Below are 57,671 nucleotides of genomic sequence, written 5' to 3' on the forward strand. Positions count from 1 at the left end.
TGAAACGGGCGAAGGCCAATACGACGCTGTGATCGCTGCGGCGACATTCTTCCCTGCGGAATCAAAGTTCGAGCTAGGTGGCGTACGTATCGGTGCCGGTACTGGCAACATGGGGTCTGCTAGCTGGGGTGGCGGTAACGGAGAAGGTGGTGTCGCACCACTGATGAATACGCCAAGCTTCAACTCTCGTGCGACGGCACAAGCAGCCATGAAAGCGCTGCTTAAAGTGCTTCCAGATCTACAAGTCAGCGCAATGCACGATCGCGTTGTTGCGGGCGACTTCGACACAGGTAAGAACCTAGCTGAGTTCCCAACCACGAAACTTGAAGGTAAGAAACTTGCTGTTGTTGGCTACGGCAACATCGGTCGTGAAGTCGCGAAACTAGGGGCAGCATTCGGCATGAACGTTTCAGTTTACGCTCGTCCAGCTCACCAGAAGTGGATCGAATCTGAAGGCTTTACTTTCGCTTCTAGCATCGTTGAAGCGGTGCAAGATGCTGACGTCCTTAGCCCACACACTGGTCTAGGTGCATTCAACACTGAAACGGGTAAGTTTGCTAACTCTGACATCATCAACGCAGAAGTGTTCTCTGCCATGAACCATGGTGCGGTACTGGTAAACTACGACCGTGGTGAAGTGGTTGACATCGAAGCGCTTGACGCGGCTCTAGCAAGCGGTCAGATCCGCTATGCTGCAATTGACGCTGACCTATTCAAAGACCCAGAAACGGGTGCTTTGTCTGGTCCAATGGTGCCATACCGTAACATCTACGAGAAACACGTAGATAAGATGGAGCTTCTTCCACATGCTGCAGCGGACACTGAACACGTTTCTCGTGTAGAAGGTGCGAAGCAAGCCGTTGATCAGATTTTATCAGTGATCAAGTACCGCAAAGTCGTGAACCTAAAAGGTGATCTACCAGAAGGGTACACCGATGGCGGTGCGAAGACTGTAAACGGTGTAGGTAAAGTGAACTCTAGCTCGGTTGCTAACCTATCTGATGAACAAATCAAACAACTTGCTGACAGCGCAACTCAATTAGCGGCATACTGGGGAGCAATCAACGCAACTAAAGACGCAGATAAACGTGCGGCACTCGTGGCTAAATACACTGAAATGATGGTGTTGAACTCAAATATCTACGGTACGTTACTTGCTCAGAACGGTCTTCAAGGTCCATTCGGCAACTAATTAGTACTCGCTACACTTAGATATCTCAAGAAGCCGTATCAGCGCCGTGACGTAAGTCCTGTTGATGCGGCTTTTTTATATCGTGTCGTTTAGACGCATAAGGGGGATAGATTGAATTCAATGGATAAAGAATCAGCCATAAAGATTTTTGACGCGGCGATCGATGCAGTTGCAGGCTTTAATGCAACGCAGCGTGCGGTATCGGCATTTGATGGCTTTGTGCCAGATCAAATCGTTGCGGTGGGTAAAGCTGCCAGTGGTATGTGTGCAGGCGCCTTAGCAGCACTTGGTAATGATTGTCCAGCCCTTCTTGTCACCAAGTATGACCACACGGATAAAACCATGTGGGAAGCTCAAAATGTGACGGTGATTGAATCTGCGCACCCAGTGCCAGATCAGCACTCGTTAGACGCTGGCGTGCGGATGCTTGATACCGTTGAGTCTATGGCAGCAGGTAGCAAACTTCTGTTGTTGGTTTCTGGAGGTACATCGGCTCTTTCTGAAGCCTTGCCTGAAGATGTGACGCTAGAAGATTGGCAACAGCTAACGGATCAAATGTTGGCGGCAGGGTACAACATTGGCCAGATCAATACGCGACGTAAAGAAACCTCCCTGATTAAAGATGGCAAGTTACTGGAAAACTTTAAAGGCGCAGAAGTTCGAGTCTTAGCCATTTCTGACGTAGAAGGCGATAGCATTAGTACTATCGGTTCAGGTACGGGGGATACAAAACGTTGCCCGGCTACATCAAGTGTTGATTTAATTGCGACCAACGAAGTGGCCCGAATGGCAGCCGCGGCGAAAGCTAAAACACTTGGTTTTACCGTTAAAGAAAACCAAGAATGTTTGTACGATGATGTAGGTGTTTTATCTGAACGCCTTGGTCAATACATCGCGCAAGCCGAGAAGGGCATTTACATCTACGGTGGTGAGCCAACGGTGAAACTACCTGAAAACCCAGGTAGCGGTGGTCGTAACCAAGCGCTTGCATTGGGTTTGGCACAGTACATTGTCGGTCGTGAGGACATACTGGTACTGGTCGCTGGTACCGATGGCAGCGATGGTCCAACGGATGCAGCGGGAGGCATTGTTGATGGCTCGACAGCCGCTGATATCGAAGGTGTGCATGATGCCCTACAACGTGCTGATGCAGGAACATATTTACGTGAGCATGGTGGTATCTTTATCACAGGCCCGACCAATACAAATGTAATGGATATTGTGATCGCTATTGTTTGCTAAGTTGTAAAAGACGACTGTCATAAAAAAAAGCTCCAGTCCTATTAGGGCTGGAGCTTTTTTGTCTCTATTAAAGCATTGCCAATTAGAAGGTAAAGGTTACATGTGGTGCAGCGTTATTGTCGTCTTCAATAGCAGGGGAACACAAGAAAACACGAGAAGATTGAATGCCATTATCAACCAGATAGCGTTTTAAAGACTCGGCACGCTGGTTGGCAAGTTCTAGTAATTCTGCCTTTTCGTCTTCGGTCAAAGATTTGTAAGTCTTGTCTTCGCTAATGTCTTTTACGACTGATACACCGCACGCTTTAAGCTCTGCACCCTTACGGTCTTTCATCAGTTTAATCATCTGATCCAAAAAGGCTTCTTGCTCTGGCGCTGTGATGTCTTGTTCCCCTAAAGCGTATTGCAACGGCTCTACGCGAAGACGCAGTGCTTGCTCACCAGCAAATTGAACCAATGAAATTACGTTGGCATAAGGGACAAAGGTTTGCATTAAGTAAGTGCTTGATGCTTTAAATAGTCCTTGTCTTATCGGTAACAAGAAGAAGTTTTGCCACTGGAAGTTAGGGTTATCGATGTCACCTTTCATCGGTAGATCTAAGACAATGTTGTTATCACTGTTTTTTAGAGCGTCGACAGCTAAATCCAGAGGAACGGCACCCACTTTTAGCAAAGCACTGCTGTCTTTTTGTCCGCCTAGATCGAATTGGCGTAAGACGATATGAGTATTACCACTAAGTTGACCGGCATTGGCGCCGAGATCAAGATCCATATTAAGTTGACCCGATTGAATCTGATAGCCAAGTGCATTGGAAACATAAGGAGAAATTGGAGGCAGTTCAACCTCTCTCACCGTTGCTTTTGCTTGCATTGTTAAACGTTCAGCCATGGGTTTGATCGAAATGTCGCTGTCGATCGTGGCATAGTCGCCATTTTTAGCCTTTAGCTGGAGAGTGGCTGAGGCGTCTGGATCACGAGTATTGAGCTGGTTAATGGTTAACTGCTCAATGTCTAAGACTCGACTAAGGGCAGGTGAAATACCTTTATCAGAGAAGCTGAATTGAGAGCCTGGAGACAACTCGATGCGGTCTACCACAACGTAGAAAGGAGTGCTTTCATTATTTGGTGTGCCCGTTTTTGCTGGGCTTTCTGGCGTTTCTGCTTCGTTCTCCCCAGCTTGCGTTTGCCAATTATTCGGCAGGACTAAGTTGGCTACTTCTCTAGACTCAGATAGCGCTACTCCAGAAATCAGCTTATCAAACAGCACACTGTCCACATTGATGCCATCTTTTTGGACTTGAACTCGTTTAATGGTCAATGCGTCAAACTTACTCAGAGCTGGTAAGTTTTGTTCTGAGCTTGGTTGAGAGGCGACGAGTCCATCAAGCTTGATCTGATCAATAGAGGCTTTAGTGCCTTGACTGTCGACGCTGATCGATGGGGCATTACCAGAGATACCTTTTAGGTTAAGTAGTGTGCCTTTGTCCGTCACGCTACTAGTCAAGTTCGTCATTTCAAGAGTATTTTTCTTCGCTTCTAGTTGCTCGAGGCCTTGGTCATTTATGCTTAGCAGAATCGACTCATTTACCAAGTTCAATTGATCCAGCAATCCTGTCAGTACTTCATTTTGAGTGATGCCTAGCTGATTAAGAATAAGTTGATTCTGCTGCGCGTTGAACTGTTGTTGGTCGTTTATTTGTTGCCATGCTAATTGGCTGTTTAACGAGATTGAATCGTAGCTGACTGACACATCTGGTTGCTCATTCGGTAAGTTACGAAGGTCTAGATCTAAACCTTTGGAAGCTAGTTGCGTTCCAGTTTTAGCCGAGAGCCCTTTGTTAGACTGAGTGAATTCCGTTTTACTCAGCTGTAAGTCAAGGTCTGCCAAAGCTGCATTGATATCAGGGTTATCAAAAGCGGCCCCACTCATCTGTAGTGCCGTGTTATTACTTTGAATGTTTAATTGTTGATCTGATTGGGTGATTTTGGCTTTGTTAAGTGCTAAACCAATGGATTGCAATTGGCCTGATACATTCGTGCCGGCAACTTTGGTGTTGTCTAAATCAAAGCTTAATTTATCAAGTGAAACGGTCTGGCTTTGTTCTGCTAAGTCCACATTAACTGGAAACTCCAGTGCTAAAGAGGAAGCTTCCAGCTGTTCGCCTGACGGTAGCTTCCCTGTAAGTCCTTCCGCTGTGAATGCCAGCACCGTAGCAATGTTTCCTTGAGCGCTTTCTAAATCTAATTGCGTCGCAACGTCTGTCAACTGCAACTCAGACTTGGTGATTGCTGCGTTATTTTCACCAGCATGCCATTTTGCCGAGCCTAATGAGAGAGTTGTATCGCCATTGTGAACCGTCAGCTCGTCACCCGTTTTAGAAAGGTTTAACTCGTTTTTGAGGGCAAGGTTGTCTGTTTCGAATTGTTGATCGCCAAGAGTTACTTTTAAACCTTCAATATCGATCGAACTGTCTGCTTGTACATTGAGGCTTTGCATCGTATTCATCGACACGGTTACGTCGTTTAATTGAGTATCGAAAGTATTCCAAGCAATATTCTGGTCGTTCTGCTGTAGGCTTAGATTAGAGCTGCCAACGTTAATACTAGGCGATTCAAATGTCAGTAATGGCGTATTTTTAAAGCGGTAAGTGGTCTTAGTAGTACCTTCTAACCGTAAGTCGTTGGCCTTAATAGAACCGATTTGATTTGGCATAAAGTGCTTAAAGTCAGAGCTAGAGACAAGGATGTTCTCTAGATCTATCGATGCATCTAGCTTTTCTTTATCTGCTTGAATGTCGCCAGTTAAGTTAGCAATGGCATCATTCAAGGAGGCGCTTAGCTCAAAAATACCTCGCCATTGGGACAGCTCATGGGACACTTCAGCGATGCTCAGGTGATTGATGGCAAACGTGTCAGTCCCTTTCTCTGTGCTAAACGAAACGGAAATGTCCTTTATGTCAGCATTTCGAACGAAGAAGGTAGGGACGATGGTTGCTTCTTTGCCTGATTCAGCTTCCTCATCGTTTGCAGTGTCAGCTTCGGATGGGGGAATCGTAATGCCTGCAAAGGTTAAGCTGTCTTCAAGCTGAGTAACCTGAGTTTTGAATCCATTAATCGCCACATGGTTAACATGGAAGGCGCCGAGGAAAAGTGGCCAAAAGTCTAGGCCAACACTTAAGTGTTCAAGGTGTAATGTTTCTTGCTCTTTTTGCTCAATACTGACATTACTCAGGTTGATTCCGATAGGAAACAGATCAGGGTTAATTTCTTCTGCAGTCAATACCGCATCATATTGTGCAAGGTAATGATTAGCGGCCCACTTGGTGAATGCTGGGATCAGTGACCAAATTAAGACCAATGTAATTATTATGGCACTAATGATTAAAGTAGCTTTTTTATGCCACGTTTGCATTGCAATGGCTTTATTTGCCATGTGATTCTCCTTGCAGACATTTTCATGCGCGAAACGACAATCATTCTACTGAGATAAAAAGAATAGTGTAAGACTAAGACTTCGTAAGTATTGTTCAGAAAAGAAGACGCTTACTCAGAATGAGAGTTGGAAGGTTCAGTATTTGGCTCTTTGCGCAAAGGCATCCTTAACAGATGAATACTGACAGCAATACCGATCACACATAAACCGATAGTGGCCCAGAAACGTGCGACGATAAACATCGATAGAGTCATACCTGCCCACATAAAAATGAGGGCACGGTTACGAGCTTTTTTAGGAATTCCCTGATCTGATTGCCAGTCAGAAACAATAGGACCGAAATATTTATGTTGTATTAGCCAAGCATGAAAGCGCTCAGAGGATTTAGAAAAACACCAGGCTGCCAGAAGAACTAAGGGCGTTGTTGGCAATAACGGTAGGAAAATACCAATAATGCCCGTGATGAGCGATAGCCACCCAAGGATGATCAATGCAAGTCGTTTACCAGTCATGTAGGGTCATCGCTATTTGTTCATGTAAATCCGTTATGAACTCTTACCTTAATAGAGTAAGAGCTAGTGTGTTTGATATGCCTAAGTCGCAGCACCAAACAACGATTCCATCGTGTCGCCTTCAGTTTCCGTAACCAGACTCCAGCCACCAAGCCGTTTCCAGCGGTTAACGATTTCGCAAAAGAGTTCCGCAGTTTTTTCTGTGTCATAAGCGGCTGAATGGGCTTGCGAATTACTAAAGGTAATACCGGCTACTTGGCAAGCTTTAGCGAGCACAGTTTGACCGAAAGCTAGTCCAGACAGAGAGGCTGTGTCAAAACTAGAGAAAGGATGGAAAGGGTTTCGTTTAATGTCGTTTCGTTCTATCGCTGCATTTAAGAAGCCATGATCAAAAGCTGAGTTGTGACCAACAAGGATGGCGCGTTTACATCCGGTTGATTTTAGCTCTTTGCGTACTTTACTAAACATTTGTGTAAGCGCTTCTCTTTCGTCTAGGTCTTCGCGTCCTGGAGCAAAAGGGTCGATCCCAGTAAAATCTAAGGCTTCTTTTTCTAGGTTTGCACCTTCAAAAGGCTTAATTAGAAAGGACATGGTTTCATGTATGTAAAGTTCCCCATTTTCATCCATTCGCAGGATGCTGGCGGCAAGTTCCAGCAACGCATCGGTTTTTGCATTAAAGCCAGCCGTTTCTACGTCGATAACAATAGGTAGGAAACCGCGGAATCGATCTTTGATTTCGTGATTAGACAAAAGAGAATCCTTAATTCTGCCGAATGCTCAGAAAATAAATGAGTAGTTGGTTTAAGATGATAACATACATGGCAAGTCGAGAACGAGAACTCATATCGTGATAGTTAAACCTTTACTGAAAACTGCTTTGCTCCTTTCTAGCTGTATTTTTGCTATGCAGAGCAGTGCGTTGACACGTTACGAGTCAACGATAGAAGAGTCTAAGTGGTCTCTGTCTGGCGACATTTTTGCTTGTACTCTTGAACACCCAATCCCTCATTTTGGTGTAGGGGAATTTATAAAAGAAGCGGGTGAGCCAATGAAATTTGTCTTGCAGCCACATAATGAAAAGATAGGTCCAGGACAAGTATATATTATTTCACAAGCACCAAGCTGGGTTCCGGGAATCTCTCCTGAAACTCTAGAAATTATGCCCTATCCAGGGTACGGCTTGACGGTAGAGGTTGGCGGGCAAGTAGCTGAACAAATGCTCACGTCACTTGATCGCGGGCGACACCCTGTGGTGACTGGTTCAGCTTGGGAGAATGGCCGAGAAAGTGTTGAGGTTGCCCTCAGTAACATCAATTTCAACCCAGCTTACGATGAGTTTCGTCGTTGTATGGCTAGTTTGTTACCGGTTAACTTTGATCAAATTGCTAGGACTGCCGCGTTGTTTCCAACCAATGGGACTGAACTTACTGAACGTATTAAGCGTCGCTTAGACCTTGTGGCTATTTACGTTGAAGCTGATCCCACCATTGAATATATCTACATTGATGGTCACACGGATATTGTTGGCTCACGACGTGACAACCGAGAGTTGTCGAAAACGCGAGCAGAAAAAGTAACCGCTTATCTGCTACAGAAAGGTATTCCACCTGAAAAAATCGTTTCCCGATACCATGGGGAGCGTTATCCAGCAGCGGATAATAGAACGAATGATGGCCGCGAACGTAACCGTCGTGTGACCATCCGACTTGAGAGAGCAGGTAATAACGCTCAATCATTATCTGAACCGAGTCAATAAGCGGTATTTGTACAGTAACAATCCTTTCTATTTTCCCTAACGCCCCTTGCTAAGCAAGGGGCGAAAATTTACACTTACCGCCTATTTTATTTAGTTGTGCAGCCTAATTTTGGGGCTGTTCGAGTTCGTTGAGGAGAAAGAACATAATGTCTGACGTGAAGAAGGTAGTGCTAGCCTACTCTGGCGGCCTAGACACTTCCGTAATCGTGAAGTGGCTTCAAGAAGAGTATCAGTGTGAAGTGGTAACTTTTACCGCTGACTTGGGTCAGGGCGAAGAAGTGGAGCCAGCTCGCGCGAAAGCTCAAGCGTTAGGTGTAAAAGAAATCTTCATCGAAGACCTACGTGAAGAATTCGTTCGTGATTTCGTATTCCCAATGTTCCGTGCGAATACTATTTACGAAGGTGAATACCTATTAGGTACTTCTATTGCTCGCCCTCTGATCGCTAAGCGTTTGATCGAAATCGCTAACGAAACAGGTGCTGATGCCATTGCACATGGTGCGACAGGTAAAGGTAACGACCAAGTTCGTTTCGAACTTGGTGCTTACGCATTGAAACCAGGTGTTTCTGTGATCGCACCATGGCGCGAATGGGACTTAACATCTCGTGAGACATTGATGAACTACTGTGAAGAGCACAAGATCCCAGTAGACTTCTCAACGAAGAAGAAAAAATCGCCGTACTCAATGGATGCTAACCTACTGCACATCTCTTATGAAGGTGATCAGCTAGAGGATCCTTGGATCGAATCTGAAGAAGACATGTGGCGTTGGTCTGTTGCGCCAGAGCAAGCACCTGACACACCGACTTACATTGAAATTGAATACAAGCACGGTGACCCAGTTGCAATCAATGGTGAGGAAATGTCACCAGCAACAATCCTAGAGACACTAAACAAAATCGGTGGCGAAAATGGTATCGGTCGTATCGATATCGTTGAGAACCGTTTTGTGGGTATGAAAGCTCGTGGTTGTTACGAAACGCCAGGGGGCACGATCATGCTTCGTGCACACCGTGCGATGGAGTCAATCACTTTAGACCGTGAAGCAATGCACCTGAAAGATGAAATCATGCCTCGCTACGCGAAAGTGATCTACAACGGTTTCTGGTGGTCAGAAGAGCGTCGTATGCTGCAAGCATTGATCGATGCATCTCAAGAATTTGTATCGGGTACAGTTCGTCTTAAGCTATACAAAGGCAACATCGAAGTTGTGGGTCGTAAGTCTCCTTACAGCCTATTTGATAGTTCTGTTGCAACATTTGAAGATGATGCTGGCGCTTACGATCAGAAAGATGCGGCAGGTTTCATCAAGCTTAACGCTCTACGTATGCGTATCGCGGCTCAGAAAGGTCGTACTTTCCTAGACCGCGACTAAACCATTTCGCTGCGGCGAAGGTTTGAAATTCGAAACGCCCGCTCTGTAAAGAGCGGGCGTTTTTTTATGTGTCTTGATCTTTCTGTACAGACAGCTATTTTAATCTAAGCAGAAAAGTGTTTTTATTGACTGTTTGGTTAATAATTTTAAAACAAGGTAGCCTATGACCGTTTTTAACATCGGTTCAATAAATATCGACCATTTATATCAAGTGGACCATTTTGTTCGACCGGGTGAGACTATGAGCTCATCCAACTATCAACAAGTGTTAGGTGGCAAAGGCGCCAATCAATCCGTGGCACTGGCGAAAGCGCAAGCTGACGTTCAGCACATTGGTGCGCTAAACCGCGCTGATCAAAATATTCTTGCTCAGCTACAAGAGTTTGGCGTGAACACGGATCGAATTGCGCAATTGGACGAAGCGTCGGGTCATGCCATTATTCAGCTGACACCGAGTGCGGAAAACAGCATTATTTTATATCCTGGGAGCAATCATTGCCTAACAAAGCAGCAAATAAAGTCTGCCCTAAATACCGCCAAAGAAGGCGATTGGGTATTGCTGCAAAATGAAACCAATTTGGTCGCGGACACTCTTGAGTGGGCACAGCAGGCTGGTTTGAAGGTAGCTTTTAATCCTGCACCAATGGATGCTGAACTGACTCGAAGTGTGTTGCCATTCATCGATTTACTGATCGTCAATGAAGTGGAAGCAATGGATCTTGCCGGTGTTGACACCATTGAAGAGGCCGCGCAAATTCTTCCCGAGCAATATCCCGATCTGGCGGTGATGATGACCTTAGGCAAAGAAGGCGTGCGCTATTTCTCCAAGGCAGAGGATCTTCAAGTCAAAGCGTTTGTCGTTGAAGCAAAAGATACAACCGCTGCTGGAGATACTTTTATTGGTTTTTGTTTGGCGGAAATAGCAAGAGGTGCTTCTTACGAAGCGGCGATGCGCACAGCTTGCGCGGCATCAGCCATTGCCGTGACCCGAGTAGGTGCTGCACCTTCTATTCCAACGCTTGACGAAGTTACCGAATTTTTGGCAAATCAGTCTAAATAGATTTAACGAGAGAACCATGACACGAAAAATTATTATTGATACGGATCCAGGCATCGATGATGCAATGGCGATCTTTTTTGCTTTTCAAGCAAAAGAACTAGAGGTTTTAGGTCTCACCACGACGTATGGCAACGTACCAGTTGAGATTGCAACGCAGAATGCTCTGACTCTGACAGAAATCGCTGGCGTCGAGGTGCCTGTGGCAGGTGGTGTTGCCGTGCCTTCGAAAATTGCGCCACGTCCTTTTCCTGATTTTGTTCATGGTGCAGATGGCTTTGGCAATATTGACTACCCTGCGCCAAAGACTAAGGCCCTAGAGCAAAGCGCTGCAGAATTTATTATCGAGCAAGTACGTAAATACCCTGGTGAGGTAACAATTGTCGCGCTTGGGCCTTTAGGTAATCTTGGCAAAGTGCTAGAGCTTGATCCTGAAATCGCAAACTTAGTGGATGAAGTGGTTCTGATGGGCGGCGCAGCCATTGAGTACGGTAACGTATCGCCAGTTGCAGAAGCCAATATTATAAACGAACCTCACGCCGCTGACGCCGTGTTCACTGCCCCTTGGCAAGTCACCATGGTCGGCCTTGATGTGACCCACCAAGTATTGCTGGACAACTCAGTACTTGAGCGTATTAAAGCGAAAAGCCCAGAGCAGGGCAGTTTCTTGTACGACTGTGCTCAGTTCTATATTAATTTCTACAGCGATCGTTTCGGTATCAACGGATGTTACTTCCATGATGCGTCGACCATTGCTTACTTGCTAGACCCAAGCATTTTTGAAGTGGAGTTAGGGGCTGTGCGCGTTGCTTGTGAAGGCATTGCGATTGGACAAACCATCTTTGCACCACAGGGTGTTTCCTACCCTGAACCGCATTGGAATGACGTGCCCATGACCCAAGTCTGTATGGAAGTGGACGGTGAGCGGATGCTTAAACTCTATGAAGATGTGATGGTTGGTGCGCTGTAGCTTGCTGATTAAATTTATTTAAAAAGGCGCCTCGGCGCCTTTTTTGGTTTTAGCTATGTGTGGGCTTTGACAAATTTATCGATGAAAGCTCGTTCTTGCTCTGAAATCGTATGAAAGCTCATCTTCACGTAATGCTTGTCATGTTCGTTCAGAATGTCAGCAGAAGGAATGCAGATAGCTTTAATATGGAGTCGTTTGCCTTCATGCATGGCATCTAACTCTAATTTTACTTTTTTCGAGCCTTGTAGCCCAATTGGTGACTCCACTTCTACTTGATCATGAGAAATATGAGTGCAATGAATATTTGTGACCTGACCATTTGTTAAGAACATTTGCCCAGTCCAAAAACAACGTACATAAGGTGAAGAGTGTTGTTTAACCACGTTTTTTATTATCCGTTAAATCGTCTAAAACTAAACTCATATCATTATAGAGCTTTATTTTGCTGTTGTAACAGTTTGTTATGTCGCGAAAAACTTCTAAGTGGAGGTCTTTTCTTTGAATTCACACAAGTCCTCTATAATGCAGGCGTCGCATTTTGGTTTGCGCGCAGTGCAAATATATCGACCGTGAAGAATGAGCCAATGGTGAGCGTCCAGTAGAAACTCTTTTGGCACAAAGCGAAGCAGTTTGTCTTCTACTTCCAGTACGTTCTTGCCAGGAGCAATTTTCGTACGGTTGGAAACACGAAAAATATGGGTGTCGACCGCCATGGCGACCTGACGAAAAGCGGTATTCAGCACTACGTTGGCAGTCTTGCGACCAACGCCTGGAAGAGCCTCTAATTCCTCGCGCGTTTGAGGAACTTCACTGTTGTGCTTTTCGATGAGGATTTTGCAAGTCTTGATGGCATTCTCAGCCTTGGCGTTAAATAAGCCGATAGTCTTGATGTATTCCTTTAGGCCATCTACTCCTAGAGCGTACATTTTCTCAGGCGTGTCTGCGATAGGAAAAAGATGGCGTGTCGCTTTGTTCACGCTCACATCGGTGGCTTGTGCAGAGAATAAGACAGCAATCAATAATTCGAAAGGGGAGCTGTATTCAAGCTCAGTGACAGGGTTAGGGTTCTCTGCACGTAAACGTGTAAAGATTTCTTGTCGCTTGGCTTTGTTCACAGTTTCCCCTTTTATAAATGATTTAGTCGGTTACACGAACACGACGAGACACTTTTTCTTGGCCAGCCTGTTCAGCAGCAATGCGTTTCTTCTCTTTCTCATCGTAGTAGTTCTTGATAGCAATCAACAAACCCAGTCCGATAAAAGCGCCTGGGGGTAAGATGGCAAACAATACATTAGGATAATCACTGAAGATCGTCAGTTTCCAACCGGTTGCTATATCACCAAATAACAAATGCATATCAGAGAATAGGGTTCCCTGGCCAATCAGCTCACGCATGCCGCCAAGTAACATTAAGACGATAGTAAAGCCCGCTCCCATGTATAAACCATCTGCAATTGAGGGCAGCAAAGGGTTACGGCTGGCAAATGCGTCGGCCCGCCCTAGAATCGCACAGTTGGTTACGATCAATGGGATAAAGATACCTAGAATCTGGTATAGCTCATAGGTATAGGCTTGCATGATTAATTCAATACAAGTAGTGAACGAGGCGATAATCATAACGAAAGCAGGTAAGCGTACCGCTTCCGAAACATAATTACGAATTAGAGAAACCACTAGGTTAGAGCCAAGCAATACAACGGTGGTTGCCAGACCTAAGCCAATGGCATTGACCACAGTACTGGTAACCGCTAGCAATGGGCAAAGTCCGAGAAGCTGAACCAAGGCTGGGTTATTTTTCCAAATGCCGTTGTAAAGGATTTCACGGTAATCTGGGCCCGTTGGTGCTGGGTTCTCAACAGGAGTATCTGGGGCTAAAGAGTCTTGAGCGCTCATAATCGATCCTAACGCGACAACAACGCGTCTTTGTTCTCATTAAAATAAAGTAACGTATTTTTCACCGCACGAACAACCGCTCGTGGTGTGATAGTGGCACCTGTAAACTGGTCGAATTCACCACCATCTTTTTTCACGTTCCATTGCTTTAAGCTTGTATTCTCAAGGGACTTGCCGCTGAACGATAATATCCATTTGGATTTTTGTAAGTCCACTTTATCGCCAAGTCCAGGGGTTTCTTTATGGCTAATAACGCGAGAGCCAGTAACGACACCGTTACGATCCACTGCCACGAGGAGATCTAGGTTGCCGTTGTAGCCACCTGGCGCAACGGTCTCGAAAATGATTGCGCTTACTTGCCCATCTTTGCGTGCAATAAAGGCTTGTACCGGTTCCGTGGAACCTAGCAATGGGTCTGCATCGAGCATGACACTCGCTTCAGCAAGGTTATTATCATAACGATCAACCGGTAGGATCTCGTTAAACGCTGATAGCTGTGCTTGCACAATATTGTCTTCGATGGTGTGTTCGGTCAGCTGGTGTGTCACCGCAATGAGGCCCGCAGTCATGACTGCGAAGATGCCTAAGCCGATACTGTTTTTACGAATAGAGTGGATGATATTCATTATTTCTCACCCCCAATCGTTAGGCCTTTCTTGGCTTTCTTATGACCGTAGGCACGAGGCTGTGTGTAGTAATCAATCAATGGCGCAGCAAAGTTCATCAGCAGCACACCGAATGCGACGCCATCAGGGTAGCCGCCCCAAGTACGAATCACGTATACCAAAATACCAATACCAGCACCGTATACCAATTTCCCACGGTTACTGGTACAAGAGCTTACAGGATCGGTTGCGATGAAGAACGCACCTAACATCGCTGCGCCAGAGGTTAGGTGGAAAACTGGTGATGCTGCATTGCTAGGGTCAATGATATAGAAAAGACCAGAGATCAGCGCCAGAGACGCCAACATCGCGACAGGCGTATGCCAAGTGATGATGCGCAGTGCAATCAGGGCTAGACCACCGACAAGGTAAGCTAGGTTGACAAACATCCAGCTAGATAGATTGGCATCTTGAAGACCTGCAATGCTGGCAAAGGCTTCACTCGACATCATTCCTTCTTTGTGTTTGAAGGCATCCAGTGGCGTTGCCATGGTGTAGGAGTCAACGCTTGGCAAAGTGCCAAAAATGGCTGCTAAGCTATCAGCAAAGCTTGGTGTCGCGCCTGCTTGGATTAAGTCTGATGCTCCAATCCACTGGGTCATCAGCACCGGAAAAGAAACAAGACAGATCGCATAACCGACCATCGCTGGGTTGAATGGGTTGTTACCCAAGCCACCATAGACTTGTTTCGCGAAAATGACTGAAAAGGCAACGGCAGTCACGGTTAGCCACCAAGGTACGGTTGGTGGTAAGGCGAGTGCCAGAAGTACCGCAGTCAGTAATGCGCTGTAGTCCTTTAAGAAGAAACCAATCGGGCGATTACGCAGCTTTAAAATAAGTGCTTCACTGAGTAGCGCTGTGATCCCTGCAATCACAAGATTGATTAGGGTGCCGTAACCAAAAAGCCATGTTTGTACCAAAAGGCCTGGTACAGTGGCCAATATCACCATTTGCATGACCCAGGATGTACGTTGGCCTGCACGATGTGTATGTGGTGAGGTGATACGCAATAATGCCATTTAACGATTCTCTTGCGTGTTAGTTAACTGTTCTAGTTTCGCTTCTTCTTCCTGCTGCTTTTGTTCGGCAGCGGAAAGTTCCTGTTGCAAAGATTCTGCAGAAGGGTCCGCGTCTAGTTGACGTTTAAGTTTATTGACCTGTGCTTTTGCCAGCGCAGCCGCTACTTTTTGTTTCTTGAGACGCTCTTTAAATTCCGCATCGTCACTGCCATTACTGTTCGCTTCAGCTGGCTTGTTTATGACTTGACCGCCGTTTTGTAGTGCTTGTTCAAGTTCTTCCGCGCGCGCTTTTGCTTTGCTGACTTGCTGCTCAAGACTGTCTTGGTCTTCAGAACCTAGTTCAACTGCTTTGGCTAACGCTTTTTCGGCTTTTTTAACCGCTGCTTTTGCGATGGCTGCATCGATTTTTAGTTTGCGAAGGGCATCTTCATCCACTGCGGGCGCTGCATTGTCAGCAGGTGCTGCTGTCGGTGCTTCAAGGGCTGCTAAGCGTGCTTCGGCGTCTTTTAGGTTCTTTTCAAACTCAACCACTTTGCCTTGCAGTTCGCTGTTTTGCTCGTCTTCGGCTAACTGCTTTTGCAGTTTCTTCAGCTTGGTGCTGGCAAGGGCAACGTCTACTTTGGCCTTTTTGTACGCATCAGACATAGCAGGCTTCGCGGCCGGTGTGGCTTGATCGGCTGGCGCAGTATCTAGACTAGCCAGTCGAGCTTCTGCTTCTTTAAGGGACTTCTCGAAGTCAGCTGCTTTGGCTTTTAACTCTGCGTTGTCAGGATCTTCTGTCAGCTGTTTCTGAACCTTTTTCAGCTTAGTACTGGCGAGGGCAACATCGACCTTAGCTTTTTTGTACTCATCAGACATGGCAGGTTTCGCTGCTGGAGCGGCCGCTGCTGCTGAATCAAGCTTGGCAAAGCGTGTTTCCGCCTCTTTCAGGTCTTTTTCAAAGCCTTCTACTTTGGCTTTGATCTCAGCATTATCAGGGTCTTCGGCCAACTGCTTCTGGGCTTTCTTAAGCTTGGTGCTGGCTAACGCCACATCGACTTTGGCTTTCTTGGCTTCATCGCTGAGTACAGGTTTCGCGGTTGCCGCAGGCGCTGCTTTGGTATTGCCGCCAAGCTTGTCGAACTTTTCTTCTGCTGCTTTCAAATCAGCTGCAATGCCTGCAACTTTATCTTTCAGCTCTTGGTTATCTGGGTCTTCCGCTAACTGTTTCTGAGCTTTTTTAAGCTTGGTGCTGGCCAATGCTACATCGACTTTGGCTTTCTTCGCTTCGTCACTTAACGCAGGTGCCGCAGGCTTGCTAGCAGCGGGTGCTGGTGCTGCGGCAACTTTGGCTTCGAGATCCGCGATATCTTTCTTCACAGCATCGACTTGCAGTTGCAAGGCCGAGATTTCTTCCGTGTGCTCTTTTTCTTGAGCTTCTAGCAGTGCTTTTTCCAGCTTCTTCAATTTAGCTTTGGTAATGGCTAAGTCGACTTTTGCTTTTTTCGCTGCATCGTCAGCAACTGGCGCCGCGGCAGCTGCTGCTTTCTCTGGAGCCGGCTTCGCTGGTTTTTTAGCTGCAGGTTTTGCTGCGCCTTGACGTGCTAAACGCTTCGCTTCTTTTTCAGCCGCTTCTGCTTCATGACGTGCTTTACGCGCCTCAAAGCGTTGTTTAGCAATGTCTGACTTCACTGCAGCTTCGCGGGCATCACGAATTTCGGCTTTGGTATGACGGTAGTATTGCACTAGAGGAATGCTACTAGGGCAAACGTATGAGCAGGCGCCACACTCGATACAATCAAATAAATTATAGTGCTCAGCTTTCTCGTGTTCTTGGCTCTTTGAGAACCAAAGTAATTGCTGAGGCAACAGACTTGCAGGGCAGGCTTGTTCACACATGCCGCATCGAATACACGCTTGCTCAGGGTTTGGTGGCGGTAATTCTTTCTTGGTCGCCGCGAGTACACAGTTCGTGGTTTTCACCACAGGAACGTTCGCAGAATCGAGCGTAAAGCCCATCATGGGGCCGCCCATGACTAAACGACTGAGTTTCTTGTCCTCAATGTCCGCATAATCAAGTAAATGATCAATTGGAGTGCCCAGTAGTACTTCAACGTTTTGCGGTGCTTTTAGCGCATCACCTGTTAAGGTTGTAAAGCGAGAAATCAGTGGGCGTCCGAACTGAATGGCTTCGTATACGCTGACACAGGTGCCGACGTTTTGACACAAAATGCCAATATCCGCTGGGTATTGACCGCTTGGCACTTCTTTGTCGGTCAGCAGTTTAATTAACTGCTTTTCGCCGCCAGAAGGGTACTTGGTAGGCACGACTGCAACTTGAATACTGCTCTGGCGTTCACGAATGACCTGTTGCAGAGCAGCGATCGCTGTTGGCTTGTTATCTTCAATACCGATGACGACATTGTCTGCTTCCACAAGGTGTTGCAGGATCTCAATACCTAGGATCAACTCAAGCGTCTTTTCACGGATCAACATATCGTCAGCGGTGATGTAAGGCTCACATTCCGCTGCGTTGATGATGAAGTGTGTCAATGGGTGCTTATGTGCACCTTGAAGCTTAACGTGGGTTGGGAAGCCTGCGCCACCCATGCCAATGATGCCTTTCTCAGCTAAGAAGGCTAACACGTCCGTTTTACTGACGGATTGCCAATCATTTAACGGTTCAAGCTCTGTCCACTCATCTGCGTTATCAGGCGTTAGAATGATACAGATATCGCTTAAGCCCGATGGGTGTGCGACAGGACGTGACTCAATGGCTTGGATCGTTCCAGAAGTCGGCGCGTGTAAAAAGCTCGACAGGAAGCCGTTATTAATCGCAATTGCTTGGCCTTTTTTAACATGAGCACCTACTTCAACTAGTGGGCGAGAGGCTTGACCAATGTGTTGACCTAACGGCAGAACAAGCTCTCTAGGTAAGCTTGGCTTACCCAAAGGTAGTTGTAGTGATTGCACTTTGTTTTCAGGTGGGTGAATGCCGCCATGAAAAGAAAAGATCTGTGGAGATTGCATTAGTGCAGTACCTCCGTTTGTCGATCAGTGGCAATAATTTGTGCGGATTGAACGCCTACACCTTGAGGCTTATCCCATGACCAAGTGCGTGATGTCACTCCAACTTCTACCATATCAATACAATCTACTGGACAAGGCTCGACACAAAGGTCACAGCCGGTACATTCGTCAGAAATGACGGTATGCATCTGTTTTGCGGCCCCTAGAATCGCATCAATAGGGCAGGCCTGAATACACTTAGTACAACCGATACATTCATCTTCACGTATGACGGCCACTTTTTTGACTGGTTCTTCGGCTTCGCCGCCTTCAAGCGGGATCGCTTCAACATCTAAAAGGTCTGCAAGAGCCTGAACTGTGGCTTGGCCGCCAGGAGGACAGCGGTTGATGGCTTCACCATTGGAAATAGCTTCCGCATAGGGGCGACAGCCTGGGTGCCCACACTGGCCACATTGAGTTTGTGGCAAAATCGCATCGATTTGATCCACAATAGGGTCGCCTTCGACGTGAAAACGAACATTGGCATAACCCAAGATCGCGCCAAAAACGAGGGCGAGAGCGACTAGGATTCCGATAGCAAGTAATACTGTAAACATATTAGGCTCCTAGATTTGCACCAGACCAGTGAAGCCCATGAACGCCAAGGCCATTAGACCCGCTGTGATCATACCGATGGCAGAGCCTTTAAACACCACTGGCACATCGGCCACGTTGATGCGTTCACGCATGGCTGAGAACAGAACCAAAACGAATGAGAAACCGACCGCTGCACCAAATCCATAGAGGATAGATTCTACAAAGCCATTTTGCTTAGACGTGTTTTGCAGTGCGACACCCAGCACGGCACAGTTTGTTGTGATCAAAGGTAAGAAAATACCCAAGACACGGTATAAAAGAGGGCTGGTTTTATGGACCACCATCTCAGTGAATTGCACCACAACAGCGATCACCAAAATGAAGGAAATCGTTTTTAAGTACTCTAAGCCAAACGGCTTAAGAATGAATTCGAACGTTAGGTAACTACATAAGCTCGAAAGTGTCAGTACGAATGTGGTTGCCATGGCCATACCAATGGATGTTTCCAGCTTGCTAGAAACGCCCATGAACGGGCAGAGGCCAAGGAATTGTACCAATACGAAATTGTTTACCAGTATGGTACTGACGAGTATTAAGAGATATTCAGTCATCTCGTGTCCAATCACTACAGTGGTGTCTAAAAGTAAAAAAGAACTGCTGAAGAAACAGCATCAGCCAAGCGTAACTATACCAAGCTGCTTATAACTAACAAGACTAAAGCGTCGTGCATTTTAGTTTATTTTAGAATATGGATAGCACGCCACAACCATAAACTTTACTAATGCTTAGTCAAAACAACGCCGCCTACATGGCGTAGGCGGCGTTGCATGTACTGCGATGAGTTAGTCTTACATAACGCGTTGGCCAGGCTTCGCTCCAGCGTGTGGTTCAAGCAGATAAATTTCTTCTCCGCCAGGGCCTGCTGCCAACACCATGCCTTCTGATAGGCCAAACTTCATTTTACGTGGTGCCAAGTTAGCGACCATGACCGTTAGCTTGCCTTCTAAATCTTCTGGTTTGTAAGCAGATTTAATACCAGAGAAGACAGTACGGGTCTCGCCGCCTAAATCTAATGTCAGTTTTAAAAGCTTGTTGGCTTTTTCAACGTGTTCAGCTTTGGCGATTTTCGCGATACGTAAGTCAACTTTCGCAAATTCGTCAAAGTTGATTTCTGCCGCGATTGGCTCTTTGCTTAACTCTGTTTCCTCAGCAGCAGTGGCTTGTTCTTTCGCCTGTGCTTCGGCTTCCGCCTCGGCTTTACCTTCTTCGATCATAGCTTCGATCTGCGGCGCTTCAATGCGAGCCATCAATGCTTTGAACTTGTTGACTGATTTACCAAACAACAATTCGCCACGGTTGTCCCAAGTCAGTTCTTTGTTTAAGAAGGCCTCGGCATCAGCCACCATATTTGGCATCACTGGCTTCAAGTACGTTGCTAAGATGGCAAATAGATTCAGTGACACAGAACAGATTTCCTGTACTTGTGGCAAAGTCTCTTCGCTTTTCGCTTTCACCCATGGCTCTTCATCCGCGATATAGGTGTTGGCAATGTCTGCAAGGCGCATGATTTCACGCATTGCTTTACCGTATTCACGGGTTTCGTATAGTTCAGCGATCAGATCACCTGCATCTATGAACTCTTGAATCATGCTTTCTTGTGCAGGAGCTGCTTGCAATTGACCATCAAACTTCTTGTTGATGAAGCTTGCAGTACGGCTGGCAATGTTTACCACTTTGCCGACCACGTCAGAGTTTACGCGCTGTACAAAGTCACCTAGGTTCAAGTCAATGTCATCAACACGTGAGTTCAGTTTCGCTGCGAAGTAGTAGCGTAGATATTGAGGATCCAGGTGGTTTAGGTAAGTACGTGCCTTAATAAAGGTGCCACGAGACTTAGACATTTTCTCACCGTCCACTGTCACGTAGCCGTGAGCGTTGACTGCAGTTGGTGTACGGTAGCCCGCACAATCCAGCATGGCTGGCCAGAATAGGGCGTGGAAGTTGATGATGTCTTTACCGATGAAATGGTAAAGCTCTGCTTTAGAGTCTTTATTCCAGTACTCATCGAATTCTAGACCTTCAGTACGGTCACATAGATTTTTGAAGCTAGCCATGTAGCCGATTGGTGCATCCAGCCAAACATAGAAGTACTTGCCTGGTGCATCAGGGATTTCGAAACCGAAGTAAGGCGCATCACGGCTGATGTCCCACTCTTGTAGGCCAGAGTCTAGCCACTCTGCTAATTTGTTAGCCACTTGGTCTTGTAGTGTACCACTGCGTGTCCACTCTTGTAGGAACTGTTGGAATTCTGGCAGTTTAAAGAAGTAGTGATCAGAAGACTTCTCAATCGGAGTTGCGCCAGAGTAAACCGAGCGTGGGTTGATCATTTCCATCGGTGTGTAGGTTGCAGAACACACTTCACAGTTGTCGCCGTACTGGTCTTCAGCTTTACACTTAGGGCAAGTACCCTTAATGAAACGATCCGCTAGGAACATTTCTTTTTCTGGGTCATATGCCTGAGTAATCGAGCGAACCGAAATTTTTCCGTTATCGCGCAATGCTTTGTAGATCGACTCAGACAGCTCACGGTTCTCTGGGGAATGTGTTGAGTAGTAGTTATCGTAGCCAATGCCGAAGTCGTTAAAGTCAGCCATGTGTTCTTGGCGAACGCCATCGATCAATTGTTCTGATGTGATACCGTTTTGCTCAGCTTTTATCATGATGGCAGTGCCGTGCGCATCGTCAGCACAAACCGCTGTACATAGGTTACCGCGTAGTTTTTGGAAACGAACCCAAATATCTGTCTGTATGTGCTCCAGCATGTGACCTAAATGAATAGAGCCGTTGGCATAGGGAAGGGCACTGGTAACTAGAATTTTACGTTGCGGTTGAGCCATTATGATTAAGCCTGCTGGATTGAAATTTTAACGAAAAAACGACGCCTCAAACTGAATGAAGATAGGTGAGGCGAATAGTCTCTAATAATCTGAACGCGACATTATAAGTGGACGTAGATAACGTGCAAGCTTAAGGCTTGCTTTTCCGCATTTTGACCCTATTAATGAGCGCAATTACATTGAATTTTTGATCTGATGCGATGAGCATTGGATGTGAGGAGAAGTTATGTCTGCCAACTCATCTCAACCTGTCGGCCTTGAGGGCGTCAAAAATATTATTGCTGTCGCTTCTGGTAAGGGCGGTGTGGGTAAGTCTACCACTACGGTTAACTTAGCGTTAGCCATGGCTAAACTGGGTCATAAAGTAGGTATTCTAGATGCGGATATCTACGGTCCAAGCCAAGGCCTGTTGCTTGGGTTTGATGCGCAAACACGCCCGCAAGTACGTGATGAAAAGTATTTTGTTCCCCCGGTTGCGCATGGCATTAAGGTCATGTCTATGGCGTTTTTAACGACTAGCGAAACACCTATGGCGTGGCGTGGGCCGATGGCAACGGGTGCCTTGATGCAGATTCTGACGCAAACAGACTGGCAAGAATTGGATTACTTGTTCGTGGATATGCCGCCAGGCACAGGTGACATCCAGTTGACCATGTCCCAGAAAGTGCCTGTGACGGGTGCCGTGATTGTGACGACACCACAGGACATTGCTCTGTTAGATGCTCGTCGTGGTATCGAGATGTTCCGCAAGGTGAATATTCCTGTGCTGGGTGTTGTGGAGAATATGTCGACGCATATTTGTTCAAATTGCGGTCATGCAGAAGCGATCTTTGGCGAGGAAGGCGGGAAACAACTCGCAGAAGAATATAGCGTATCTGAACTGGGTAAGCTGCCATTGAGTTTGTCTATCCGAAAATTAGCCGATTCTGGGGCGCCAACAGTGTTAAGTGAGCCTGATTCGGACGAAGCGGCCATTTATCTGTCGATTGCTGAAAAGGTTGGTGCTACTCTTGCGTCCCGTTCTGAACAGTTCACTATGCCTGAGATAGGCATGAGCGATGATTGAGGTACCCCATGCGACTGTGTGACCGTGACATTATCCAAGCATTAGATGATGGTGTCATTTCTATTGAGCCTCGCCCTGATAACTCTGTTATTAGTGGTGTTTCTTGTGACTTGCGCCTAGGCAACTCTTTTCGAGTATTTCAGGGGCACCCTGCGCCGTATTTAGACCTAAGTGGTCCGAAAGAAGACTTGAATGCCGCGATTGAATCTGTCATGAGTGAAGAGATTGTCGTCGAAGAAGACAAGCCGTTTTTCATTCATCCAGGTGAGTTGGTGCTAGGTGTTACGCTTGAGTCGGTGACCTTGCCTGACAACTTGGTCGGCTGGTTAGATGGTCGCTCTTCGCTAGCGCGTCTTGGTCTGATGGTTCATGTCACAGCCCATCGTATTGATCCGGGTTGGAGTGGTGCGATTGTGTTGGAGTTTTTGAATGGCGGTAAGCTACCAATCGCGCTGCGCCCAGGTATGACCATCGGTGCAATCAACTTCGAAACCATGTCTGGATCAGCGGATCGTCCTTACAACAAGCGCGATAATGCTAAGTATCGTGGCCAGCATTCTGCGGTAGGCAGCCGTATTAGTGGAGACCAATAAGCACAGGTTTTTCACTTTCATAACATAAAGTGCAAGAAAAGAAGAAGGTGTCGTTATCGTGCTGTTTTTAGGCGTTTATCGACATCATCTTTCGTGGTTTGAGCGCTACCTTCTCGGGTGCGATAAAAACAATAAAACCACACTTGTTACAGGAGTACTTTATGTCTCAATCTTCTAACCGCGGCGTCGTCTACAAAGGCCCAGGAAAAGTCGCAGTCGAGTCCATCCCATTCCCAGAACTTGCTCTGGGCGACCGTAAATGCAATCACGGCGTCATTCTAAAAGTTCTTACCACCAATATTTGTGGCAGTGATCAGCATATGGTGCGTGGTCGTACCACAGCGCCTGAAGGTCTGGTATTAGGTCATGAAATCACGGGGATCATCCTTGAGAAAGGCGATGATGTTGAATTTCTAGAAGTTGGTGACATCGTATCTGTGCCGTTCAACATTGCTTGTGGTCGCTGTCGTAACTGTAAAGCAGGGATGACGGGGATTTGTCTAAATGTGAACCCTGCACGTCCTGGGGCGGCTTACGGCTACGTTGATATGGGCGGTTGGGTTGGAGGTCAGTCTGACTATGTGATGGTGCCATACGCAGACTTTAACTTGCTTAAATTCCCTGATAAAGACCAAGCTAAAGAGAAAATTGCCGATCTAACGTTGCTATCAGACATTTTTCCAACGGGTTTCCACGGTTGTGTCACAGCAGGGGTTGGCCCAGGCTCTACCGTTTACATCGCAGGTGCAGGTCCAGTTGGTCTTGCAGCGGCGGTTTCCGCTCAGCTTCTAGGGGCTGCATGCGTCATCGTTGGTGACATGATTGAAGATCGTCTGGCGCAAGCTCGTAGTTTTGGCTGTGAAACCATTGATTTGCGCCAAGAAGGCGATATGGAAGACAAACTAGAAGTCATTCTAGGTGAGCGTGAAGTCGATTGTTTCGTCGACTGTGTCGGCTTTGAAGCACACGGTTGTGGTTGTAACTCGCACAAAGAAGCGCCAGCTACGGTGTTAAATTCTGCGATGCAAATTACACGAGCGGGTGGCCAGATTGGTATCCCAGGTTTGTATGTGACAGATGACCCAGGTGCTGAAGATGAAGCGGCGAAAGTGGGCGCTTTAAGCATGCGCTTTGGTCTAGGTTGGGCTAAATCGCATTCCTTCCATACGGGGCAATGCCCAGTAATGAAATACCATCGCTCTTTAATGCAGGCGATTTTGTTTGATAAAGTAAAAATTGCCGACGCAGTTAATGTACAGATGATCACGTTAGATCAAGCGCCACAAGGTTACGCTGATTTTGATGGTGGTGCGGCGAAGAAATTTGTTATGGACCCCCATGGTGAGTTTGTCGCCTAGTTAGCAGCGATTGCAATGAAGTGAAATGCCACGTCAGTTCGATGAGCTGACGTGGCATTTTTGTCTTAGGCGATAAAAATCTTTTGCTACTATTGAAACATCGATCAGGCACCGCTATGTAGCCGTAATGTTGTTTTGAAAAAGGAACAGTGCATGAATGTAGTGAATGGTTTTAATGCAGAATACCAAGATGAAGAGATAACCCTAGAGGATGTTGAGCGACTGGAAGGCGATGTCTTGCTGGAGTTTGGTACCCCATGGTGTGGCTATTGTAAGAAAGCTCAGCCCCTATTGACTGAGGTAATGGATGATTTCTTGGATGTGCAGCATGTTAAGGTTGTGGATGGTAAGGGTAAGCGTCTTGGACGACATTATCAGGTCAAGCTTTGGCCAACCCTAATCGCCTTGCAAGATGGCAAAGAGGTTGGGCGAGTTGTACGCCCCGACTCCGAAGAAGAAATACGAAAATTATTAGACGTTTAGTGCGTCAAACATGAGTAAAACATGCGATTTCAAGGCATTAAAGTAAATGTTATAACCGGCTTTTTAGGTGCTGGTAAGACGACTGTTATAAAAAATTTGTTAGCCGGTGTGCCTCAGCATGAAAAGTGGGCGGTATTGGTAAATGAATTCGGAGAAGTGGGCATTGACGGAGACTTGCTGAAACAAGATGGGGTTGCCATTAAGCAAGTACCAGGGGGCTGTTTATGCTGTGTGGCCTCGGCTGCGTTTTCAGTCGGTTTAAACGAATTGATCAAACAAGCCCAACCAGATCGTATTGTCATTGAGCCCACAGGTATTGGGCACCCTCATCAAATTGTCGAACAGTTAAGTGCGGATCATTATCGTGATGTATTAGACATTCGTGGCACGGTCTGTTTGATGGATGCACGTAATCTCTCCGATCCGCGTTACTTAGGCCATCCGGCATTTTTTGATCAAATAGACGATGCAGACGTTCTGATCGGCAGCAAAGCAGATTTGTACGATGATTCTCAAGAACAGCGCTTTTTGGATTTTGCTAAGCAGTTCGCCGCGTCTAAATCCGTCATTGCATTAAGTTCAAATGGCGAATTTGATCCAGCTTGGCTTGATCTCCCACGAGTAGATCACAACTCTCATCACGATCACGATCACGATCACGATCACGATCACGATCACGATCACGATCACGATCACGATCACGATCACGATCACGATCACGATCACGATCACGATCACGATCACAACCACAACCATGCTAAGGTTTTTAAGAGTCAGCCTGCCGCTGGCGTGACTTGCTACCTAAAACGAGACCAGGGGATGGTGAGTGTCGGTTGGATCGCAGAATCAAATTGGTCAATAGATGATGAGCGATTTGAACAGTTTCTTGCCTTGATAAATTCGTTTCCAAGTTTCTGGCGATTGAAAGGAGTTCTACGTCTGGAAAACCACTTTGAGTCAATTAATATCACTCAAGGAGAGTGTCGAAGATCCTTGCAAGATGAGTGTTCAGGATCTAGATTTGAATGCATTTTCGCGGACGATGAGAGTTTTGATGAAAAACTTAAAGAGATTCAGAAACTCTTGTTTTAGTTCATTCTTCGGTGCGCTTATTTAGCGTTTTGGCCGCTGTCCGGAATCACCTATGGCGCGTTTTGTTATTCAACTTGCTTTGAAATGTTATTGAGGGAAAAACGCTTTTCGACAACGCTTATGGCATGTTGTTGAACAAACTTTCCGCATGAAAATAATATCGAGGTGAGTGTCATGCCTGACTACAAAGCGCCCATACGCGACCTAAAATTTATTACTGATGAAGTACTTGGTATCCACCGGCACTATGCTTCTCTAGCTGGAGCCGAAGAGGCTACTCCAGACATGGTGGACGCCATCGTTGAGGAAGGCGCAAAATTCGCAGAACGTGTCTTAGCCCCTTTAAATCAAATCGGTGATCAACAAGGGTGTCATTTTGACAACGGTGTTGTCACAACTCCTGAAGGCTTTAAAGAAGCGTACCAACAGTACGTTGAAAGCGGCTGGCCATCTTTATCTCATCACACAGAGGTTGGCGGTCAAGGTTTGCCTGAGTCTCTAGGGATGATGGTGACAGAATTTGTTGCAACTGCTAACTGGGCTTGGAGTATGTACCCAGGTTTAAGTCATGGTGCGATGAATACTCTTGAAATGCACGGTACAGATGAGCAAAAACAATCCTACCTTACCAAACTGGTTACCGGTGAATGGACGGGCACCATGTGTCTGACTGAGCCGCATTGTGGTACTGATCTTGGGATGTTGAAAACCAAAGCAACGCCTAACGAGGACGGTAGCTACAGCCTTACAGGTACCAAAATCTTTATTTCGGCTGGTGAGCACGATATGGCAGAAAATATTGTTCATATCGTATTAGCTCGACTTCCTGATGCGCCTGCTGGCACAAAAGGTATCTCGCTATTCATTGTGCCAAAATTCAATGTCACAGAGTCGGGTGAGGTGGGTGAGCGCAATGCTGTGCATTGTGGTTCGATTGAACACAAGATGGGTATCCATGGTAATGCTACCTGTGTTATGAACTTTGATGGCGCCAAAGGTTTCTTAATTGGGCCACCAAATAAAGGTCTAAACTGTATGTTTACCTTTATGAATACCGCTCGTTTAGGAACAGCGTTACAAGGTTTGGCGCATACAGAGTGGGCTTATCAAAATTCATTGGCTTATGCCAAAGATCGTCTTCAAATGCGCTCGCTGTCTGGTCCAAAAGCGCCAGATAAAGCGGCTGATCCAATCATTGTTCACCCAGATGTGCGTCGTATGCTACTCACTCAAAAAGCCTTTGCCGAGGGCGGTCGAGCGATGATTCATTATTGTTCGATGCTAGTGGATAAGGTGAAAGCGGGTAGCGATGCTGAGAAAGAAGAAGCGGAAACACTACTGTCTTTGTTGACACCGATTGCGAAAGCATTCTTGACGGAAACAGGCTTCGAATCCGCAAACCAAGGTCTGCAAGTGTTTGGTGGACATGGCTACATCGCTGATTGGGGGATGGAGCAAAACGTTCGTGACTGTCGAATTTCCATGCTGTATGAGGGCACGACGGGTATTCAAGCGCTCGATCTTTTAGGTCGTAAAGTACTGATGACCCAAGGTGCGACGCTCAAGGCTTTCACAAAAGTCATCCATAAATTCTGTAAAGCGAATGATGATAAAGCACTTAAGCACCTCATTAAGCCATTAGCGGCTTTGAATAAAGAATGGGGCGACCTCACTCTCAAAGTAGGTATGAAAGCCATGAAAAATCGCGAAGAGGTAGGGGCAGCATCAGTCGATTACTGCATGTACTCAGGTTATGTAACGTTGGCTTACTTCTGGGCACGTATGGCACAAGTAGCGCAACAGAAGCTTGCCGAAGGCACAACCGAAGAGGCTTTCTACAAAGCGAAATTACAGACAGCGAACTTCTACTTTGATCGTATTCTGCCTCGTACTAAAGCCCATGCAGAGATGATCCTATCTGGTTCAGAAAGCTTAATGTCGATGGACGAAGAGCAATTCTTTTTACGCTAATTAAGCGGAGGTAATGTTTATGAGTAATGCAAAAGATATTTTCGATACTATGCTAACCCGTTTCGACCGTGACGCAGCTTCAGAAATGGATGCTATATTTCAATTTGAATTAGACGATGCTGATTCCTACTTTGTTACTATCTCTGAAGGTACAGCGACCTTAGAGCAAGGTGAGCATGATGATGCGACAGTTACTTTAGGTATGGATACGGATACTTTGTCAGAGGTTATGTCCGGAGAACTTGATGGGATGCAGGCTTTCATGCAAGGTAAAATACGAGCGGACGGTGATATTATGTTAGCAACCAAGCTGACTGAAATATTTCCAACCCCGTGATGAACTTTGCCCCCTGTATGGCATCACATTGATTAAGTGAACTTTATGTCTCCATATAACGACAATAACGGAGAAGCTTTATGCTGAACAACGATGTAGCGACACCTAGAAACTTGGAATCAGGCAGCTACATCCCTGATGAATTAAACCCTAGAGGGTTTGAATCGGTAGTGGATGTACTGGCGGATGCCAGCAAGCGTTTTACCAACTTACCTGCTTTTACTAGCGTTGGTTGTACCCTAACTTATGGGGAGCTAAAGCGCAAAGCTGATGCGTTTACTGCATATTTGCAGCGGCATACAGACTTAAAGCCTGGTGATCGTATTGCGGTTCAGCTACCAAATGTTGTTCAGTTTCCTGTTGTCGTGTTTGGGGCCATGCAGGCTGGCTTGATTGTTGTAAACACTAATCCTCTCTATACGCCGAAAGAGTTAGAGCATCAATTTAATGACGCGGGTGTGAAGGCGGTGGTGGTGTTCGCCAACATGGCTGCAAATGTTGAAAAGATTATTGCTAAAACACAGATCTCCCATGTTTTGATTACGGAGATAGCTGATTTTCATAAGCCTGTGAAGCGGCTTTTAATTAATTCAATCGTTAAGTACGTAAAAAAAATGGTGCCTGATTATAGCCTGCCACAGTCTATTGCACTGAATGATGCCATCGCGCTTGGCACAAAAAGCCAGCCTAATATTCTGACGCTGAATCGTAAAGATCTAGCCGTTCTGCAATACACTGGTGGGACGACTGGTGTTGCCAAAGGGGCAATGCTTACCCATGCCAACTTAATTTCCAACATGCACCAGCTGAAAAATCGGTTGGACCATTTGCTGGAGGAAGGAAAAGAGACTTTTATTGCGCCACTTCCTCTTTATCATATCTATGCTTTCTTGATTCACGCCATGACGTTGGTGGAATATGGGGCTCACACCATTCTCATTCCAAACCCAAGAGATTTACCTAACTTTGTCAAAGAGCTTAATAAGTGGAAATTCACAGGGTTCATAGGTTTGAATACTCTATTCGCAGGCCTTTGTAACCGCGAAGATTTTGCAAAAGTAGACTTTTCGTCATTAAAGCTTACGGCATCAGGTGGGATGCCTCTTACACATGCCGCGGCCGATCGCTGGAAAAGTGTTACAGGCTGTACGGTATCTGAGGGCTATGGCCTGACCGAAACCTCTCCTGTCGTGGCATTTAACCCGATTGGGAAAGAGCAAATTGGCACCATCGGGTTGGCTGTAGATTGCACAGATATTCGTATCATTGATGACAACGGAGCCGACGTCGTGCCCGGTGAGCCTGGTATGCTGTGTGTAAAAGGACCACAGGTAATGAAAGGATACTGGCACCGTGAGCAAGCTACTCAGGATGTTATGACACCCGATGGGTTCTTAATCACTGGAGATGTTGCCACGCAACAAGCCGATGGTTATCTAAGCATTGTTGACCGAGCCAAAGACTTGATTATCGTATCAGGGTTTAATGTCTATCCAACAGAAGTTGAGGATGTCATCACGCAACACCCTGACGTACTAGAAGCTGCTGCCATTGGTGTCGAAGATGATAAAACAGGTGAAGCGGTTAAGGCTTTCCTAGTGTTGAAAGACGGTGCGCAGATGAATGAAAAGGCTATGCACGCTTTTTGTAAGGAAAACCTTGCTGCTTATAAGGTTCCAAAACAGTACGAAGTACGCACTGAACTTCCAAAGACCAATGTTGGTAAGATTCTGCGTCGAGCGTTAAGAGAACCTGAACACTAAGGAGTGTCATCATGACAGAAGCTATTCAGGAAACGGTTAGTAATGGTGTTCAGGTCGTCTTGTTAAACCGCCCTGATAAGAAGAATGCTATTACTGTTGATATGTATCAGGCAATGAGTGATGTGCTTCATCAAGCCGAACTTCGCGATGAAGTTAAAGTGACTATCGTCGCGGGTGCTGGTCCGGACTTTTCGGCCGGCAACGATATTAATGATTTTGTTGAAATAGCTCGCTCTCCGGAAAAAATGGCGTCTGTCATGTCCTTTTTACAAGCGCTGACCTCTTACAAAAAGCCGCTTATTGGCTGCGTAGAAGGCTGGGCGGTCGGTGTCGGTGCGACCATGATGTTGCATTGCGACATGGTGTTTGCGGCCAAGAATACCCAATTTGTATTTCCATTTGTTCAGCTTGGTCTTGTGCCTGAAGCTGCGTCTAGTTTTCTTTTACCAAAGATAGTAGGGCATCAAAGAGCTTTTGAAATGCTGATGTTTGGCGAACCAATTAACGCCGAAACGGCCTATCAGTTGGGAATGGTTAACCATCTTTGTGAGCCGAGTGAGTCGTTGGAGCTGGCAAATTTGTATGCTACTAAGCTATGTCAGTTACCAACTGAAGCAGTGCTATTGTCTAAAGATCTGCTTAAGTGTCGCGCTATGGATGATATACAGATGGCTTTAATGCGTGAGGGAAGAATTTTTAAAGACCGGTTGGTGTCTGATGAAGCTCAACAGCAGTTTTATAAATTTTTAAAAAAAGAGAGCTAAAAACTGGCCGTTTTACAAAACTTAACTATATTTAGATACATGCCTTAGAGTGTATATGACTCTAGACTTCAATGACTGGTTTCGCCGACCTAATTTGCGCCCTAGTGAGTATTTCTTACTAGGGCGTTTTTGTATCTGAAAGAAAATAATTGCTAGTGATTGCCATAAAATGTCATTAAACAGAGTCTTTTTTGTTATTGAGGAAAGACGCTATCACTCTAAGCTTAAAGAACATAAATTCACGATTATTTTCGTGACTCGAAAAACGCTCTAAGGCCATAAAAATAAGAGGTGGAGGCGATTATGAAGTTCGAAGGAAACACACTTCGAGTGCAGACCAATGAGGTCGGCATTGCGACCCTGACATTGGATTTGAAGGACAGTTCTGTCAATAAATTTGGCTCACAGGCGCTAGCAGAGCTTGCTCAAGCAGTTGAACAGTTGCAGCAAGACTCATCGGTTAAAGGTTTGCTGATTAACAGTGCAAAAGATGCCTTTGTAGTAGGAGCCGATATAACAGAATTCATGGGTTGGTTTCAGCTTGAAGAAGAGGCGCTGGCACAAAAGCTACGTGATGCTCACAATATTTTTACTTCCTTATCTAACCTACCTTTTCCAACCGTTGCCGCCGTTAATGGTTTGGCCTTAGGTGGTGGTTTTGAGCTTTGTTTAGCATGTGACTACCGTGTGATGGCGGATTCTGCGAAAGTCGGTTTACCTGAAACTCAGCTTGGTATTTATCCTGGTTGGGGTGGCACAGTCCGTTTACCGCGTCTCATTGGTGTGGATAACGCCTGTGAGTGGATCTGTGGTGGTCAGCAGAAACGCAGTACCGATGCAATGAAAGACGGTGCAGTGGATGCTGTAGTCGCTGCTGCGAATGTAGTTTCGTCAGCAGAACATCTATTGCAGCAAGTGCTGGATGGAAAGCTGGATTACCAAGCTCGCCGTGAGCGCCTTCAATCGGCAATGGAATTTTCCCCTATCGAAAAAATGATGATCTTTGAGTCTGTTCGTGCCGTGGTCGGTGCAAAAGCAGGCCGTCATTACCCTGCGCCGATGGAAGCCATTAAGTCGGTTGAGAAGGGGATTTTCCAAACGATCGATAAGGCCATCGAAACTGAGATCAAAGGTTTCGTGAAAATGGCGAAATCTCCTGTTGCGCGTTCCTTAGTCGGTCTATTTTTGAACGATCAGCTGGTTAAAAAGACGGCTTCTAAATACACCAAAGGGGTTGAGCCTGTTAGCCATGCTGCTGTGTTGGGCGCGGGGATCATGGGGGGCGGAATCGCTTACCAGTCTGCTTCCAAAGGGACACCAATTGTCATGAAAGACATTCGCCAAGAGGCGCTTGATCTTGGTATGAATGAAGCGAGTAAACTGTTTGGTAAGCAGGTCGAGCGCGGCAAACTAAGTAGTGAAAAAGCCATGCAGGGTCTTGGTAAGATTACCCCTGTTTTAAGCTACGGCGAGGTGTCTGCTGTTGACCTAGTGGTCGAAGCGGTAGTGGAGAACCCAAAAATCAAACAGTCGGTATTGGCGGAAACGGAAGCGCAACTCAAAGAAGGTGCTATCCTGGCTTCTAATACTTCAACTATCTCTATCACACACTTGGCTGAAGCTCTGAAGCATCCAGAAAATTTCTGTGGCATGCACTTCTTTAACCCGGTTCACCGTATGCCACTAGTAGAGGTGATTCGCGGGGAGAAAACTTCGGAAGCAACCATCGCTAAGACTGTTGCTTATGCTCAAGCGTTAGGTAAAACGCCGATCGTGGTGAATGATTGCCCTGGATTCCTAGTCAACCGTGTGCTGTTCCCATATTTCGCAGGTTTCTCTGCACTGTTGAAAGACGGGGCGGATTATCAAGCGGTTGATAAGGTGATGGAGCGTTTTGGCTGGCCGATGGGACCTGCTTACTTACTTGATGTCGTTGGCATTGATACAGCGTATCACGCTGACCAAGTGATGGCAGATGGTTTCCCAGATCGTATGGGACATGATGGTGAGAATGCGATTGACCGCTTCTATGCTTTAAAACGTTTCGGGCAGAAATCCGGCAGCGGTTTTTATCAATACGAAGCAGACCGCAAAGGCAAACCAAAGAAATTAGCCTCGGCTGAGGCACAAGAGTTGATTCAGTCGCTACATGGTGAACATCAAACATTCGCAGATGAAGAAATCATTGCGCGTATGATGATTCCTTTATGTATCGAAACCGCACGTTGCTTAGAAGAAAACATTGTCGCTTCAGCGGCGGAAGCGGATATGGGATTGGTGTATGGCATTGGTTTCCCTCCATACCTTGGTGGCGCTTTGCATTACATGGATCAAATGGGATTGGCAGCATTTTGTGAAATGGCTGACCGTTTTAAACACCTTGGTAAGTTGTATGAGCCAACGCAAGCAATGCGTGCTATGGCTGCAGAACAACGTACTTACCATCAATACTAATCCCAATTGGACAATAGGAGTTTTGATATGAAATTAAACCCAAATGATGCAGTGATCGTCGATGCGGTGCGTTCTCCAATGGGGAAATCAAAAAATGGTGCCTTTCGACATGTGCGATCTGAAAATTTATCTGCTGAGCTAGTCAAAGCACTACTAGCTCGACATCCTGAAGTGTTACCAGCAAGTATTGAAGATCTGATCTGGGGTTGTGTAAACCAAACCCTTGAGCAAGGTTTCAATATGGCGCGTGCAGTCGCCTTGTTATCAGGCATGCCTGTTACCACTGCTGCTCAAACCGTGAACCGTCTATGTGGTTCTTCTATGTCTGCTATTCATACGGCTGCTCAGGCTATTATGTGTGGGCAGGGTGATACCTTTGTCGTTGGTGGTGTAGAGCACATGGGGCATGTGCCGATGATGCATGGTGTCGATGTGAATCCTGAACTGTCTAAGCATATGGCCAAAGCTTCCATGATGATGGGGGTGACCGCAGAAATGTTAGGGAAAATGCACGGCGTTTCTCGTGCCGCGCAAGATGAGTTTGCAGTTCGCTCTCATCAAAGAGCCCATGACGCGACCGTCAATGGTCGATTTACAGCGGAGATTGTGCCGATTGAAGGTCATGATAGCGACGGTAACAAAACACTGATTGAAGTAGACGAAGTTATCCGCCCAGACACTTCGCTCGAAGGTCTAGCGAATTTGCCAACGGTCTTTATGCCAAAAGGCGGTACAGTGACAGCGGGTTCATCGTCAGCCTTGTCTGATGGTGCGTCTGCCATGTTGATGATGTCGGCAGCACGTGCTCAGGAACTAGGTTTAACGCCTATTGCTCGAGTGAAAAGCATGGCGGTTGCTGGGTGTGATCCGGCGATTATGGGCTACGGACCAGTGCCTGCCACGAAAAAGGCATTTAAGCGTGCCGGTTTGTCGATCGACGATATTGGCTTAGTAGAAGTCAATGAGGCGTTTGCAGCACAATCGATTCCAGTTCTAAAAGACTTAAAACTGCTGGATAAGATGGATGATAAAGTGAACTTAAATGGTGGTGCGATTGCACTTGGTCACCCACTGGGTTGCTCTGGTGCGCGAATTTCCACCACGTTATTGCATCAAATGCAGGCGAAAGATGTTCAATTTGGTCTTGCAACCATGTGTATCGGCATGGGGCAGGGGATTGCAACCATATTTGAACGGGTCTAACCCCAAAAAAAACCAGCAGGCATCTAGCTTGCTGGTTTCTACTCTCCCGTCAGCCTAGCTGATATGATATTTGTCCTTTAATGCTTGCTGATCGGTTTTGTGCTCCTTTTTTAACTTAGCAAGAACGCACTTCGCATTAAATTTAGCTTGTTGCGAGGTCAGTGAATCTGAGCTGGTATTCATTGAGACCAGTTTTAAAGAATCCTCATAATCGTCTAAAGCCTTATCGACCTTATCTTGATAATGTTCTTCCAAAGCGTTTAATTCTTTGTAGTAGCCATCAAAGGCTTTAGAAATATTCGCTTTGTAAGAGATTAAATGTAAACGAGGTGAGTTTAGGGACAGCTTAGTCGTTAAGTCTTGAGACGCTTTTAAAATGATGGCTTTGTTCTGCTCTTCCCCACTTCTTGCTAGGTTTGCGATTGATGAAGGCGAGGTAATGCGATTCGATTGCTCTTCAGCGTTAGCAGGCGTTTGTGCTAAAGATAAAACCAGCAAAGAAGACAACGATCCTAAATGCTTCTTTTTAATGACGATTTTCATTGTGCTGACCTCGGTGTTTAATCTCATTTCAGAGTAATTCAGTCATTAAAGGCTTCGCAATAGATGGGCTAATGGTTGCACAGTGTTTTGCACTTTTAGACTAAGATTTGATAGTTTGACACTAGCTATTTGCATTTAATTGCACATATGTTGAGCTATGATTGTGCTAGCGTCAGTCTATACACATCTCATCTAGAGATTCATAACAGCATAGAAAATAGCAAGGAATTGAGAATGGCGAACTATCCTATTTCCGGAGCCTGCCAATGTGGCGGGGTGACGTATAAATTACTGGCACCACCTAAGTTGATTGCAGCGTGTCATTGTAAGGAGTGCCAGAAATTATCAACCAGTGCATTCAGTATTACAGCCATGGTGGATTTAAAAGATTTAGAGATCTCCGGTGAGCTTCAAGAATGGCATAGATTGGCTGACAGTGGTAACACGTCAGTCGCAAAGTTTTGTCCAACTTGTGGCAATCGTATCTATCACTTTGATCCCAACAAGCCTAATGACATCAAACTTAAGCCATCTACTTTAGAGGATACGTCCATTTTGCATCCATCTGTGCATATTTGGGTGAGTGAAAAGCAGGATTGGTATGAGGTCCCTGAGGGCGTGAAAATTGCCCAGAAGCAGACCTGAGGCAGGTCGTTAAATCAGGGCGTAACGCCCTGATTTATCATGCAGTTTAAGCCACTTCGTTGGCGTCGAGATCTTGACGCTTTTCAACTTTATGCTGGTCCTCATTCAATCCCAGTTTCCAATAGCTAGAGATATAAAGGTTTTGCTTGGCAACGTCGTTACGCTCACGGAAGTAAGCCCGTAAGGCTCTCATTGAGCTAAATTCACAAGCAGCCCATACAGCAACGGTGCCGTCGAGCCAATCCAAAGCAGTAACATGGCGTAACATCAATTCACTGTCTTCTCCAGGGTGCGTATTAATCACCCATTTGATGTCGATGTTTTCGGGTTTAGGCAGTTGTTGGATATCGTCTTCGCTTTGTACCTCAATGATAGCGTAACCTTTTGCAGTATTTGGAAGCGTAGCTAGGTTGACGCTGATAGCTGGCAGCGAGGTCATATCACCAACAAATAGCAGCCAGTCAGCCTCTTCTGAGATTAGCTTTTTTGGCCCTGGGCCTCCTACTGTAATCGTGTCTCCCTGTTGTGCGTGGAGCGCCCAGTGGCAGGCAACACCGGAATCACCGTGTACGGCAAAATCGATATCGAGTTCATCTTGGCGTTGATGGCGAATGGTATAGGTGCGCATGAGTCGGCTGCCATCTGTGGTAGGAAATACCAGTTTTACATAAGCGCTTTCTTGGTCTGCAGGGAGGTCTGATAAGTCATTACCGCCTAGCGTTAAGCGAAGCATATGTGGAGTGACGAACTGTTTACGCACAACGTGTAGTTGACGCATGGTAGGTTTCGGCATATTACACTCCTTTTTGTTGTAAGTTGAGAATGGCTATCAATCTATCTTAGAGGCTTATGAAAGGCAACGAAACAGAGTGTTGCGAATATTCTTTGAAACTCAGGATGAAGCGCCATTCTTTCAGATCGTAGTCATACATTTCATTATAGCGCTTTTGTTTTTTCTATATTCTGGCAAAATCAGCGCCACAATAATAAATGATTACTATCCCCCGAAATAAGGTTCCCTATGCAAACGCTATTGCGCACTATCTACGACGATGTGAAGCCACTCGTTGGTCAAGGTAAAGTGGCAGACTATATTCCAGCTCTCGCCAGTGTGAATCCACATCAATTTGGTATTGCAATCTACAGTAACCAAGGAGAGCTATTCCAAATTGGCGACGCCGATGTTCCTTTCTCCATTCAAAGTATCTCCAAGGTATTTAGCTTGACCCTAGCAATCAAGCATTATGGCGAGGACATGTGGCAGCGAGTAGGTCGAGAGCCCTCAGGTTTACCTTTTAATTCTTTGGTGCAGTTAGAATATGAGCATGGCATTCCTAGGAACCCTTTCATCAATGCAGGTGCCATTGTCGTTAGTGACATGAACCAATCACGGTTTGCTTCACCGCACTATGCGATGCGTGAGTTTGTCAGAAGGCTTTCAGGGAATCCTGATTTAAAAACAGATCAAGTGGTGGCGGACTCTGAGTACGAGTTCAGGCATCGCAATGCGGCAATGGCCTATTTAATGCAGTCCTATGGCAATTTTGAAAACTCGGTTGAAGAAGTGCTTAAAAGCTATTTTTCAAATTGCGCCCTAAGAATGAGTTGCGTTGACTTGGCCAAGGCTTTTAATTTCCTTGCTAACAAGGGCTATTGTTCTATCAGTAATGAGCAGATAATCAGCGAACAAGAAACGCGCCAAGTGAATGCTTTGATGGCTACTAGTGGCATGTATGATGAGGCCGGTAGTTTTGCGTTTCAAGTTGGCTTGCCTGGTAAGAGTGGCGTAGGTGGAGGCATTGTTGCAATTGTACCCAACCGATTCTCAATTTGCGTTTGGTCGCCTGCACTTAATAAAGTCGGGAATTCCAGCGCAGGTGTTGCGGCACTGGAATCGATGACTAAGCAAATAGGCTGGTCAGTTTATTAAAGTGCTTACTTAAGATGAAGTAACTTGATTGAGATATTTTCTGTTGATGACTTTGCTTCATACATAGCTTCATCTGCGGTGGATACTAGACGATTTAAGCTATCGTAATGACCACGGAAGGTCACTATGCCGATACTCGCATAAATGTTTAAGGTATCTGATTCGATATAAAATGGCTGTTTTAATACTTCGGCAATGGTTTGGGCCAAAACAATAGCTTTTTCCTCGTCGTCTAAATGCTGTTGCAGGACTAAAAACTCGTCGCCTCCAAATCGAGCAATATGGCAGGTATCAGTTACCAGTGCTTGTAATCGAAAGCCGACTTCTTTTAAAACCGCATCGCCCTTATGGTGACCAAAGTTATCATTGATTATTTTAAAATTGTTTAGGTCAATAAACATTAAAGCAAATAAGTGTTCTTTGTTTGCGAGTTTATTCTGTCTATTAAAATGATCTTCAAATGCAAGTCGGTTATCTAGCCCAGTTAATGAGTCTTTATAAGCTAACGTCGAAAGTGAGTTTCTTTCTTGCAATTCATAGCTGGCATCTTCTAGTCGCCAAACAATAATCTTTTCTCCGTCTTGTTGCACTGTTGTTTGCTCGGTCTTAATTATTGCTCGGTTGAGTGCAATCGCGGAAAGTTGATAGTACTTATCATGCTTAGGGTGGGGTTCGACAAGATCTTTGAGTTTATGTTGTTTGATTGATTCAAAGTCAACGCCTATTAATTGTATAAAGCGCGGATTTGCTTTAAGAATGCTGCCTTCTTCTGAAGTAAACACCATCGCTGCAGGCATATCATTGAGCAAAGCATCTACGACTGATTTTTCTTTTTCTAAGGTTTTTAACTTCAGTCGGTATAGAAGAAAGGCCGCGAGGAAATTCAGCATGCCAAGCATTAAGGCAACGGTTTGAAGAAGACGTATCTGGCCAGTTTCATAGCGTGCTTGTTGTTCTATTGCCAATGCCAGATCATTCATTAAATTTAAAATGATGTGATTGCTCTGCAAGAAGGCCTGATTTAATTCAACAAATAGGGTAGGGGTTGGTGACGCAATATATTGCAAGGCTGTTTCGCGCAACGGTAGCCATATTCCCCATGTTTCTTCTACGATATTGTAGTAGCTACGTTCATGAATAGCGTCGAGAGTGACAAGTTGATTATTGGTATCAATAGTAGAACCACCAATGCGAAAGGCGCTTAGTGTTCGATCAAATAGGTTGACGGTCTGAGTGAACTGGCTGAGCTGAGCTTTATTTGCAGCGCCTGGTGGCGCGTATAGGAATTCTTTTACCATCTTTTGGGAAAGCATGCGTTGGCGGCCGGCTAAATTGAGTTCAATGGTTTGCGTTTGAATTCTTTGTGTTAACCATATGTTCATACCTAGGGCCAGTCCGTCAAATACAAAAAACAAAACCACTGCATAAGTAAGAAATGGGTTTGCTTTGTTTGTTATCCAGCGCATTAATTCATCTCCATTCGAACGATCGCTGCCTAATGTGAGGCTTCTGTTTGTTCAGCATTAACGCGATAGAGGGACCATCAATGCTTGCTTATTAATAATAGAATGTAAGCAATAAACTGGCCAAAAAAAAGGGGACCAAAGGTCCCCTAAATGAACAACACACTATAAGTTAGTGCGGAACTATTTCGATTAGGGTTTCGCCAGGTGTAACGCGATCCCCTTTTGTGACATGAACCCCTGCTACTTTGCCTGCAATAGGGGCTTGGATTTCGGTTTCCATTTTCATCGCTTCTGTGATGAGTAATGCTTGGCCTGCGGTGACCTCATCGCCTACGTTTACCAGTACATCCACAATGTTGCCTGGCATCGCTGTCGTAATGTCGCCTGGACCTGATGCTTTGCCGCGTTTGTTACCAGAGGCAGCACCGCCGTCGTATTCATTCAGTGACTCGAATAGTACTTCTTCTGGCATGCCATCAAGCGTTAGGTAAATGTGACGCTTGCCTGAGTTGTCGCCACCGACACCGGTGATTTCAACTTGGTATGTTTCACCATGTACATCGATCTTGAATTCCGTCGAGACACTTGCTGAAGCCTTTGTTGTCCCAGCTGCGGCGATAGGTTCCAGTGCTTCTGGGACCAAAGTCCCGGCTTCACGTTGTTCTAGGAACTGCTTGCCGATGTCTTGAAACATAGCGTAGGTCAGAACGTCTTCTTCAGACTTAGCCAACTCACCGATGTCTTTACGCAAACGCTCCATTTCAGCACCTAGTGCGTCCGCAGGGCGCCCCTCAATAGGCTGTTCAGAACCGATGGCTTTGGTTCTTACTTCTGGATTCACCGCCGCTGGTGGATGTCCGTAGCCACCTTGTAGATAGCGTTTCACTTCATTGGTGATGGTCTTGTAGCGCTCTCCAGCCAAGATGTTCATCACGGCTTGGGTTCCGACGATCTGTGAAGTTGGGGTTACAAGGGGAGGGAACCCCAAATCTTCACGGACGCGTGGAATTTCTGCGAATACATCACGAATGCGATCCAGTGCTTGCTGCTCTTTTAGTTGGTTGGCAAGATTAGACATCATGCCGCCCGGTACTTGGTTGATCTGTACGGAAACGTCTTCTTTGGTGAACTCGCTTTCAAATTGGTGATACTTCTTACGCACCTCTTTGAAGTAATCAGCGATTTCGGTCAGTAATTCTAGGTCTAAGCCTGTGTCCCATTGCGTGCCTTTAAGGGCGGCAACTTGCGACTCAGTTGCTGGGTGGCTGGTGCCAGATGCAAACGATGAAATAGCTGTATCAATGTGTTCTGCACCCGCTTCGATGGCTTTTAGCTGACACAGTGGTGCTAGGCCCGCAGTCGAGTGGCTGTGTACGAACAGTGGCAGATCAATGTGGGCTTTGATCGCTTTTACTAAGTCGTATGTCGCATAAGGTGTCAGCAGACCTGCCATGTCTTTGATGGCAATGGAGTCTGCACCCATTTCTTTTAGGGCTTGAGCTTGCTCTACAAACAGATCCAGAGTGTGTACTGGGCTGGTGGTATAACAGATCGTGCCTTGTGCGTGTTTACCTGCTTTTTTAACCGCTTTGATAGCCGTTTCTAGGTTGCGAAGGTCATTTAAGGCGTCGAAAACACGGAATACGTCGATGCCATTTTCTGCAGCTTTAGCAACAAACGCTTCGACGACATCATCTGCGTAATGGCGGTAGCCGAGTAGATTTTGTCCGCGCAGCAGCATTTGTAAGCGAGTATTTGGTAGTGCCTGACGAAGTTGACGTAGGCGCTCCCATGGATCTTCTTTTAGAAAGCGGACGCAGGCGTCGAACGTCGCGCCACCCCAAACTTCAAGGGACCAGAACCCCACAGCGTCCAGCTTGTCACAAATAGGAAGCATATCTTCGGTACGCATACGCGTGGCAATCAAAGACTGGTGTGCATCCCTTAAGATGACGTCTGTTACCTGTACTTTGCTCATTGGTTTTTCTCCTTGTTCTCTTTCTAAACGGCTGCGTGTGCAGCGATGGCTGCTGCGATGGCGAGGGCAATCTCGCTTGGCGCGCGTTTGTCAGAGTAATTCAATAGCTCAGGGTGATTCGGTACGAAGCTGGTGTTGAAGTGGCCGCTTCTGAACTCTTCATTTTTCAAAATTTCTTGGTAGTAGTTGGCGGTGGTTTTGACGCCTTGCACGCGCATATCGGCTAGTGCGCGAGCGCCACGGTCCAACGCATCTTCCCAATTCAATGCCCAGACCACTAACTTCAGACACATGGAGTCAAAGTACGGTGGAATGGTGTAACCAGTGTAAATTGCCGTATCGGTTCGAACGCCAGGGCCACCTGGTGCGTAGTAGCGTGTAATACGACCAAAGCTCGGTAAGAAACTGTTCTTTGGGTCTTCCGCATTGATTCGAAACTGCAGGGCAAAACCACGGTATGAAATGTCTTCTTGGCGGTAGCTCAACGGTAAGCCCGAGGCCACACGAATTTGTTCACGAACAATGTCGACACCAGTAATTTGCTCGGTAATGGTGTGCTCAACCTGTACGCGGGTATTCATCTCCATAAAGTAGATGTCATTGCCCGTGACAAGGAACTCAACTGTTCCAGCATTTTCATAGCCCACTGCTTTAGCGGCTTTCACTGCAAGCTCACCAACGTAAGAACGTTGCTCAGGTGTAAGCTGAGGGCTCGGGGCGATCTCGATTAGCTTTTGGTTACGGCGCTGAATAGAGCAATCGCGTTCGTATAGGTGAATCGCTTCGCCTTGGCTGTCTGCTAAAATCTGTACCTCGATGTGTTTAGGGTCGACGATACATTTTTCTAAAAATACTTCGGCGGAACCAAACGCTTTGGTTGCTTCAGAAATAACGCGCGGGTATTGGTCGCGTAATTCTTTTTCGCTGTCACAGCGACGGATACCGCGTCCGCCACCACCAGATGTGGCTTTTAGCATCACTGGGTAGCCAATATCGTGAGCCAGCAGTACGGCTTCATCAATATTCGCAAGATTGTCTTCAGAGCCTGGTGTCACAGGGACACCGGCTGCGATCATACTTTTTCGAGCTTGTGTTTTATCGCCCATTTTTGCGATGACATCGGCCTTTGGTCCAATGAATGTAATGCCACGCTCTTGGCAGATTTGAGCAAACTCAGCATTCTCAGAAAGAAAGCCGTAGCCTGGGTGAATGGCATCACAGCCTGTTTCCACTGCAAGGTTTACAATGCGTCGAGCATCAAGGTAGCCAGCCAATGGGTCTTCGCCCAGGCTATAAGCCTCATCGGCACGCTTAACATGCAGTGCGTGGCGGTCTGGCTCCGTGAAAATTGCTACCGAGCGAATGCCCATTTCGGCACATGCACGAACGATACGTACGGCAATTTCTCCACGGTTAGCAATCAATATTTTCTTCAGCATTTTCCTCTCCATGTGCTCAAATCAAGCATGGCAATTACAGTATTCTAAAGTTACAAAAATAAATAATTGATATTTTTTTGGTAAACCATAAGTAATAGCTTATAGTTAATTGAAAATGATTAGATTTCATAAGGTTGGGTGATGATTTATACACTTGGACAGCTTTTAAATAGGCTCACATTTCGTCAATTGCAGGTGTTTCAGGTGGTTTTTCATAAGCTAAGCTACTCGAAAGCCGCTGAAGAATTGGGATTAACCCAGCCAGCGGTCAGTGCGCAAATGAAGCAATTAGAAGCAGCGCTTGGACAGCCAATGTTTGATTATGTGGGCAAGCAGTTGTATGTCACGCCCGCTGGAGCGCAACTCGAAAAAGTGGTGCGGGAGATTTTCAGCGATTTAGAGACGCTGCAAATGAACTTGTATCAACTAGAAGGGAAGCTTCGTGGAGAGCTACGTTTATGTGTGATCAGCTCGGCTGAAATCATCGTGCCGTATTTGCTGAAAGGGTTTCTAGAGAAATTCCCTGAAGTGGAGGTTAGGGTAACTGTGTTGAACCGAACCAATGCAACCGATCGCTTGTTGCAAAACCAAGACGATATTGTCATTACAGGTATTGTTCCCGATACGCGTTTGCTCAGTCGACAACCTTTCTACGACAACTTACTGGTGCCTGTTGTTAAAGCGGGGCACTCACTGCTGGAGCAGAATGATGTCTCGGCGCAAGCGTTTTTTGATGCTGGCTTTTTGCAGCGAGAGGTGGGGTCTGGTTCTCGAGCGGCGATAGAGGGTTTTTGTAAGTCCCAACGCATTCAATTCACACCAGTGCTTGAGTTTGGTTCTAACGAGTCTGTGAAACATGGCGTGATAGCTGGACTAGGTGTGGCGTTATTGCCCTTTGCCAATGTCATATCAGAATTAAAAACTGGCGTGTTAGTGATGCCGACGATCAAAGGCTTCCCGATCAAACGAAGCTGGTGTGCCGTGTATCCTAGTAGCAAGCAACCGACTCCGGTGATGCAGGCATTTCTCGATCATCTTCGAGATGAAGGTGATAAGTGTCTTTCAGAAGAGTTTCGTTACCCGTAAGCGTTAAAACAGATCTTCGCCAAAATGATGATCGGTTATGCTCTCATCATCGGTAAACGTCCAAAAATTGATGCTAAATGGAGCGATAACATCAAGTTTTGGTAACTTGGGGAAGTCTTTTAAGCGAACTTTGCCTTTACGAAACTTGGGAATGACGCCATTGATCAAGACCTTCTTGCTGGTTAGTTTATCGGCGGTTAATTCAAAGCGCTTTTTTGGTGAACCAAAAGATTGAAACTTCAAACGATGGGGCTTATTGGTCATGTTAATGATCAGTAAAGTCATGCGATTGGATTTGTGTCCGCCGTGACAGTAGACGATTAACTCTGGGTTTTGACTGCTAACGGAGTAAACCTGCTGCCCCATTAAGCGTTTCCACAGCCAGCTAACCCAAAAATCTGGATTAGGTTTTAGGCTTTCTCGTTGCAATAATCCGTAATCACCCCCGATGAGAGACTGCCTAATCATGACTTTTTGTCCGAGTTTTGCACCTCTGCCTAGTTGATCTGCCCACCAAAAACAGGAAGCAAAACGATCCGATAATTTCGGTTGTCCTCCGCATTGAGCAGAGCCAGATTCACCGGTCCAAAGTTCCGCTTGTGGCTGAAATGCGCGACGATAGTTTTCTAATTGCTTGGAATACACTTCAAAGTCTTTGAGTGATCGAGGATCAAGTAATCGTTCTACACGAGCGCTGCGCGTGCGAATAGGTGATCGTTGACTCTGGAAAGGGTAATAATGCCAGTCGACAATATCTAGCTGCCCATTCAGCTCCTCCAGAAAAGCGGGTGTAATGTTGGACAGGAACTTAATGGTTTCCCCTAAAAAGGGCCAAAAGGCACTGCCAGGACCCGCGATGCGACTTTGTGGACTGAGCAAACGAACTTGATTAATGAAGCGCTGGTAATCTAGTACCAACTGCTTGGCTCGCGGTTGAGCACTGAGTCCATGGAAAGCCCAGTAGGCGTTTAACTCATTGCCCAATTCACATACATCAATATTTACTCCCCGCTGTTGTGTGTATTGCAGCAGAGCCGCGCAGTCGGCACCGTTCCAGTTGCCGTGTTGTTTGCGATCAAATGCACCATATTTAAAGGTGAACATGAATTTCAGCTCATGCTCTTTAATGAATTGAATTAGTCGATTCCAAATTGCTTCACTGAGCTCAGGCTCTTTCTCATTGGGAAGTTCTTGGGAACAAAAATAATGAATGGTGTCAGCCTCTGAACCGCCCACTCTTAAATAAGCAGGGGATAAATGTTTGACGTATTGACTAAGTTTGGGGTGATCCAAAGGTAATGGCGGCACGCGTACTGTGCCAAGCCCTCGACTGGAACGATCGCTACCTTCCCACCACTGACCACCAATGATTAGAGAGATATCAATGGAGAAAGACAGATAGCGCTCGTCAACTTGATGCACTGGAGTTGATTGTTCTAGCTTTATCGTATTGATAGGGCGAGCACGTGAAGTAGTGGCGCGTCGAAATAGAGTGTAAGCCATGATGATCTCCAAACAGAGAAGCCAGTTTGCCGAGAATGTATGACAAGCTTGTGACGTCTATAATAAGGAGGTGATAAACAATATTCATAACAACATTAGAAAAACTCACCTGAGCATCAGACTTGTCTGTTGCATTAATAAGTAATTCGGCCAATGATTTAGGTCCCCCTAAACAGAATAACAAAGAGAGCTGAAGTGAACCCTGTCGTCAATCCTTATGGATTAACCATGCACGCGCAACGTGATGCGCTCTATGCGGAGTTACATTCCCGTCCTTTCCAAGTCATTTCCAGTACTGCAAGAGTGAGCTATCTAGCGGTCATGATGAATGGCGAGCAAAAGAAGCAAGACTTCCAGCACTTTATCGGTTTGTATCAACGCTACGGTGTCGTGCCGCCAGCGCAAGATTCTGTGTGTCTTGAAGTCAGTTTCGGAGACGTCCGGATTCGCCGTGAGGCCCATCTAGAATTCATCTCTTACACCATTATTAACGAAGGTGCACCATTTCTAGCGGACCCGTTTGCTAATAATGGTTTAAGCTGTTTGCCTAAAGATTGGGTGGGAGGCATGGTTGGAACGGTGGTTTCAGCTTTCCATGTCGCCATTGAAGACGCGAGACAGCAACCAGAACCTGAATTGGCACAAGTGAAATCTTACTTTGAGGGAATGCGCTTAGTGGGCAGCCGACCTCAAAATGGTGATGCTCAAGTTTGGACGACTTTTCAGGTACACAGCGATGGTTGTGGTCGTACTTTGATTTATAACCGTAATATGAGTGACAGTCAGCTCGGTCGTATGGTGCAGCGCTTAATTGAGATTGAATCATATCGTCTGTTTGCTTTGCTGGGGTTGCCAATGGCTCGTTATTACAATCAGCGTTTGGCTAATATGGACCAAAAACTGGCTGACTTAACCGCGCAGCTTGCCGAGACGAAAGACGAAATTGATGAGCAAGAAGTGCTAGAGCAAATTATTGATATGGCAGCTTGGGTGGAAGCGGCTCGAGCTAAGACCACGTTTCGGTTTAGCGCAACGTCTGCCTACCACGACTTAGTGTTAAAGCGACTTGCTGAATTAAAAGAAGATGAAGTGTCGGGGCATTTAACCATTACCGAATTTATGACCCGTCGTTTAACGCCAGCGGTGCGAACCTGTAAAGCGACCAGTGAGCACTTAGAAAATCTTTCTCGACGAATTGACCGAGTATCAGACATGATGCGCACTCGTGTTGAAATGTCTATTCAATCACAAAATCAACATTTGCTTGCTTCTATGGATCGTCGTTCAAAAATTCAACTGGCCATGCAACATACGGTTGAAGGCCTGTCTGTAGCCGCCATTTCCTATTACAGCATTGGCTTGTTGAAATATTTGATTGAAGCCGCTTACGACAATGGAGCGCCCATTAATAAAAGCCTAGCGGTTGGGATAACGGTGCCACTGGTAATTGGTGGGGTTTGGTGGGCGACTCGCCGTATTCACAAGCGTTTTCTTAAATTGGCAAAAGAGTAGTCGACGGCTTTCGTGCGCTAGTGGTTTTCTATAAATCAGTAACAGCTCTGTTATTCGTATGATGACAGAGCTGTTTTGTTTGAGTTAGCGGCTTAAAGCTGCGTAGGCTACTTGGAAAGCACCTTCTTGAAATGCGCGTAGACCTGTTTCTGAAAAAGCAATTGGGATCGGGTTTTCTTTGATGATTTCTTTCATGGTGGCATTATTAATAAGTTCAACGTTCAAGCCTTCGATTAGTTGAACCGCTGCTTCAATTTTGAAGCCAACAGCACCGCCTGCAAACTTACCTTTGGTTGGCCGCTCGCGAATGATCGCTTGCTCAACTTTATAATCCTCAAACAGCTTTTTCAGTGTAAATTGAAATTTACGCACAGCCTCGGCATCGTTCGGGTGCTGCAAAGCGTGGCGCACTTGGCGGCAGTCAGGAAGCTGAAAAAAACCATCTTCTTTTGATAGAAGGCATAAGATAATTTCGCTGCCTTTGATTTCGATACCACATGTGATCATAGCTAATGTCCTAGTACTTAGTGTGTGGCCATTATGCCATATCTGCATTCATTTATAACGAGTCCTTCATAATTGGCAGACGAGTGGTGTATTTGATTTCTTCCATGGCAAAACTTGAGGACACATCCGTAAGACCGTCGATGTCTTTAATTAACGTTTTGTAGAACAGATCAAAAGCATGAATGTCTTTAGTGACAACTCTTAACAAGTAGTCCCATTCTCCAGACATGCGGTAGCAGTTTACGACCTCATCAAAGGCCATGATGTGCTCAGAAAACCGAGTGAGCCATTCATTATCATGCCGCATGGTTTTTATGTGAACGAATACAGAGATGCCCAATTGGATCTTACTACCATCCAATAACGCTACTCGGGACTTGATGATGCCATCTTCTTCCAAGCGTTTGATGCGCTTCCAGCAAGGGGTAGTTGACAGGTTAACCCGTTCAGCAATGTCTTGAATGGATACCGTACAATCACGCTGCAACATATCAAGAATAATAAGATCTACTTTATCCATGAAAAATATTTCTCATTAATGGCTTATGAAAAGAATTATTTTCTAAATTATGTGGTTTCTGGGAATGAAATAGCAACTCATTTTTTTCTCAGCGATATACAGTATAAGCCATTCGCTATAACGCTTTGGAGGTTGAAAAATGAGTTGGATTGGTGATGCGATCGATAAAATTAATGCTGACTATCAGCGCTCTTCAGATACCCACTTGATCAAATTGGAAGGTTTGGAGTTTGATGGGATTGATATTTATTTAAAAGATGAGAGCACTCACCCCACGGGAAGTCTAAAGCATCGCTTAGCTCGTTCTTTGTTTTTATATGCGCTGTGTAACGGCAAGATAAAACAAGGCACGACCATCGTCGAGGCCTCATCTGGAAGTACTGCGGTGTCAGAGGCGTATTTTGCACGAATGTTAGGGCTGCCTTTCATTGCCGTTATGCCAAGCTCTACTGCCCAAAGCAAAATCCGTCAAATAGAGCTTTACGGCGGCCAGTGTCATTTTGTTTCTTGTGCAACCTTGATGCATGACGAAGCTATTCGTGTGGCACAACAAACTGGCGGCTATTTTATGGATCAATTTCTTTACGCTGAAAGAGCAACAGACTGGCGCGGAAGTAATAACATTGCCGAGAGTATGTTTGGACAAATGGCGCTTGAGCCGCACCCTGTTCCTCATACGGTTATCATGGGAGCTGGAACCGGTGGAACGTCTGCCACAATTGGTCGATACATTCGCTACAAAGGTTTAAGTACCCAATTAGTTGTGGTGGATCCAGAGTTTTCGGCATTTTATGAAGGCTTTCATTCACGTGATCATGCCGTCAAAATAAATCGAGGCAGTCGTATAGAAGGGATTGGCCGCCCACAAGTGGAAGCTTCTTTTCAGCCCGATGTCATTGACGATGTGTGGAAGGTGCCAGATGCCGCAAGCGTTGCAACCATTCATTGGTTGTATCAATTAACGGGCCGTAAGGCAGGCCCTTCAACGGGAACCAATTTATGGGGTGCATTGCAGGTAGCTGAATCTATGAGGCAGCAGGGTCAGAAGGGGTCAATCATCACACTGATGTGTGATGCAGGAGAAAGGTATTCAGATACGTATTACGATTTAGATTGGGTTGAGCGCACAATAGGCCGTATCGATCCATTTAAGGAGAAGTTATTTGACTTAAGACAAAGTTAGTTTGAGGGTAGGCTTTCATAAACACTACGATAAAGTATAAAAACATTACAGTTCACTGTATTAAATTGTCTTAAACTCAATCTAGTTTATGACCTAATCTTGAGCAGTAGTATGTTTAAAAAAACACCGCTTTGGTTACGTACTCTAATTGTTTCAGGGGTGGTTCTTTCTGCTTTTCCCTTAGCGATTATCGCGTCTAGTTATGCTAACCAAGGTTATGGTTTGTCTATTAATAGAGACGACTCACTTAATTTCTCATGGCTAGATACCAAGGGGTTCTCCCACAGCTTTAATGAGATAGATGCCGATGCGGTTTATCTAATGTTTGGTTTTTTCTCATGCTCTGATATCTGTCCAGTTCGCGTTCATCAATTACAGCAACTTAGTGAAAAACTTGATCAAGAAAACGCTTTGCGTGATGTGAAGTTTTTGATGGTAACGATAGACCCTTTTAATGAGCCAGCAGAGCTTCGAGAACGCTATTTCAATGCATTATCAAATCGCTTTGTAAGTGCAGAACTGTCCCCAGAAATCCTCAAACAGGTGCAGTCTGAGTTAGGGGAGCGAGTTCGTTATTTGAATGGTTCGCCATCTCATGCTGGGTATCTATATTTATTCAACCACGAAAAGAAGCTTATGAAGGTTTACTCTCAATTGTCTTACCCAAAGGGTGCTTTATACAGCGATCTAATAACCATAGAACAATCTAGTCAGGAGCGACTATGACCGATTCACTACTATTAAGGCGTGATACATTTATTTTTAGAGTATTGCTCGCTCAAGTGCCTATTTTATTTTTATCAGGAATGATGGGAGCACAATTAACCACTTTTTCTGTTATTGCTGCATTGATGATTGGTGTGGTGACTTGTATTGCGTATTTCTCACTCAGAGGTACCGCTGCATTTGGTGTGTTAGCCGCAGTCATTATGATGAGCGTGTCGGGGCTTCTGGTTCAGACACAACTTGGCTTAATTGAGATGCACTTTCATATTTTTGCAACCATCGTAGTGTTCTTAATTTATGAGCGTTGGCAGCCATTTGTTGCTGGTTTATTGACCGTTGCAGCCCATCATTTGCTTTTGACTTATTGGCAATTAAACGGCGGTTCCGTGATGGGGATGCCAATTATTGCTTTTGCAGGTGACTGTTCATGGGGGATTACATTCCTACACGCACTGTTTGCAGCAGCTGAAACTGGCATTCTTATTTATATGGCTGCACTGATGCGCGGGGAGTCTAGTGCTAATCGACGTATTGCTGAAGTGATTGATACGGTTTCCATGAACAAAGACTTCTCGGTGAGACTGCCTGATGCGAAAGGTGTCTCTGAGTCAGCACTAAATGCGATGCTGGAAGAACTAAGTACTCAATTCAAGGATTATAAACGTATTGCTGATCGCTTATCTGAGACTTCAGCAAGTATTCAGAATATCAGTGCGAGCACAATTGAGACGAGCCAAACGCAAAGTCAAACAACGGCTCATCTTGAATCAGAAACTAATAAAATGATGGGGCAGGTAGAAGATACCGCCGCGCATTGTTCTCATGCAGCGGAGCTTGCCTCAGAAGTTGAAGCATCGAGTGACGCTGATAAACGTGATGCAGATTTGGTTGTATCTGACATGAAGTTACTAGAAAAAGACACTACTGCGGCGGTGCATTCTTTAAGTGAACTGACTAAAGAGGTGGCCTCGATTACCTCAGCTTTAGATGCTATTCGAGGTATCTCTGAGCAAACAAACTTGCTTGCTTTAAATGCTGCTATTGAGGCTGCACGTGCTGGTGAGTCAGGCCGAGGGTTTGCGGTAGTTGCGGATGAGGTGCGAGCTTTAGCCCAGCGTAGTGGTGAGTCTACAGATGAGATTGAACAGATTGTTGATCGTCTAAATGTCAGTATGCAAAAAGCCGTAGAATCGATGGATTCTGGGCGATCAAGAACGATTGAAAACGTATCAAAAGTAGAAGGTATCGCTACTCGAATTTCAAGTCGTGCGTCGCAGGTAAGCCAAGTATCCCGATTGAATAATGATGCGGCTGAAGAGACACGCAGTCAGGCATCAATGTTGACTGAAGTGGACCGACAGCTGGTTGCAAACTGCCGCACATTGCAGGAGCTGGCAAGTGAAATAGAAAAAGTTTCAAGCTTGGCGACTCAGTTAGGAGACATTGCTCAAGATTACGAGCGTAAAGCCAGCTTATTTAAGGTCTAAAAACTTATCGACTATTAATCGCCGTTAAAAGGGGAGCTTGCAAACAGATTCCCCTTTTTTTGTTTAGCGTTTTATACAAACAAAAATAGCATTGCCAGTTTGGTTGCTCCAAGCATTTAGTTTGTCGTAGTCGTGCTCGAAAATATGTACTTCAAAATGCTGTTCTAGCAGCGCACTTAGTTGGTTGAAATCTACTGCGACCATAGTGTGGCTGTCTTGCCAGACTTCGACTTGATCCCCTGAAGTCTTCTGTACACTCAGACGCAGCCGTTGTTGTGAGCCGTGCCCTTGATAAAACCATCCTGAGCGGAAGTCAAAGCGACTATCTTCTGAATATACAGAATGTGCCGTAGACGATTGATTGTTAATAAAGCGCTTATCGACAGCGTTAAAACAAAACACTCCGCCAGGTGTCAAGGCATTATTAACCGCTTCTATACAAAGAGATAAGGGTTCTAAATCCCCGCAATAATGTATTGAATATAAGAAGCAGGTAATTAAGTCGACAGGTTGATCAACTTCGAAGCTGCACATATTTTGCAGGCTGAAGTTAGCCTCAGGACAGCGTATCTTTGCTTTATCCAGCATCGGTTGGTTAAGGTCCAGCCCTTGGCTTAGATAACCTGCATCCAAAAAGTGACGGATATGAGGGCCGGTGCCGCAGGCGAGGTCTAAGTGCTGAGTGCCGCCATTGCCAAACATTCGGTTTAGTCGGGCAATAGAATCACTTTGTGCTTGATAATTAATGTCCGCACACATCAAATCATAGTAGGCTGACAAGTCAGTATAGAGAACAGTTTCAGACATGGCGTCAGCTCTGTAAGATAAAAAGGTGCGCCATACTAGTCTTGCTTCGAATAGAAAGCGAGAAAAAATTCGCTATAAACACTATGGGAGTATTTATGTTTATTGCAATGAATCGATTTAAGATCAAACTGGGTTGTGAGCAAGAGTTTATCGATATTTGGAAAGGGCGAGATTCCTACCTAAACGAAGTGCCTGGCTTTAAAACATTTAACTTATTAAAAGGTCCGACAACAGAAGAATATACGCTGTTTTCCTCTCATGCTACTTGGGAATCTAAAGAGGCGTTTGAAGCCTGGACTAAGTCTGAAGCATTTCGAAAAGCGCACGCCAATGCAGGCAGTCGACGTGACATCTATCTCGGGCACCCACAACTCGAATGCTTTGAAGCGGTTCTATAGGCTCTATTTAATCTGACGTTTAACAGGCAAAATATTGTAAGTCGACTAGGGTTTGCATGGCTTTAAAATATTGTTGGTAGTGATTCACCGCTAAATCCTGAGCAGTGCTTGATAGTGACAGTATTCCTATAAGCACTGCCGTTGCAACGATGAGAAAGCATTTCTTCGCTCCGAAGCGGCTAAAATGTTTCGTTTGCATTGTGTGCCCTCGAAATTAGGATGGTGGGTAAATGCTCAGACTAGCGAGCTTTGTCTACCAGTATAATTGAGGGGCTTGCATTAGGCGAGAGCCCTTTATTCTTTCGTGTTATCGCTTTGCAGAACATTCGTGTAACGAATGTGCCAATAATGGGGACTTCAGTGTCGTTGTAGTTTTGTGCAAGTGTTATGGAGCATTAGGCATGCATCATTGACGGTCTGCACCGTATGATTTTTATCACTGAGTTCAATCAAGATCCATTTGATATAAATTAGAGGTGTTATATGAAAACGGTCGGTTATGCAGCGCATTCAAGTGAAGCCAATATGGTGCCTTACCATTTTGAGCGACGTGAACTTCGCTCAAATGATGTGGCGATAGAAATTCTATATTCTGGTGTTTGTCACTCTGACTTGCACACCGTGAATGGTGACTGGGGGCCACAACCTTATCCACTTGTACCAGGTCATGAGATTGTGGGGGTTGTGCAATCTGTCGGTGCGGATGTCACTCAATATAAGGTGGGCGATCAAGTTGCGGTGGGTTGTATGGTAGACAGCTGCCAAGAATGTGATCAATGCCATAATCATGAAGAACAATACTGCCGTGAAGGTATGACAGGTACGTATGGTTTCCCTGATCGCATTTCGGGTGAAACCACGCAAGGTGGGTACTCTAAGCATATCGTAGTACGTGAAGAGTTCGTATTGCGTATCCCAGAAGGCATGGATTTATCTAAATCTGCACCGATTTTGTGTGCAGGTATCACCACTTATTCACCACTTCGTACGTGGGGTGTAAAGGAAGGTTCTCGTGTTGGTGTGATCGGTCTAGGTGGCCTTGGTCATATGGCGGTTAAGCTAGCCGTAGCGATGGGAGCTGATGTAACGGTGATGAGTCGTTCGACTAAAAAAGAAACGGAAGCAAAAGCGCTTGGTGCAAAAGGTATACTGGCGTCCACTGACGAGGAAGCTATGACTGCGGCCGCGAACGCTTTTGATCTGATCATTGATACGGTTCCTACGGCGCATGACATCAATGCTTACACACCGCTGCTGGATGTGGATGGCTCTCTTGTGATTGTTGGGCAAGTCGGTCCAACTGGCGAACTGAATAGCATGCCAATGATCTTTGGTCGTCGTCGAGTGGCTGGCTCACTGATTGGTGGCATTGCGGAAACGCAGGAGGTGTTGGATTTTTGTGCAAAACATAACATCTATCCTGAATGCGAGATGATTCAAATGGATCAGATCAACGAAGCCTTCAAACGCTTGGAGCAGGGTGAAATGGCACATCGCTTTGTCATTGATATGTCATCATTAGACGTTGCATAAACTCTGTATTCTGCATAAGAAATAAGATGGGCGCGTAGGCTGACAGAGTTTTTATGTTGGTCTACGCGACGCTTTTATATAGATTGTTTTCAGTTACCCGTTAGAACAGGCCACTTTGATGGAACCACGAGATACCTCCCCCAATGAACATGTGCAATCACTAACAGCGCTACTTGGTGAAGTGGTGACCTATGATGGTTTTTTTGAGATCGTAGAAGGATTTGTTAACGTCACTCGGGCGACTAAAACAGGAAAAGAGCAGACCCATTTATTTGCGCAGCCAAGTATTTGCATCGTCCCGCAAGGGGCAAAAGTCTTTTCTGTTATGCAAGATGATCTCTCCTATGTGGAAGATCACACCAATATGGTGGTGTATTCTGCCGAAGTGCCGATCAGTTTTGCAATTTCTCAGGCATCCACTGCCGAACCTTATTATTGCTTGATGATTCCGCTGCTCTCTGATCGTATTCGAGACCTCAGCGCGAGAATTTTTACGCAAGGTATGCCTCGTTCTGAGAACCTTAAAGCGGTTTACATAAACGACTTAGACGTCAATATTGTCAAAACTTCTATACGATTATTTGAAGTGATCAAACAGCAGCAAGCCATAGACCTGCTGGTACCACATTTAATTGATGAGATTTTGATGCGCTTGTTGCTGAGTCCAATGGGCGCTTCGATTGCGCAGCTCGGTGTCGCCGATTCTCACGCCGAAAAAGTGGTGCGAGCCATTACTTGGATTAAGCAGAATTACTTTGAAACGATGACGGTGGCTGACTTGGCGCAGCGATCCGGAATGAGCGTGTCATCCTTCCACACTCATTTTAAGTCCATTACGTCGATGAGTCCGCTGCAATACCAAAAAATGGTGCGCTTACAACAAGCAAGAACACTGCTGAAAAGTCGCATTCGAGATGTCAGCAGTGCTGCTTATGAAGTGGGGTATACCAGCACTTCACAATTCAGTCGTGAATATTCTAGAGCGTTTGGTGTCGCGCCCAGCCGCGATATTTTGTAATCGATTCGGCTAATCTTCACTGTCTTCTTTCATGTTTTTCAAGCGCTTGCTCAACGCAGGCTGAGAAATCCCTAGCATGCGTGCTGCCAAAGACTGATTCTGATTAGCACGGTTCATGGCTTCTTCCACCAACAGTTTGCTTAATTGGGTCAGTGTCGGCAAAGGCTGATCCTCTGGGAAGCGCACGCTTCGCTCAAATACATCCACCTGATTGCCGCCTACTAAGGTTTGGAAAACACTAACATTCAGTTCATCTTGGCTACTTTGGCTAACAGCATCGTACACCAAGGCTCGCAACTCACGTACGTTGCCTGGGAAGGGGTAGTGTTGTAATTGCAGTGCTAGATTGGTTGGGATTGCCAAATAGTCTTTTTGCAGCTCGTCACAGGCTTGGCGCATGAAGTGATCGAGCAATAGTGGCAAGTCATTCAAGCGCTCACGTAAAGGTGGGATATTCACCATGTGCGTGCGCAGTCGATAATACAAGTCCTTGCGGAAGGTGCCTTGCTGTTGTTGCTCTGCTAAGTTTTGATGGGTAGCGACCACCACACGCGCTTGAATACGTTTCGGGCGGTCACTGCCAATGGGGTAGTATTCGCCTTCTTGCAGTAGGCGCAGTAATTTGACTTGAGAAGAAGCGCTTAAATCACCAATTTCATCTAGAAATAGGGTGCCACCAGCGGCACTTTCCACCAGACCTTGGCGCGCTTTATCGGCTCCGGTAAAGGCGCCTCGGGCGTGACCAAACAAGGTATCGGAAAAAATATTATCATCAAGGCCTGCAACGTTAACGGTGACCAAAGGGCCATTGCGTCCACTTAAATTATGAATAGCGCCTGCAATCAGCTCTTTGCCCACACCGCTTTCCCCTGTAATCAAAACGGGCTGCGCACTGACTGCAATGGACTCCAGATATCGAAAGGTGGAGATCATGCCAGGGTCAGCAGTGACAAAGTTTGCAAACTGAGCCGCCATATTCAGTTCATTGGATAACAGTTGGGCTCTTAAGGCTTGGTTCTCAAGGCTTAATTCTTGGGTGTGAATGGCGCGTTTAATGGATTCAAGGATCTGCTCTTGATCAGCGGTTTTGACGATGTAATCGAATGCGCCTTGCTTGACGCAATTCACCGCTGCATCGACTTGATTCAAACCACTGAAAATAATAACGCTTACAGCTGGGTACTCTTCTTTAAACCAAGCGAGCAACTCCTGCCCAGAGATAACAGGCATAGTTAGATCCAGCAACACTAAACCGATGCTGTGTTCAGACATAATCTGCTGAACCTGATGTGGCTCAGAACAGGTAACAATGTTATTGAGCCCATAACGCTCTAGTGTCAGCGACATGCTTCGTAGGAAGGATGGCTCATCGTCCACAAGTAGAATTTTAAATGGTGGGTAGGCAGATGGGTTCAAAATGACTCCTCTCAAGTAAACTGCTAAGGCAATACTGGAAAACTAGCGATGGCGACCGTTCCTTTGCCTACGCTTGACTCAAAAGATAATCGCCCTTTATGGGCTTTTACGATACCAGCAGATACGGATAATCCCAGTCCTGTTCCACCGGTTTCACGCTTGGTGGTAAAGAAAGGATCCGTTAGCCTTGGTAAAGCTTGTTGATCAATTCCACACCCTTGGTCTTCCACGGCCAAGAGTAGCTCTGATTGGTCAGGGTTTAATGACGTTGAGATAGTCAAAGCTTGAGTCTTATTTTCTAGAGCATCGCAGGCATTAAGCACTAAGTTGATAATGACTTGCTCCAATCGCTGTGGATTCCCTAGGATTTTCGGGTTTCTAGGGTCCAGATGTAGTGTAAAGTCCTCCGTCGCATTGCGCAGGGACTTATCAACTAAGCGTACTGCAGTTTCAACAACTTGGTTGATATTAACCTCTTGCCAGATTTCATCCGGTTGCTCTCGAGCGAAGTCTTTCAAATCATTAACAATGTTTCGGATACGGTCTGTGCTATGTTGCATTTCATCCAATAAATAAGGGATTTCTGCTTTGAGGCGTTGATAAGACAGTCCGCCTAAAGAAAGCCCTGCGTGTTCTTGTTCAACCTCATCTAAGTAGGGTAAGGCATCCTCCCAAGCACTGCGCAGGATAGGGAGGTTCAGCATAAGCAGACCGGTTGGGTTGTTGATTTCATGGGCAACTCCTGATACGAGTACACCAAGAGACGCCATTTTATCGGCTTGGATCAGCTGCTCCTGCTGCGCTTTGATTTGTTCGGAGCGACGCTCTACCTCTTTTCTCAACATGCTATTCCAGACCATGATTCCTCCCAGAATAAACAGTAAAGCTAAGATCGTATAGAACGCGTATTGCCCCAGCTTTTTCCACTGGGTTTTAGATTGATCCAGAGTGCCAAACCACTTGTTGTAGATTTCCTGCTGGCGCCCCGTATTTTTTAAAATGGCCAATCCTTCACTAAACAGCGCCATCAGGTCTTCATTTACTGGTAGAGCACCGTAGCTTAGCCTTTGACCTGCTACGGGCCTGGCAATTGGTTCTAGATTACTGAGTCCCATTTCTTGGCTGAGGTACAAGCTAGGAGAGTTTGCAGTCAATGCAAAGTCGTGTTTTCCAGAGGCCAGTAAACGTAACGCTGCCGAATGCGTCGGCGCTGGGATGATGGTGATTTCAGGGAAGTTTTGCTTCAGATATTCGTGCATGATACTGGCGTTCTGGACAATAACTTCATAACCA

At 45.8% G+C, this 57,671-nt stretch carries 51 protein-coding genes (2 of these 51 running past the window's edge); 27 read left to right on the top strand and 24 right to left on the bottom strand.

Translation table 11 applies throughout. From position 1 onward, the window contains the following. Positions 1-1,192, top strand: partial view of an NAD(P)-dependent oxidoreductase gene (locus tag JHD44_RS05015; protein WP_199461671.1) — the end only. The gene continues 1,784 nt to the left of window position 1, outside the view; only the last 1,192 of its 2,976 coding nucleotides appear in the window; its start codon lies off the left edge, out of view; its stop codon occupies positions 1,190-1,192. Positions 1,193-1,312: 120 nt separating this feature from the next. Then, complete coding sequence (locus tag JHD44_RS05020) at positions 1,313-2,434, top strand: DUF4147 domain-containing protein (protein WP_233401766.1); 1,122 nt, start codon at positions 1,313-1,315, stop codon at positions 2,432-2,434. A gap of 82 nt (positions 2,435-2,516) precedes the next feature. Here JHD44_RS05020 and JHD44_RS05025 read toward each other — a convergent pair whose 3' ends face one another. The 3 genes from JHD44_RS05025 to rnt form a co-directional block, all read right to left on the bottom strand. Continuing rightward, a complete protein-coding gene (locus JHD44_RS05025) occupies positions 2,517-5,867 on the bottom strand; it encodes a DUF748 domain-containing protein (RefSeq protein WP_199461673.1) in 3,351 nt (1,116 codons plus the stop codon). A gap of 110 nt (positions 5,868-5,977) precedes the next feature. Next, complete coding sequence (locus JHD44_RS05030; RefSeq protein WP_199461674.1) at positions 5,978-6,379, bottom strand: YbaN family protein; 402 nt, start codon at positions 6,377-6,379, stop codon at positions 5,978-5,980. Between the two features lie 81 nt (positions 6,380-6,460). Then, complete coding sequence (gene rnt, locus JHD44_RS05035) at positions 6,461-7,129, bottom strand: ribonuclease T (RefSeq protein WP_199461675.1); 669 nt, start codon at positions 7,127-7,129, stop codon at positions 6,461-6,463. Between the two features lie 97 nt (positions 7,130-7,226). Here rnt and JHD44_RS05040 point away from each other — a divergent pair, with 97 nt between their 5' ends. The 4 genes from JHD44_RS05040 (at position 7,227) to JHD44_RS05055 (ending at position 11,538) form a co-directional block, all read left to right on the top strand. Beyond that, positions 7,227-8,135 (top strand): flagellar protein MotY, encoded by a 909-nt coding sequence (locus tag JHD44_RS05040; protein ID WP_325097047.1) that lies wholly within the window; start codon positions 7,227-7,229, stop codon positions 8,133-8,135. A 146-nt stretch (positions 8,136-8,281) separates the two neighbouring features. Then, entirely contained in the window at positions 8,282-9,511 is a 1,230-nt protein-coding gene (locus JHD44_RS05045; protein ID WP_199461676.1) for an argininosuccinate synthase, read from the top strand. Positions 9,512-9,674: 163 nt separating this feature from the next. Continuing rightward, entirely contained in the window at positions 9,675-10,571 is an 897-nt protein-coding gene (locus JHD44_RS05050; protein ID WP_199461677.1) for a ribokinase, read from the top strand. A 16-nt stretch (positions 10,572-10,587) separates the two neighbouring features. Then, entirely contained in the window at positions 10,588-11,538 is a 951-nt protein-coding gene (locus JHD44_RS05055; RefSeq protein WP_199461678.1) for a nucleoside hydrolase, read from the top strand. Positions 11,539-11,591: 53 nt separating this feature from the next. Here JHD44_RS05055 and JHD44_RS05060 read toward each other — a convergent pair whose 3' ends face one another. From JHD44_RS05060 to metG, 9 genes are all read right to left on the bottom strand, one after another. Next, positions 11,592-11,870, bottom strand: coding sequence for a hypothetical protein (locus JHD44_RS05060; protein ID WP_199461679.1), 279 nt, complete (start codon positions 11,868-11,870; stop codon positions 11,592-11,594). Positions 11,871-12,017: 147 nt separating this feature from the next. Continuing rightward, positions 12,018-12,653 carry an endonuclease III gene (gene nth, locus JHD44_RS05065; protein WP_199461680.1) on the bottom strand — a complete coding sequence of 212 codons (636 nt, stop codon included), beginning with the start codon at positions 12,651-12,653 and terminating at the stop codon, positions 12,018-12,020. 22 nt (positions 12,654-12,675) lie between these two features. Next, positions 12,676-13,431, bottom strand: a complete 756-nt coding sequence (locus JHD44_RS05070) for an electron transport complex subunit E (RefSeq protein WP_199461681.1) — start codon at positions 13,429-13,431, stop codon at positions 12,676-12,678. An 8-nt stretch (positions 13,432-13,439) separates the two neighbouring features. Further along, a complete protein-coding gene (rsxG, locus tag JHD44_RS05075) occupies positions 13,440-14,057 on the bottom strand; it encodes an electron transport complex subunit RsxG (protein WP_199461682.1) in 618 nt (205 codons plus the stop codon). Further along, the gene (gene rsxD / locus JHD44_RS05080) at positions 14,057-15,115 is read right to left on the bottom strand and encodes an electron transport complex subunit RsxD (protein WP_199461683.1); all 1,059 of its coding nucleotides are present in this window, start codon (positions 15,113-15,115) and stop codon (positions 14,057-14,059) included. Before rsxD ends, rsxG begins: the two co-directional genes overlap by 1 nt. Beyond that, a complete protein-coding gene (gene rsxC, locus JHD44_RS05085; RefSeq protein ID WP_199461684.1) occupies positions 15,116-18,124 on the bottom strand; it encodes an electron transport complex subunit RsxC in 3,009 nt (1,002 codons plus the stop codon). Then, complete coding sequence (rsxB, locus tag JHD44_RS05090; RefSeq protein ID WP_133563902.1) at positions 18,124-18,720, bottom strand: electron transport complex subunit RsxB; 597 nt, start codon at positions 18,718-18,720, stop codon at positions 18,124-18,126. Before rsxB ends, rsxC begins: the two co-directional genes overlap by 1 nt. A gap of 9 nt (positions 18,721-18,729) precedes the next feature. Then, positions 18,730-19,311, bottom strand: a complete 582-nt coding sequence (gene rsxA, locus JHD44_RS05095; RefSeq protein WP_199461685.1) for an electron transport complex subunit RsxA — start codon at positions 19,309-19,311, stop codon at positions 18,730-18,732. Positions 19,312-19,548: 237 nt separating this feature from the next. Then, positions 19,549-21,597, bottom strand: a complete 2,049-nt coding sequence (gene metG / locus JHD44_RS05100; RefSeq protein WP_199461686.1) for a methionine--tRNA ligase — start codon at positions 21,595-21,597, stop codon at positions 19,549-19,551. 226 nt (positions 21,598-21,823) lie between these two features. Here metG and apbC point away from each other — a divergent pair, with 226 nt between their 5' ends. The 11 genes from apbC to fadA all read left to right on the top strand — a co-directional run bounded on the left by apbC (position 21,824) and on the right by fadA (position 34,681). Continuing rightward, positions 21,824-22,663: an iron-sulfur cluster carrier protein ApbC gene (gene apbC / locus JHD44_RS05105; RefSeq protein ID WP_199461687.1), complete on the top strand. Its 840-nt coding sequence runs from the start codon at positions 21,824-21,826 to the stop codon at positions 22,661-22,663. Between the two features lie 8 nt (positions 22,664-22,671). Further along, positions 22,672-23,256 (top strand): dCTP deaminase, encoded by a 585-nt coding sequence (dcd, locus tag JHD44_RS05110; RefSeq protein ID WP_199461688.1) that lies wholly within the window; start codon positions 22,672-22,674, stop codon positions 23,254-23,256. Positions 23,257-23,417: 161 nt separating this feature from the next. Continuing rightward, positions 23,418-24,614, top strand: a complete 1,197-nt coding sequence (gene fdhA, locus JHD44_RS05115; RefSeq protein ID WP_199461689.1) for a formaldehyde dehydrogenase, glutathione-independent — start codon at positions 23,418-23,420, stop codon at positions 24,612-24,614. Between the two features lie 153 nt (positions 24,615-24,767). Next, complete coding sequence (locus JHD44_RS05120; RefSeq protein WP_199461690.1) at positions 24,768-25,097, top strand: thioredoxin family protein; 330 nt, start codon at positions 24,768-24,770, stop codon at positions 25,095-25,097. 21 nt (positions 25,098-25,118) lie between these two features. Beyond that, positions 25,119-26,189 (top strand): CobW family GTP-binding protein, encoded by a 1,071-nt coding sequence (locus tag JHD44_RS05125; protein ID WP_199461691.1) that lies wholly within the window; start codon positions 25,119-25,121, stop codon positions 26,187-26,189. A 174-nt stretch (positions 26,190-26,363) separates the two neighbouring features. Then, a complete protein-coding gene (locus JHD44_RS05130) occupies positions 26,364-28,160 on the top strand; it encodes an acyl-CoA dehydrogenase C-terminal domain-containing protein (RefSeq protein WP_199461692.1) in 1,797 nt (598 codons plus the stop codon). A 19-nt stretch (positions 28,161-28,179) separates the two neighbouring features. Further along, positions 28,180-28,497 (top strand): SCP2 sterol-binding domain-containing protein, encoded by a 318-nt coding sequence (locus JHD44_RS05135; protein WP_199461693.1) that lies wholly within the window; start codon positions 28,180-28,182, stop codon positions 28,495-28,497. 80 nt (positions 28,498-28,577) lie between these two features. Beyond that, entirely contained in the window at positions 28,578-30,260 is a 1,683-nt protein-coding gene (locus JHD44_RS05140; RefSeq protein WP_199461694.1) for an AMP-binding protein, read from the top strand. An 11-nt stretch (positions 30,261-30,271) separates the two neighbouring features. Beyond that, complete coding sequence (locus JHD44_RS05145) at positions 30,272-31,024, top strand: enoyl-CoA hydratase-related protein (RefSeq protein ID WP_199461695.1); 753 nt, start codon at positions 30,272-30,274, stop codon at positions 31,022-31,024. A gap of 303 nt (positions 31,025-31,327) precedes the next feature. Then, a complete protein-coding gene (fadB, locus tag JHD44_RS05150; RefSeq protein ID WP_199461696.1) occupies positions 31,328-33,478 on the top strand; it encodes a fatty acid oxidation complex subunit alpha FadB in 2,151 nt (716 codons plus the stop codon). 27 nt (positions 33,479-33,505) lie between these two features. Beyond that, positions 33,506-34,681, top strand: a complete 1,176-nt coding sequence (gene fadA / locus JHD44_RS05155; RefSeq protein ID WP_199461697.1) for an acetyl-CoA C-acyltransferase FadA — start codon at positions 33,506-33,508, stop codon at positions 34,679-34,681. 54 nt (positions 34,682-34,735) lie between these two features. On the opposite strand, the gene JHD44_RS05160 is transcribed toward fadA, so the two are convergent. Continuing rightward, on the bottom strand, positions 34,736-35,224 hold the full coding sequence (locus JHD44_RS05160) for a hypothetical protein (protein ID WP_199461698.1): 489 nt from the start codon (positions 35,222-35,224) through the stop codon (positions 34,736-34,738). A 234-nt stretch (positions 35,225-35,458) separates the two neighbouring features. On the opposite strand from JHD44_RS05160, the gene JHD44_RS05165 reads away from it, so the two are divergent. Continuing rightward, positions 35,459-35,869: a GFA family protein gene (locus JHD44_RS05165; RefSeq protein ID WP_199461699.1), complete on the top strand. Its 411-nt coding sequence runs from the start codon at positions 35,459-35,461 to the stop codon at positions 35,867-35,869. A 46-nt stretch (positions 35,870-35,915) separates the two neighbouring features. Here JHD44_RS05165 and JHD44_RS05170 read toward each other — a convergent pair whose 3' ends face one another. Then, on the bottom strand, positions 35,916-36,662 hold the full coding sequence (locus tag JHD44_RS05170; RefSeq protein ID WP_199461700.1) for a siderophore-interacting protein: 747 nt from the start codon (positions 36,660-36,662) through the stop codon (positions 35,916-35,918). Between the two features lie 228 nt (positions 36,663-36,890). On the opposite strand from JHD44_RS05170, the gene glsB reads away from it, so the two are divergent. Continuing rightward, the gene (gene glsB, locus JHD44_RS05175) at positions 36,891-37,799 is read left to right on the top strand and encodes a glutaminase B (RefSeq protein WP_199461701.1); all 909 of its coding nucleotides are present in this window, start codon (positions 36,891-36,893) and stop codon (positions 37,797-37,799) included. A 5-nt stretch (positions 37,800-37,804) separates the two neighbouring features. On the opposite strand, the gene JHD44_RS05180 is transcribed toward glsB, so the two are convergent. From JHD44_RS05180 to JHD44_RS05190, 3 genes are all read right to left on the bottom strand, one after another. Then, positions 37,805-39,265: a diguanylate cyclase domain-containing protein gene (locus JHD44_RS05180; protein ID WP_199461702.1), complete on the bottom strand. Its 1,461-nt coding sequence runs from the start codon at positions 39,263-39,265 to the stop codon at positions 37,805-37,807. A 169-nt stretch (positions 39,266-39,434) separates the two neighbouring features. Continuing rightward, the gene (gene oadA / locus JHD44_RS05185) at positions 39,435-41,243 is read right to left on the bottom strand and encodes a sodium-extruding oxaloacetate decarboxylase subunit alpha (RefSeq protein WP_199461703.1); all 1,809 of its coding nucleotides are present in this window, start codon (positions 41,241-41,243) and stop codon (positions 39,435-39,437) included. Positions 41,244-41,266: 23 nt separating this feature from the next. Further along, positions 41,267-42,682: an acetyl-CoA carboxylase biotin carboxylase subunit gene (locus JHD44_RS05190; protein WP_199461704.1), complete on the bottom strand. Its 1,416-nt coding sequence runs from the start codon at positions 42,680-42,682 to the stop codon at positions 41,267-41,269. Between the two features lie 141 nt (positions 42,683-42,823). Between JHD44_RS05190 and JHD44_RS05195 the strand changes: the two genes are divergently transcribed. Continuing rightward, positions 42,824-43,768, top strand: a complete 945-nt coding sequence (locus tag JHD44_RS05195; RefSeq protein WP_199461705.1) for a LysR family transcriptional regulator — start codon at positions 42,824-42,826, stop codon at positions 43,766-43,768. 3 nt (positions 43,769-43,771) lie between these two features. Here JHD44_RS05195 and JHD44_RS05200 read toward each other — a convergent pair whose 3' ends face one another. After that, positions 43,772-45,271: a glycoside hydrolase gene (locus tag JHD44_RS05200; protein ID WP_199461706.1), complete on the bottom strand. Its 1,500-nt coding sequence runs from the start codon at positions 45,269-45,271 to the stop codon at positions 43,772-43,774. Positions 45,272-45,466: 195 nt separating this feature from the next. Between JHD44_RS05200 and JHD44_RS05205 the strand changes: the two genes are divergently transcribed. Continuing rightward, positions 45,467-46,783 (top strand): DUF3422 domain-containing protein, encoded by a 1,317-nt coding sequence (locus tag JHD44_RS05205; RefSeq protein ID WP_325097048.1) that lies wholly within the window; start codon positions 45,467-45,469, stop codon positions 46,781-46,783. Between the two features lie 84 nt (positions 46,784-46,867). On the opposite strand, the gene JHD44_RS05210 is transcribed toward JHD44_RS05205, so the two are convergent. After that, entirely contained in the window at positions 46,868-47,290 is a 423-nt protein-coding gene (locus JHD44_RS05210) for a DUF3010 family protein (RefSeq protein ID WP_199461707.1), read from the bottom strand. Between the two features lie 52 nt (positions 47,291-47,342). Continuing rightward, positions 47,343-47,810 carry an Lrp/AsnC family transcriptional regulator gene (locus JHD44_RS05215; protein ID WP_199461708.1) on the bottom strand — a complete coding sequence of 156 codons (468 nt, stop codon included), beginning with the start codon at positions 47,808-47,810 and terminating at the stop codon, positions 47,343-47,345. 139 nt (positions 47,811-47,949) lie between these two features. On the opposite strand from JHD44_RS05215, the gene JHD44_RS05220 reads away from it, so the two are divergent. The 3 genes from JHD44_RS05220 (at position 47,950) to JHD44_RS05230 (ending at position 51,206) form a co-directional block, all read left to right on the top strand. Beyond that, on the top strand, positions 47,950-48,993 hold the full coding sequence (locus JHD44_RS05220) for a PLP-dependent cysteine synthase family protein (protein WP_199461709.1): 1,044 nt from the start codon (positions 47,950-47,952) through the stop codon (positions 48,991-48,993). A gap of 111 nt (positions 48,994-49,104) precedes the next feature. Further along, positions 49,105-49,719, top strand: coding sequence for an SCO family protein (locus JHD44_RS05225; RefSeq protein WP_199461710.1), 615 nt, complete (start codon positions 49,105-49,107; stop codon positions 49,717-49,719). Then, positions 49,716-51,206: a methyl-accepting chemotaxis protein gene (locus tag JHD44_RS05230; RefSeq protein ID WP_199461711.1), complete on the top strand. Its 1,491-nt coding sequence runs from the start codon at positions 49,716-49,718 to the stop codon at positions 51,204-51,206. The genes JHD44_RS05225 and JHD44_RS05230 overlap by 4 nt, the downstream gene beginning before the upstream one ends. Before the next feature lie 63 nt (positions 51,207-51,269). Here the strand turns inward: JHD44_RS05230 and JHD44_RS05235 are convergent, their stop codons facing one another. After that, a complete protein-coding gene (locus tag JHD44_RS05235) occupies positions 51,270-52,013 on the bottom strand; it encodes a class I SAM-dependent DNA methyltransferase (protein WP_199461712.1) in 744 nt (247 codons plus the stop codon). Positions 52,014-52,108: 95 nt separating this feature from the next. Here JHD44_RS05235 and JHD44_RS05240 point away from each other — a divergent pair, with 95 nt between their 5' ends. Continuing rightward, positions 52,109-52,411 carry an antibiotic biosynthesis monooxygenase family protein gene (locus tag JHD44_RS05240; protein ID WP_199461713.1) on the top strand — a complete coding sequence of 101 codons (303 nt, stop codon included), beginning with the start codon at positions 52,109-52,111 and terminating at the stop codon, positions 52,409-52,411. Between the two features lie 19 nt (positions 52,412-52,430). On the opposite strand, the gene JHD44_RS05245 is transcribed toward JHD44_RS05240, so the two are convergent. Continuing rightward, positions 52,431-52,610 (bottom strand): hypothetical protein, encoded by a 180-nt coding sequence (locus JHD44_RS05245; protein WP_199461714.1) that lies wholly within the window; start codon positions 52,608-52,610, stop codon positions 52,431-52,433. Between the two features lie 284 nt (positions 52,611-52,894). On the opposite strand from JHD44_RS05245, the gene JHD44_RS05250 reads away from it, so the two are divergent. Beyond that, a complete protein-coding gene (locus tag JHD44_RS05250; protein ID WP_199461715.1) occupies positions 52,895-53,944 on the top strand; it encodes an NAD(P)-dependent alcohol dehydrogenase in 1,050 nt (349 codons plus the stop codon). A 118-nt stretch (positions 53,945-54,062) separates the two neighbouring features. Beyond that, positions 54,063-54,962: an AraC family transcriptional regulator gene (locus tag JHD44_RS05255; RefSeq protein ID WP_199461716.1), complete on the top strand. Its 900-nt coding sequence runs from the start codon at positions 54,063-54,065 to the stop codon at positions 54,960-54,962. A gap of 9 nt (positions 54,963-54,971) precedes the next feature. Here the strand turns inward: JHD44_RS05255 and JHD44_RS05260 are convergent, their stop codons facing one another. Beyond that, positions 54,972-56,378, bottom strand: coding sequence for a sigma-54-dependent transcriptional regulator (locus JHD44_RS05260; protein ID WP_199461717.1), 1,407 nt, complete (start codon positions 56,376-56,378; stop codon positions 54,972-54,974). A 23-nt stretch (positions 56,379-56,401) separates the two neighbouring features. Further along, positions 56,402-57,671: the 3' portion of a transporter substrate-binding domain-containing protein gene (locus JHD44_RS05265; RefSeq protein ID WP_199461718.1), read on the bottom strand. It continues 410 nt past the right edge of the window; only the last 1,270 of its 1,680 coding nucleotides appear in the window; its start codon lies off the right edge, out of view; its stop codon occupies positions 56,402-56,404.

Origin of the sequence: Marinomonas ostreistagni, assembly GCF_016461785.1 — a bacterium.
GTDB lineage: Bacteria > Pseudomonadota > Gammaproteobacteria > Pseudomonadales > Marinomonadaceae > Marinomonas > Marinomonas ostreistagni_A.

Excerpts from the sequence above, each read along its gene's own strand:
- JHD44_RS05020 (WP_233401766.1), top strand. The coding sequence starts at position 1,313 with ATGGATAAAGAATCAGCCATAAAGATTTTTGACGCGGCGATCGATGCA.
- JHD44_RS05025 (WP_199461673.1), bottom strand. The coding sequence starts at position 5,867 with ATGGCAAATAAAGCCATTGCAATGCAAACGTGGCATAAAAAAGCTACT.
- JHD44_RS05030 (WP_199461674.1), bottom strand. The coding sequence starts at position 6,379 with ATGACTGGTAAACGACTTGCATTGATCATCCTTGGGTGGCTATCGCTC.
- JHD44_RS05045 (WP_199461676.1), top strand. The coding sequence starts at position 8,282 with ATGTCTGACGTGAAGAAGGTAGTGCTAGCCTACTCTGGCGGCCTAGAC.
- JHD44_RS05050 (WP_199461677.1), top strand. The coding sequence starts at position 9,675 with ATGACCGTTTTTAACATCGGTTCAATAAATATCGACCATTTATATCAA.
- JHD44_RS05055 (WP_199461678.1), top strand. The coding sequence starts at position 10,588 with ATGACACGAAAAATTATTATTGATACGGATCCAGGCATCGATGATGCA.
- JHD44_RS05060 (WP_199461679.1), bottom strand. The coding sequence starts at position 11,870 with ATGTTCTTAACAAATGGTCAGGTCACAAATATTCATTGCACTCATATT.
- JHD44_RS05070 (WP_199461681.1), bottom strand. The coding sequence starts at position 13,431 with ATGAGCGCTCAAGACTCTTTAGCCCCAGATACTCCTGTTGAGAACCCA.
- rsxG (WP_199461682.1), bottom strand. The coding sequence starts at position 14,057 with ATGAATATCATCCACTCTATTCGTAAAAACAGTATCGGCTTAGGCATC.
- rsxD (WP_199461683.1), bottom strand. The coding sequence starts at position 15,115 with ATGGCATTATTGCGTATCACCTCACCACATACACATCGTGCAGGCCAA.
- rsxC (WP_199461684.1), bottom strand. The coding sequence starts at position 18,124 with ATGCAATCTCCACAGATCTTTTCTTTTCATGGCGGCATTCACCCACCT.
- rsxB (WP_133563902.1), bottom strand. The coding sequence starts at position 18,720 with ATGTTTACAGTATTACTTGCTATCGGAATCCTAGTCGCTCTCGCCCTC.
- rsxA (WP_199461685.1), bottom strand. The coding sequence starts at position 19,311 with ATGACTGAATATCTCTTAATACTCGTCAGTACCATACTGGTAAACAAT.
- metG (WP_199461686.1), bottom strand. The coding sequence starts at position 21,597 with ATGGCTCAACCGCAACGTAAAATTCTAGTTACCAGTGCCCTTCCCTAT.
- apbC (WP_199461687.1), top strand. The coding sequence starts at position 21,824 with ATGTCTGCCAACTCATCTCAACCTGTCGGCCTTGAGGGCGTCAAAAAT.
- dcd (WP_199461688.1), top strand. The coding sequence starts at position 22,672 with ATGCGACTGTGTGACCGTGACATTATCCAAGCATTAGATGATGGTGTC.
- fdhA (WP_199461689.1), top strand. The coding sequence starts at position 23,418 with ATGTCTCAATCTTCTAACCGCGGCGTCGTCTACAAAGGCCCAGGAAAA.
- JHD44_RS05120 (WP_199461690.1), top strand. The coding sequence starts at position 24,768 with ATGAATGTAGTGAATGGTTTTAATGCAGAATACCAAGATGAAGAGATA.
- JHD44_RS05125 (WP_199461691.1), top strand. The coding sequence starts at position 25,119 with ATGCGATTTCAAGGCATTAAAGTAAATGTTATAACCGGCTTTTTAGGT.
- JHD44_RS05130 (WP_199461692.1), top strand. The coding sequence starts at position 26,364 with ATGCCTGACTACAAAGCGCCCATACGCGACCTAAAATTTATTACTGAT.
- JHD44_RS05135 (WP_199461693.1), top strand. The coding sequence starts at position 28,180 with ATGAGTAATGCAAAAGATATTTTCGATACTATGCTAACCCGTTTCGAC.
- JHD44_RS05140 (WP_199461694.1), top strand. The coding sequence starts at position 28,578 with ATGCTGAACAACGATGTAGCGACACCTAGAAACTTGGAATCAGGCAGC.
- JHD44_RS05145 (WP_199461695.1), top strand. The coding sequence starts at position 30,272 with ATGACAGAAGCTATTCAGGAAACGGTTAGTAATGGTGTTCAGGTCGTC.
- fadB (WP_199461696.1), top strand. The coding sequence starts at position 31,328 with ATGAAGTTCGAAGGAAACACACTTCGAGTGCAGACCAATGAGGTCGGC.
- fadA (WP_199461697.1), top strand. The coding sequence starts at position 33,506 with ATGAAATTAAACCCAAATGATGCAGTGATCGTCGATGCGGTGCGTTCT.
- JHD44_RS05160 (WP_199461698.1), bottom strand. The coding sequence starts at position 35,224 with ATGAAAATCGTCATTAAAAAGAAGCATTTAGGATCGTTGTCTTCTTTG.
- JHD44_RS05165 (WP_199461699.1), top strand. The coding sequence starts at position 35,459 with ATGGCGAACTATCCTATTTCCGGAGCCTGCCAATGTGGCGGGGTGACG.
- JHD44_RS05170 (WP_199461700.1), bottom strand. The coding sequence starts at position 36,662 with ATGCCGAAACCTACCATGCGTCAACTACACGTTGTGCGTAAACAGTTC.
- glsB (WP_199461701.1), top strand. The coding sequence starts at position 36,891 with ATGCAAACGCTATTGCGCACTATCTACGACGATGTGAAGCCACTCGTT.
- JHD44_RS05180 (WP_199461702.1), bottom strand. The coding sequence starts at position 39,265 with ATGCGCTGGATAACAAACAAAGCAAACCCATTTCTTACTTATGCAGTG.
- oadA (WP_199461703.1), bottom strand. The coding sequence starts at position 41,243 with ATGAGCAAAGTACAGGTAACAGACGTCATCTTAAGGGATGCACACCAG.
- JHD44_RS05190 (WP_199461704.1), bottom strand. The coding sequence starts at position 42,682 with ATGCTGAAGAAAATATTGATTGCTAACCGTGGAGAAATTGCCGTACGT.
- JHD44_RS05195 (WP_199461705.1), top strand. The coding sequence starts at position 42,824 with ATGATTTATACACTTGGACAGCTTTTAAATAGGCTCACATTTCGTCAA.
- JHD44_RS05200 (WP_199461706.1), bottom strand. The coding sequence starts at position 45,271 with ATGGCTTACACTCTATTTCGACGCGCCACTACTTCACGTGCTCGCCCT.
- JHD44_RS05210 (WP_199461707.1), bottom strand. The coding sequence starts at position 47,290 with ATGATCACATGTGGTATCGAAATCAAAGGCAGCGAAATTATCTTATGC.
- JHD44_RS05215 (WP_199461708.1), bottom strand. The coding sequence starts at position 47,810 with ATGGATAAAGTAGATCTTATTATTCTTGATATGTTGCAGCGTGATTGT.
- JHD44_RS05220 (WP_199461709.1), top strand. The coding sequence starts at position 47,950 with ATGAGTTGGATTGGTGATGCGATCGATAAAATTAATGCTGACTATCAG.
- JHD44_RS05225 (WP_199461710.1), top strand. The coding sequence starts at position 49,105 with ATGTTTAAAAAAACACCGCTTTGGTTACGTACTCTAATTGTTTCAGGG.
- JHD44_RS05230 (WP_199461711.1), top strand. The coding sequence starts at position 49,716 with ATGACCGATTCACTACTATTAAGGCGTGATACATTTATTTTTAGAGTA.
- JHD44_RS05235 (WP_199461712.1), bottom strand. The coding sequence starts at position 52,013 with ATGTCTGAAACTGTTCTCTATACTGACTTGTCAGCCTACTATGATTTG.
- JHD44_RS05240 (WP_199461713.1), top strand. The coding sequence starts at position 52,109 with ATGTTTATTGCAATGAATCGATTTAAGATCAAACTGGGTTGTGAGCAA.
- JHD44_RS05245 (WP_199461714.1), bottom strand. The coding sequence starts at position 52,610 with ATGCAAACGAAACATTTTAGCCGCTTCGGAGCGAAGAAATGCTTTCTC.
- JHD44_RS05250 (WP_199461715.1), top strand. The coding sequence starts at position 52,895 with ATGAAAACGGTCGGTTATGCAGCGCATTCAAGTGAAGCCAATATGGTG.
- JHD44_RS05255 (WP_199461716.1), top strand. The coding sequence starts at position 54,063 with ATGGAACCACGAGATACCTCCCCCAATGAACATGTGCAATCACTAACA.